At 56.3% G+C, this 57,671-nt stretch carries 50 protein-coding genes and 1 riboswitch (1 of these 51 running past the window's edge); of the genes, 27 read left to right on the top strand and 23 right to left on the bottom strand.

Annotated elements, in window-relative coordinates; all coding sequences use genetic code 11:
• Positions 1–345, bottom strand: the 5' end (the start) of a protein-coding gene (gene cpxR, locus KK102_RS20600) for an envelope stress response regulator transcription factor CpxR (RefSeq protein WP_126546053.1). It extends 354 nt beyond the left edge of the window; the window shows 345 of its 699 coding nt (coding positions 1–345); it begins with the start codon at positions 343–345; its stop codon lies off the left edge, out of view.
• A 150-nt stretch (positions 346–495) separates the two neighbouring features.
• On the opposite strand from cpxR, the gene cpxP reads away from it, so the two are divergent.
• The 6 genes from cpxP (at position 496) to KK102_RS20570 (ending at position 6,618) form a co-directional block, all read left to right on the top strand.
• A complete protein-coding gene (cpxP, locus tag KK102_RS20595; RefSeq protein ID WP_126546052.1) occupies positions 496–1,002 on the top strand; it encodes a cell-envelope stress modulator CpxP in 507 nt (168 codons plus the stop codon).
• A 153-nt stretch (positions 1,003–1,155) separates the two neighbouring features.
• On the top strand, positions 1,156–2,049 hold the full coding sequence (gene fieF / locus KK102_RS20590; RefSeq protein ID WP_010436917.1) for a CDF family cation-efflux transporter FieF: 894 nt from the start codon (positions 1,156–1,158) through the stop codon (positions 2,047–2,049).
• A 174-nt stretch (positions 2,050–2,223) separates the two neighbouring features.
• The gene (gene pfkA / locus KK102_RS20585; RefSeq protein WP_126546051.1) at positions 2,224–3,186 is read left to right on the top strand and encodes a 6-phosphofructokinase; all 963 of its coding nucleotides are present in this window, start codon (positions 2,224–2,226) and stop codon (positions 3,184–3,186) included.
• A gap of 209 nt (positions 3,187–3,395) precedes the next feature.
• A complete protein-coding gene (locus KK102_RS20580; RefSeq protein ID WP_216358337.1) occupies positions 3,396–4,385 on the top strand; it encodes a sulfate ABC transporter substrate-binding protein in 990 nt (329 codons plus the stop codon).
• Between the two features lie 111 nt (positions 4,386–4,496).
• Complete coding sequence (locus KK102_RS20575; RefSeq protein ID WP_216358336.1) at positions 4,497–5,240, top strand: CDP-diacylglycerol diphosphatase; 744 nt, start codon at positions 4,497–4,499, stop codon at positions 5,238–5,240.
• 73 nt (positions 5,241–5,313) lie between these two features.
• Positions 5,314–6,618 (top strand): SLC13 family permease, encoded by a 1,305-nt coding sequence (locus KK102_RS20570; RefSeq protein WP_216358335.1) that lies wholly within the window; start codon positions 5,314–5,316, stop codon positions 6,616–6,618.
• A gap of 48 nt (positions 6,619–6,666) precedes the next feature.
• Here the strand turns inward: KK102_RS20570 and tpiA are convergent, their stop codons facing one another.
• Positions 6,667–7,434, bottom strand: coding sequence for a triose-phosphate isomerase (gene tpiA / locus KK102_RS20565; RefSeq protein ID WP_148400105.1), 768 nt, complete (start codon positions 7,432–7,434; stop codon positions 6,667–6,669).
• A 111-nt stretch (positions 7,435–7,545) separates the two neighbouring features.
• Entirely contained in the window at positions 7,546–8,142 is a 597-nt protein-coding gene (locus tag KK102_RS20560) for a DUF1454 family protein (protein ID WP_126546047.1), read from the bottom strand.
• A gap of 112 nt (positions 8,143–8,254) precedes the next feature.
• Between KK102_RS20560 and KK102_RS20555 the strand changes: the two genes are divergently transcribed.
• A complete protein-coding gene (locus KK102_RS20555; RefSeq protein WP_126546046.1) occupies positions 8,255–8,674 on the top strand; it encodes a DUF805 domain-containing protein in 420 nt (139 codons plus the stop codon).
• On the opposite strand, the gene fpr is transcribed toward KK102_RS20555, so the two are convergent.
• From fpr to KK102_RS20535, 4 genes are all read right to left on the bottom strand, one after another.
• A complete protein-coding gene (fpr, locus tag KK102_RS20550) occupies positions 8,675–9,421 on the bottom strand; it encodes a ferredoxin--NADP(+) reductase (protein ID WP_216358334.1) in 747 nt (248 codons plus the stop codon).
• A gap of 96 nt (positions 9,422–9,517) precedes the next feature.
• Positions 9,518–10,528 (bottom strand): class II fructose-bisphosphatase, encoded by a 1,011-nt coding sequence (gene glpX / locus KK102_RS20545; protein ID WP_126546044.1) that lies wholly within the window; start codon positions 10,526–10,528, stop codon positions 9,518–9,520.
• 154 nt (positions 10,529–10,682) lie between these two features.
• Entirely contained in the window at positions 10,683–12,191 is a 1,509-nt protein-coding gene (glpK, locus tag KK102_RS20540) for a glycerol kinase GlpK (RefSeq protein ID WP_216358333.1), read from the bottom strand.
• A gap of 21 nt (positions 12,192–12,212) precedes the next feature.
• On the bottom strand, positions 12,213–13,058 hold the full coding sequence (locus KK102_RS20535) for an MIP/aquaporin family protein (RefSeq protein WP_010436934.1): 846 nt from the start codon (positions 13,056–13,058) through the stop codon (positions 12,213–12,215).
• A 399-nt stretch (positions 13,059–13,457) separates the two neighbouring features.
• On the opposite strand from KK102_RS20535, the gene zapB reads away from it, so the two are divergent.
• Positions 13,458–13,697 (top strand): septal ring assembly protein ZapB, encoded by a 240-nt coding sequence (gene zapB, locus KK102_RS20530; RefSeq protein ID WP_010436935.1) that lies wholly within the window; start codon positions 13,458–13,460, stop codon positions 13,695–13,697.
• A 566-nt stretch (positions 13,698–14,263) separates the two neighbouring features.
• Here the strand turns inward: zapB and rraA are convergent.
• From rraA to priA, 7 genes are all read right to left on the bottom strand, one after another.
• Complete coding sequence (rraA, locus tag KK102_RS20525) at positions 14,264–14,749, bottom strand: ribonuclease E activity regulator RraA (protein WP_126546043.1); 486 nt, start codon at positions 14,747–14,749, stop codon at positions 14,264–14,266.
• A gap of 92 nt (positions 14,750–14,841) precedes the next feature.
• A complete protein-coding gene (menA, locus tag KK102_RS20520) occupies positions 14,842–15,762 on the bottom strand; it encodes a 1,4-dihydroxy-2-naphthoate polyprenyltransferase (RefSeq protein ID WP_126546042.1) in 921 nt (306 codons plus the stop codon).
• Between the two features lie 69 nt (positions 15,763–15,831).
• Positions 15,832–17,166 (bottom strand): HslU--HslV peptidase ATPase subunit, encoded by a 1,335-nt coding sequence (gene hslU, locus KK102_RS20515; protein WP_010436948.1) that lies wholly within the window; start codon positions 17,164–17,166, stop codon positions 15,832–15,834.
• Between the two features lie 9 nt (positions 17,167–17,175).
• Positions 17,176–17,706 (bottom strand): ATP-dependent protease subunit HslV, encoded by a 531-nt coding sequence (hslV, locus tag KK102_RS20510; RefSeq protein ID WP_008501802.1) that lies wholly within the window; start codon positions 17,704–17,706, stop codon positions 17,176–17,178.
• A 94-nt stretch (positions 17,707–17,800) separates the two neighbouring features.
• Complete coding sequence (ftsN, locus tag KK102_RS20505) at positions 17,801–18,790, bottom strand: cell division protein FtsN (protein ID WP_089599285.1); 990 nt, start codon at positions 18,788–18,790, stop codon at positions 17,801–17,803.
• Positions 18,791–18,883: 93 nt separating this feature from the next.
• Positions 18,884–19,909: a DNA-binding transcriptional regulator CytR gene (gene cytR, locus KK102_RS20500; RefSeq protein WP_216358332.1), complete on the bottom strand. Its 1,026-nt coding sequence runs from the start codon at positions 19,907–19,909 to the stop codon at positions 18,884–18,886.
• A gap of 119 nt (positions 19,910–20,028) precedes the next feature.
• Positions 20,029–22,224 (bottom strand): primosomal protein N', encoded by a 2,196-nt coding sequence (priA, locus tag KK102_RS20495; protein ID WP_216358331.1) that lies wholly within the window; start codon positions 22,222–22,224, stop codon positions 20,029–20,031.
• Between the two features lie 200 nt (positions 22,225–22,424).
• On the opposite strand from priA, the gene rpmE reads away from it, so the two are divergent.
• Together rpmE and KK102_RS20485 are read left to right on the top strand one after the other, a co-directional pair.
• On the top strand, positions 22,425–22,637 hold the full coding sequence (gene rpmE / locus KK102_RS20490) for a 50S ribosomal protein L31 (RefSeq protein WP_003862040.1): 213 nt from the start codon (positions 22,425–22,427) through the stop codon (positions 22,635–22,637).
• Between the two features lie 315 nt (positions 22,638–22,952).
• A complete protein-coding gene (locus KK102_RS20485) occupies positions 22,953–23,633 on the top strand; it encodes an oligogalacturonate-specific porin KdgM family protein (RefSeq protein WP_216358330.1) in 681 nt (226 codons plus the stop codon).
• A gap of 42 nt (positions 23,634–23,675) precedes the next feature.
• Here KK102_RS20485 and metJ read toward each other — a convergent pair whose 3' ends face one another.
• On the bottom strand, positions 23,676–23,993 hold the full coding sequence (gene metJ, locus KK102_RS20480) for a met regulon transcriptional regulator MetJ (protein ID WP_010436961.1): 318 nt from the start codon (positions 23,991–23,993) through the stop codon (positions 23,676–23,678).
• Positions 23,994–24,269: 276 nt separating this feature from the next.
• On the opposite strand from metJ, the gene metB reads away from it, so the two are divergent.
• The 4 genes from metB to katG all read left to right on the top strand — a co-directional run bounded on the left by metB (position 24,270) and on the right by katG (position 31,373).
• Complete coding sequence (gene metB / locus KK102_RS20475) at positions 24,270–25,430, top strand: cystathionine gamma-synthase (RefSeq protein WP_126546038.1); 1,161 nt, start codon at positions 24,270–24,272, stop codon at positions 25,428–25,430.
• Between the two features lie 2 nt (positions 25,431–25,432).
• Positions 25,433–27,865 carry a bifunctional aspartate kinase/homoserine dehydrogenase II gene (locus KK102_RS20470; RefSeq protein ID WP_216358329.1) on the top strand — a complete coding sequence of 811 codons (2,433 nt, stop codon included), beginning with the start codon at positions 25,433–25,435 and terminating at the stop codon, positions 27,863–27,865.
• 227 nt (positions 27,866–28,092) lie between these two features.
• Positions 28,093–28,983 (top strand): methylenetetrahydrofolate reductase, encoded by an 891-nt coding sequence (gene metF, locus KK102_RS20465; RefSeq protein WP_042718147.1) that lies wholly within the window; start codon positions 28,093–28,095, stop codon positions 28,981–28,983.
• A 209-nt stretch (positions 28,984–29,192) separates the two neighbouring features.
• On the top strand, positions 29,193–31,373 hold the full coding sequence (gene katG, locus KK102_RS20460) for a catalase/peroxidase HPI (RefSeq protein WP_216358328.1): 2,181 nt from the start codon (positions 29,193–29,195) through the stop codon (positions 31,371–31,373).
• A gap of 91 nt (positions 31,374–31,464) precedes the next feature.
• On the opposite strand, the gene gldA is transcribed toward katG, so the two are convergent.
• The 3 genes from gldA to ptsP are packed head-to-tail and all read right to left on the bottom strand — an operon-like array spanning position 31,465 to position 35,759.
• Positions 31,465–32,568: a bifunctional L-1,2-propanediol dehydrogenase/glycerol dehydrogenase gene (gldA, locus tag KK102_RS20455; RefSeq protein ID WP_216358327.1), complete on the bottom strand. Its 1,104-nt coding sequence runs from the start codon at positions 32,566–32,568 to the stop codon at positions 31,465–31,467.
• 12 nt (positions 32,569–32,580) lie between these two features.
• Positions 32,581–33,243, bottom strand: coding sequence for a fructose-6-phosphate aldolase (fsa, locus tag KK102_RS20450; RefSeq protein ID WP_126546035.1), 663 nt, complete (start codon positions 33,241–33,243; stop codon positions 32,581–32,583).
• 14 nt (positions 33,244–33,257) lie between these two features.
• The gene (ptsP, locus tag KK102_RS20445; RefSeq protein ID WP_216358326.1) at positions 33,258–35,759 is read right to left on the bottom strand and encodes a phosphoenolpyruvate--protein phosphotransferase; all 2,502 of its coding nucleotides are present in this window, start codon (positions 35,757–35,759) and stop codon (positions 33,258–33,260) included.
• A 301-nt stretch (positions 35,760–36,060) separates the two neighbouring features.
• Here ptsP and KK102_RS20440 point away from each other — a divergent pair, with 301 nt between their 5' ends.
• From KK102_RS20440 to KK102_RS20420, 5 genes are read left to right on the top strand one after another with little or no spacing between them, the layout of a single operon-like run.
• Positions 36,061–37,140 (top strand): PTS fructose transporter subunit EIIC, encoded by a 1,080-nt coding sequence (locus KK102_RS20440; protein WP_126546033.1) that lies wholly within the window; start codon positions 36,061–36,063, stop codon positions 37,138–37,140.
• A gap of 14 nt (positions 37,141–37,154) precedes the next feature.
• A complete protein-coding gene (locus KK102_RS20435) occupies positions 37,155–37,475 on the top strand; it encodes a PTS fructose-like transporter subunit IIB (protein WP_126546032.1) in 321 nt (106 codons plus the stop codon).
• Positions 37,476–37,527: 52 nt separating this feature from the next.
• Positions 37,528–39,825 (top strand): formate C-acetyltransferase, encoded by a 2,298-nt coding sequence (locus tag KK102_RS20430; RefSeq protein WP_216358325.1) that lies wholly within the window; start codon positions 37,528–37,530, stop codon positions 39,823–39,825.
• Positions 39,791–40,666, top strand: a complete 876-nt coding sequence (locus KK102_RS20425) for a [formate-C-acetyltransferase]-activating enzyme (protein WP_126546030.1) — start codon at positions 39,791–39,793, stop codon at positions 40,664–40,666. The genes KK102_RS20430 and KK102_RS20425 overlap by 35 nt, the downstream gene beginning before the upstream one ends.
• A gap of 2 nt (positions 40,667–40,668) precedes the next feature.
• Complete coding sequence (locus tag KK102_RS20420) at positions 40,669–41,040, top strand: PTS fructose-like transporter subunit IIB (protein ID WP_216358324.1); 372 nt, start codon at positions 40,669–40,671, stop codon at positions 41,038–41,040.
• On the opposite strand, the gene KK102_RS20415 is transcribed toward KK102_RS20420, so the two are convergent.
• The 3 genes from KK102_RS20415 to argE form a co-directional block, all read right to left on the bottom strand.
• On the bottom strand, positions 41,012–41,860 hold the full coding sequence (locus tag KK102_RS20415) for a helix-turn-helix transcriptional regulator (protein WP_216358323.1): 849 nt from the start codon (positions 41,858–41,860) through the stop codon (positions 41,012–41,014). The genes KK102_RS20420 and KK102_RS20415 overlap by 29 nt on opposite strands.
• A 95-nt stretch (positions 41,861–41,955) precedes the next feature.
• A complete protein-coding gene (gene ppc, locus KK102_RS20410; protein WP_089599276.1) occupies positions 41,956–44,607 on the bottom strand; it encodes a phosphoenolpyruvate carboxylase in 2,652 nt (883 codons plus the stop codon).
• 306 nt (positions 44,608–44,913) lie between these two features.
• Complete coding sequence (argE, locus tag KK102_RS20405) at positions 44,914–46,065, bottom strand: acetylornithine deacetylase (RefSeq protein ID WP_126546028.1); 1,152 nt, start codon at positions 46,063–46,065, stop codon at positions 44,914–44,916.
• A gap of 88 nt (positions 46,066–46,153) precedes the next feature.
• Between argE and argC the strand changes: the two genes are divergently transcribed.
• From argC to oxyR, 4 genes are all read left to right on the top strand, one after another.
• Entirely contained in the window at positions 46,154–47,158 is a 1,005-nt protein-coding gene (gene argC, locus KK102_RS20400) for an N-acetyl-gamma-glutamyl-phosphate reductase (RefSeq protein ID WP_126546027.1), read from the top strand.
• 6 nt (positions 47,159–47,164) lie between these two features.
• The gene (gene argB / locus KK102_RS20395; RefSeq protein ID WP_090420882.1) at positions 47,165–47,941 is read left to right on the top strand and encodes an acetylglutamate kinase; all 777 of its coding nucleotides are present in this window, start codon (positions 47,165–47,167) and stop codon (positions 47,939–47,941) included.
• Positions 47,942–48,018: 77 nt separating this feature from the next.
• A complete protein-coding gene (gene argH / locus KK102_RS20390; RefSeq protein ID WP_216358322.1) occupies positions 48,019–49,392 on the top strand; it encodes an argininosuccinate lyase in 1,374 nt (457 codons plus the stop codon).
• A 305-nt stretch (positions 49,393–49,697) separates the two neighbouring features.
• Complete coding sequence (oxyR, locus tag KK102_RS20385) at positions 49,698–50,615, top strand: DNA-binding transcriptional regulator OxyR (protein ID WP_023309664.1); 918 nt, start codon at positions 49,698–49,700, stop codon at positions 50,613–50,615.
• Here oxyR and sthA read toward each other — a convergent pair.
• Positions 50,598–51,998, bottom strand: a complete 1,401-nt coding sequence (sthA, locus tag KK102_RS20380) for a Si-specific NAD(P)(+) transhydrogenase (RefSeq protein ID WP_126546025.1) — start codon at positions 51,996–51,998, stop codon at positions 50,598–50,600. The genes oxyR and sthA overlap by 18 nt on opposite strands.
• A gap of 196 nt (positions 51,999–52,194) precedes the next feature.
• Between sthA and fabR the strand changes: the two genes are divergently transcribed.
• Complete coding sequence (gene fabR, locus KK102_RS20375) at positions 52,195–52,833, top strand: HTH-type transcriptional repressor FabR (RefSeq protein ID WP_008501784.1); 639 nt, start codon at positions 52,195–52,197, stop codon at positions 52,831–52,833.
• A 9-nt stretch (positions 52,834–52,842) separates the two neighbouring features.
• Positions 52,843–53,202: a YijD family membrane protein gene (locus tag KK102_RS20370; protein WP_042713638.1), complete on the top strand. Its 360-nt coding sequence runs from the start codon at positions 52,843–52,845 to the stop codon at positions 53,200–53,202.
• Between the two features lie 79 nt (positions 53,203–53,281).
• Here KK102_RS20370 and trmA read toward each other — a convergent pair whose 3' ends face one another.
• Entirely contained in the window at positions 53,282–54,382 is a 1,101-nt protein-coding gene (gene trmA, locus KK102_RS20365) for a tRNA (uridine(54)-C5)-methyltransferase TrmA (RefSeq protein WP_216358321.1), read from the bottom strand.
• A 104-nt stretch (positions 54,383–54,486) separates the two neighbouring features.
• A riboswitch (cobalamin riboswitch) is annotated at positions 54,487–54,662 on the top strand.
• 66 nt (positions 54,663–54,728) lie between these two features.
• On the opposite strand from trmA, the gene btuB reads away from it, so the two are divergent.
• Both btuB and murI read left to right on the top strand, forming a co-directional pair.
• Positions 54,729–56,576 carry a TonB-dependent vitamin B12 receptor BtuB gene (gene btuB / locus KK102_RS20360; protein WP_126546023.1) on the top strand — a complete coding sequence of 616 codons (1,848 nt, stop codon included), beginning with the start codon at positions 54,729–54,731 and terminating at the stop codon, positions 56,574–56,576.
• The gene (gene murI, locus KK102_RS20355; RefSeq protein ID WP_126546022.1) at positions 56,521–57,372 is read left to right on the top strand and encodes a glutamate racemase; all 852 of its coding nucleotides are present in this window, start codon (positions 56,521–56,523) and stop codon (positions 57,370–57,372) included. The genes btuB and murI overlap by 56 nt, the downstream gene beginning before the upstream one ends.
• Positions 57,373–57,671: the final 299 nt, after the last annotated feature.

The raw sequence follows: 57,671 nt of genomic DNA, 5'->3' as shown, positions 1-57,671 counted from the left end.
CAGGATTGCGCGAATACGGGCCACCAGCTCACGGTCGTTGAACGGCTTCGGTAAATAGTCATCCGCACCCAGCTCAAGGCCGAGTACGCGGTCAAGTTCGCTGCCGCGCGCGGTCAGCATGATAACGGGGGTCTGGTGTGTCTGGCGAAGCTCTTTCAACGTATCAATGCCGTTTTTCTTCGGCATCATCACGTCGAGCAAAAGTAAATCGATGCTGTCGTCAAGGAGACTCAGCGCCTGCTCGCCATCATGGGCAACCAGAACGTTGAAACCTTCCATGTCGAGCAACTCCTTTAAAAGAGATGTGAGCTCTCGGTCATCATCAACTAACAGGATTTTATTCATTGTTTAAATACCTCCGAGGCAGAAATTACGACATCAAGGCTATCTAATCCATGACTTTACGTTGTTTTACACCCCCTGACGCATGTTTGCAGCCTGAATCGTAGACTGTCTCTCGTTGAATCGCGACACGAAAGATTTTGGGAGCAAGTGATGCGCAAAGTTACCGCTGCCGTCATGGCCTCAACGCTGGCGTTCAGTGCGTTTAGCCAGGCTGCTGTAGCTATCATCGGCGATAACAGTTCCTCGCAAGAGGGTGCAACGCAGCACAGCGGCCAAAGCCATATGTTTGACGGCATAAGTTTAACCGAACATCAGCGTCAACAGATGCGAGATCTGATGCAGAGGGCAAGACACGACCAGCCCCCTGTTAATGTTAGCGAAATGGAGACAATGCATCGCCTTGTCACCGCAGAAAATTTTGACGAAAGCGCTGTACGCGCTCAGGCCGAAAAAATGGCACAGGAGCAGGTTGCCCGCCAGGTAGAAATGGCGAAGGTCCGCAACCAGATGTTCCACCTGTTGTCGCCCGAGCAGCAAGCGGTTTTGAACACCAAACATCAGCAGCGAATGGACCAGCTGCGAGAGGTTGCACGGATGCAGCGAAGCTCAGAAACGACGTTTTTCAGTAGCAATAGCAGTACCCGTAGTAACCAGTAAACCCTGTTTTCCTTGCCATAGACACCATCCCTGTCTTCCCCCACATGATGTGGGGGTTTTTTTTGCCCGTCATTCTCTTTTGTTAACCGTTTATTCATCCTTTGACTCCGCAACCATCCGTTATACTAGCGCCATGGCATGACAGGAGTGTTTATGAATCAATCCTATGGACGGCTGGTAAGCCGGGCCGCAATCGCCGCGACGATAATGGCGTCGTGTTTGCTGGTCATCAAAATTTTCGCATGGTGGTACACCGGCTCAGTCAGTATTCTGGCGGCGCTGGTGGACTCGCTGGTGGATATTGCCGCTTCGCTGACCAACCTGCTGGTGGTGCGCTATTCGCTGCAACCGGCGGATGAAGAGCACACGTTTGGACACGGAAAAGCAGAATCGCTCGCGGCGCTGGCGCAAAGCATGTTTATTTCTGGCTCCGCGCTCTTTCTGTTCTTGACCGGTATTCAGCATCTCATTTCACCCTCACCGATGAACGATCCCGGCGTCGGCGTGATCGTCACGGTCATTGCACTTATTAGCACACTTGTTCTGGTAACGTTCCAGCGCTGGGTCGTACGTAAAACACAAAGCCAGGCTGTACGGGCGGATATGCTTCATTATCAGTCTGATGTTATGATGAATGGGGCTATTCTTATTGCGCTCGGCCTGGCCTGGTATGGCTGGCATCGGGCCGATGCGTTGTTTGCGTTAGGGATAGGGGTCTATATCTTATATAGCGCCTTACGGATGGGCTATGAAGCGGTGCAATCGCTTCTTGACCGTGCGCTGCCTGACGCAGAACGTGATGAAATTTTTGCCATCGTGACCCACTGGCCCGGCGTTAGTGGTGCCCACGATCTTCGTACGCGGCAGTCAGGGCCGACCCGCTTTATACAGATCCACATTGAAATGGAAGACAACCTGCCGTTGGTTCAGGCTCACGTTATAGCTGAGCAGGTCGAGCAGGCGATTTTGCAGCGTTTTCCTGGTTCGGACGTCATCATTCACCAGGATCCCTGCTCGGTTGTACCCGGACATGTTGAGCTTTCGTAATTCGTTGTAAAAAAGTGAGCCAGGCCAGCATTTTGTGTATAAATTACCGCCATTTGGTCTGACCTGAATCAATTCAGCTGGAAGCGATTGATATACTATTTGCAGTATTCGTTGGTCGAACAGTTTCTTCCGGCAACAGATTTCAATTTTGCATTCCTAAGTTCAGAGGTAGTCATGATTAAGAAAATCGGTGTGTTGACAAGCGGCGGTGATGCGCCGGGCATGAACGCGGCAATTCGTGGTGTTGTCCGTGCAGCACTGACGGAAGGTCTGGAAGTGTTTGGCGTTTATGACGGTTACCTGGGTCTGTATGAAGACCGCATGGTTCAACTGGACCGCTACAGCGTGTCTGACATGATCAACCGTGGCGGTACCTTCCTCGGTTCTGCCCGCTTCCCGGAATTCCGTGATGAACACGTTCGCGAAGTGGCTATCGAAAACATGAAAAAACGTGGCCTGGACGCGCTGGTTGTTATCGGTGGTGACGGCTCTTACATGGGTGCAAAACGCCTGACCGAAATGGGCTTCCCGTGCATTGGTCTGCCAGGCACCATCGACAACGACATCAAAGGCACTGACTACACCATCGGTTACTTCACCGCGCTGGGTACCGTTGTTGAAGCGATTGACCGTCTGCGTGACACCTCTTCTTCTCACCAGCGTATCTCCATCGTTGAAGTGATGGGCCGCTACTGCGGCGACCTGACGCTGGCGGCCGCTATCGCCGGTGGTTGTGAGTTCGTGGTGGTGCCGGAAGTGGAATTCAGCCGTGAAGATCTGGTGGCTGAAATCAAAGCGGGCATCGCGAAAGGCAAAAAACACGCCATCGTCGCCATCACCGAGCACATCTGCGACGTTGACGAGCTGGCGAAGTACATCGAAACCGAAACCAAACGCGAAACCCGTGCGACCGTTCTGGGTCATATCCAGCGTGGCGGTTCCCCGGGCCCGTACGACCGTATTCTGGCCTCCCGTATGGGTGCGTATGCTATCGAACTGCTGCTGCAGGGGCATGGCGGTCGTTGCGTCGGTATTCAGAACGAACAGCTGGTACACCATGACATCATCGACGCGATTGAAAACATGAAGCGTCCGTTCAAAGGTGACTGGCTGGACTGCGCGAAAAAACTGTACTGATTGGCTCTGTTGCCCGGTGGCGCTGCGCTTACCGGGCCTACAAAAGCACGACTCGTAGGCCGGGTAAGGCGTAGCCGCCACCCGGCTTTTTTATGCGCGCACGCTTTTTTATTCCACTACGTTATAGCCAATCTTTTTTTATTCTTTAATCATCGATTCGCTTTCTGGCACGCTGCATTCATCAAAACACAACACAAGAGAGCTGGGCGATGAATAAATGGGGCGTGGGTTTAACATTATTGCTGGCATCGACCAGCGTTCTGGCAAAGAACATCCAGTTACTGAACGTGTCGTACGACCCGACGCGTGAGCTGTACGATCAATACAACAAAGCCTTTGCGGCGCACTACAAACAGGAAACCGGCGATAACGTGGTGATTCGCCAGTCTCACGGCGGCTCGGGCAAACAGGCAACGTCTGTGATTAACGGCATTGAAGCCGACGTGGTGACCCTGGCGCTGGCCTACGACGTGGACGCAATCGCGGAACGTGGCCGTATTGATAAAAACTGGATCAAGCGTCTGCCGGACAACTCCGCGCCATACACCTCGACCATCGTTTTCCTGGTGCGTAAAGGCAACCCGAAACAAATTAAGGACTGGAACGACCTGATCAAACCGGGCGTGTCCGTGATTACCCCGAACCCGAAAAGCTCCGGCGGCGCGCGCTGGAACTACCTGGCGGCCTGGGGCTACGCCCTGCACCACAACAACGGTGACCAGGCTAAAGCGCAGGAATTCGTGAAAGCGCTGTTTAAAAACGTCGAAGTGCTGGATTCCGGCGCGCGCGGCGCAACCAACACCTTCGTGGAGCGCGGCATCGGCGACGTGCTGATTGCGTGGGAAAACGAAGCCCTGCTGGCGACCAACGAGCTGGGTAAAGACAAGTTCGAAATCGTGACCCCAAGCGAATCTATCCTCGCCGAGCCGACCGTCTCCGTGGTCGACAAAGTCGTTGAGAAGAAAGACACCAAAGCGGTGGCGGAAGCCTACCTGAAGTATCTCTACTCTCCGGAAGGTCAGGAAATCGCGGCGAAGAACTTCTATCGCCCGCGTGACCCTGCTGTGGCGAAGAAATACGACAGCGAATTCCCGAAACTGAAGCTCTTCACCATTGACGATGTTTTCGGCGGCTGGACCAAAGCGCAGAAAGAGCATTTCTCAAACGGCGGCACCTTCGACCAGATCAGCAAACGCTAAGCGCTACACAACGAACGACACGGTGACCCGGTGTGAGAAATCCGCCGGGTTTTTTATTTGGTCATCATTTTGCGTTACTCTTTCGCCTCTATCGAAAACAGGGAACGCGTTGTGAAAAAAATTATCGTATTGATCCTGATTGTCATCGCCCTGGCCGCTGGCGGCGCGTACTGGATGAAGGCGGGTAATCCGAACGCGTTGCGGCATATCGTTCTCGACCAGTGTGTGCCGAATCAGATCCAACACCGCAACCCCGCGCCGTGCGCGCAGGTGAAAACGGATGCAGGCTATGTGGTGTTTAAAGACCGCAACGGCCCGCTGCAGTATCTGCTGATGCCCACGTACCGCATCAACGGCACCGAAAGTCCCCTTTTGACCGAGCCTCACACGCCGAACTTTTTCTGGCTGGCGTGGCAGTCCCGCAGCTTTATGGCGCTGAAGCACGGCTCAGAGGTGCCTGACAGCGCCATTTCGCTGACGATCAACTCCCCAACTGGCCGCACGCAAAACCATTTTCATATTCATATCTCCTGCCTGCGCCCGGACGTGCGCGAGAAGCTCAATGCCGCTCAGGGGCAAATTAGCACCCAGTGGTTACCGTTCCCGGGCGGGCTGGAAGGGCATGAATATCTTGCCCGTCGGGTGACGGAGAATGAGCTGGTCCAGCGCAGCCCGTTTATGATGCTGGCAGAAGAGCTGCCGGAAGCGCGCGACCATATGGGGCGCTTCGCGCTGGCGATGGCGCAGCAGTCGGACGGTTCGTTTGTTTTGCTGGCGACCGAGCGTAATCTGCTGATGCTTAACCGCGCGTCGGCGGAGGAACTTCAGGATCATCAATGCGATATCCTGAAGTGACCCCACTATAAATGGCGTTTACTCGTCCTGCCTGTCGCCGTAGACTTGCTGAAAAATTCTACAGGAGACAGGTATGTCGCTCTGGTTAACGCATCCTCTGCTGCTGCCCTCACTGATTGTTGGCGTCACCATCGTGCTGTGGGCGACGTCGCTGCTGCCGGAATTTCTCACCGCGCTGCTGTTTTTCACGGCGGCGATGATCGCCAAAATTGCCCCGCCGGAGGTGATTTTTGGCGGTTTTGCTTCGTCGGCTTTTTGGCTGGTATTTAGCGGTTTTGTTCTCGGCGTGGCGATCCGTAAAACCGGCCTGGCGGACAGGGCCGCCCGGGCGCTCTCCGCAAAGCTTACCGACTCCTGGCCGCTGATGGTGGCAAGCGTGGTGCTGCTGAGCTATGCGCTGGCGTTTGTGATGCCGTCGAACATGGGACGTATTGCGCTGCTGATGCCGATTGTCGCGGCGATGGCTAAACGCGCCGGTATCGCCGACGGCTCCCGCGCCTGGTTCGGTCTGGCGCTGGCCGTCGGGTTCGGCACCTTCCAGCTCTCGGCCACTATCCTGCCTGCTAACGTACCCAATCTGGTGATGAGCGGTGCTGCGGAAGGCTCGTACGGCATCCATCTGAACTATGTCCCGTATCTGCTGCTGCACACGCCGGTGCTCGGTATCCTCAAAGGCCTGATTCTGATTGGCCTGATCTGCTGGCTATTTCCCGGCAGTCCGAAACCGCCGAAGGAGCTGACGCCCTCAGAGCCTATGGGGCGGGACGAAAAACGTCTCGCCTGGCTGCTGGCGGTGGTGTTGGGAATGTGGGTAACGGAGAGCTGGCACGGCGTGGGGCCTGCGTGGACAGGACTGGCGGCAGCGGTCATCGTTATGCTGCCGCGCATCGGTTTTATCACCGGAGAGGAGTTTTCTGCGGGGGTGAATATGCGAACCTGTATTTACGTCGCGGGTATTCTCGGTCTGGCAATCGTGGTGACGCAAACCGGCATTGGAACGGCTGTGGGCGAGGCATTGCTTCGCATCATGCCGCTGGATGCAGACAGGCCGTTCACCAGTTTCCTCGCGTTGACCGGGATCACCACGGCACTCAACTTCATTATGACCGCCAACGGCGTTCCTGCACTCTATACCACGCTGGCGCAAAGCTTCTCGGACGCGACCGGTTTCCCGCTGCTGTCGGCGATCATGATTCAGGTGCTGGGCTACTCCACGCCGCTGCTGCCGTATCAGGCGTCGCCGATTGTGGTAGCGATGGGCTTAGGAAAGGTGCCTGCAAGGGCGGGGATGGTGCTCTGTCTGGCGCTGGCCATTGCGACGTATCTGGTGCTGCTGCCGCTGGATTATCTGTGGTTTAGGGTGTTAGGTAAGTTGTAGCGTTTTTGTAGGGCGGGTAAGCGCAAGCGCCACCCGCCACAAAGGCAATTACGCCTGTTTAGCCGCTTCTGCCGCTTTAACGATCACCGCGAAAGCGTCCGCTTTCAGGGATGCACCGCCAACCAGCGCACCATCGATGTCTGGCTGGGTGAACAGCTCAGCAGCGTTGGAAGCGTTAACGGAACCGCCGTACTGGATAATTACCTGCTCAGCGACTTTAGCGTCAGCTTTCGCAATGTGGTCACGGATGAATTTGTGAACCGCCTGAGCCTGCGCAGGGGTTGCTGATTTACCGGTACCGATCGCCCAGACTGGCTCGTAAGCGATGACCGCGCCCTCGAACGCTGCTGCGCCCTGGGTTTTCAGCACGGCGTCAATCTGACGTGCGCACACTTCTTCAGTTTTGCCCGCTTCGTTTTCTGCTTCGGTTTCACCGATGCACAGAACCGGGATCAGACCCTGCTCTTTCAGCACGGCGAATTTCTTCGCGATGAACTCGTCGGATTCTTTGTGGTAGGTGCGACGCTCGGAGTGGCCGATGATGATGTATTTCGCGCCGATATCTTTCAGCATTTCAGCAGAGGTTTCACCGGTGAATGCGCCAGACAGGTTAACGTCCACGTTCTGTGCGCCCAGCACGATGTGGCTGCCGTCAGCGGCGTGTTTAGCCAGGTCCAGATACATATCCGGCGGAGCGATAGCAACCGCGCAGCCCGTCACGCCAGCCAGCTCTTTACGCAGGTTCGCAACCAGCTCGTTTACCATGTGGCGGCTGCCGTTCAGTTTCCAGTTACCCATCACTAAAGGATGTCGCATTTCAATTCTCCACGCTAAATAAGCGAATTAAGGAATATGGCCACCCGGAAGGGCAGCATGGTCTGTGAATCAGTATAGAGATTTTCCCCTGAAAGGCTTTGCTTTTTGTCATTAATTCGCCCCTCCGAGTGAGTCTGATAGCGCCAGCTTAATCGGTTCAACAGCGAAGGTCAGGCCTTTTTCGCCGTTATCCGCCACCACATAGCGAATGGCGCCTTCCGTATCGGCGTAGTAACGCTTGTTTTTACCTGCCGTCAGCAATTTTTGCAGCTTTTGCTGGCTTTGCGTTTTCGTTAGCGCAGGGGTGAAAGCATGCAAAATAGCGCTCATGTACTCCAGCGCTTTCGCCCTGGCGGCTTTTTGTTCCGGCCCCTGGATTGGCAGCCAGGTGATCTGCATGCTTTTAATTTTTAGCGTACCGCGTTCCAGCGCTGTCGATGCGTATAAATTCTCGTTAATTTTGCTGGCTGCACGAGTCAGGGTTGGGGTATCTCGGGCGCTATCAATAGCGCGAAATTCATCCAGCGGCAGCTTTGGGTTGGCCTGATTAAAGGCTTCACGAAACTGGCTGATGGATTGGTCGAAGGAGGGCGCGCCCGCCAGGAGATACGGCGCTGTAGTGGGAGCGGTGGTTTCAGCGGCATGCAGAGAACTGCCTGCGCTCAGCATCGCTAAACACAGGAAAAGAGTGTGTGCCGTTAATTTCATCAATATTGCCCCTGGCCGTAAGTGCTCATGATTAAAACGATATCTGGTCGGCTTGTCAAAAGGTCACAACTCCAGGGTAAAATGCGCGCTATACGATAATAAGGAACCTTACATGACCATACAGCAGTGGCTGTTTTCATTCAAAGGGCGTATTGGACGCCGTGATTTCTGGGTCTGGATGGTGACGTGGGTTGTCGCCATGCTGCTTCTGTTTTTTGTTGCCTATAACGCGTGGCTGAGCACGCAAACGGCGGCGTTTGCGCTGGTCTGCCTGCTGTGGCCAACGGCCGCCGTGGTGGTGAAACGTCTGCACGATCGCGGCCGTTCCGGCGCATGGGCTTTTCTGATTATTCTGGCGTGGATGCTGGTGGCAGGAAACTGGTCAATGCTGCCGTCTATCCTGCCGTGGGTCGTGGGCAGGATGGTGCCGAGCATTATCTTCGTGATGATGGTTGTCGATCTGGGCGCGTTTATCGGCACCCAGAGCGAAAACAAATACGGTAAAGACACCCTTGAAGTGAAGTACCGCTGATCACCAGTAGTGTTCAGCCGTCATATGGCCCGGTCGGCGACGAAGGTGTTTCGTCATCTGCCGGGTTTCCTTCAGAAGCTGCTGCGTGTCCCGAACCATCTGCGGATTACCGCACAGCATCACATGGCTGGTTTCGGTATTCATTGGCAAGCCAACCGCCTCCTCCAGCACACCGCTCTCAATCAACGCCGGAACACGTCCGGTCAGTGAACCCGACGCCGTTTCACGGCTGACCACGGTTTGAATTTTCAGCTTCCCGCCGTACTGCTGTTCCAGCGCCTGCATTTGCGGCAGGTAGCTCAGGTCCGCGGCGTAGCGCGCGGCGTGAACCAGCACGATGTTTTTGAAACGTTCCAGATCTTTGCCGTACTGCAAAATAGAGAGATAAGGGCCGATGGCGGTACCCGTTGCCAGCATCCACAGGGTGTCACAGTCTGGAATTTCGTCGAGCACGAAGAAACCGGCCGCTTCTGCCACAATCTGCACATCATCGCCAGGTTTCAGCGCCGCGAGGCGTGGGCTGAGTTTGCCGTCCGGGACGGTGACCAGATAGAACTCGAGATCCGGGTTATCAGGCGCGTTAACGTAAGAGTAGGCGCGCTGCACGCGTTCGCCGTCGACATCCAGCCCCAGCTTCGCAAATTGCCCGGCTGTGAACGGGTGGACGGGAGCATGCAGGGTGAGACTAAATAGCGCATCGGTCCAGAACTGTACCTTTGTGACTTTACCTGTTACCCAGTCCGCCATGATCTTCTCCTGTGCTGTTTCTCTGTTCTATCTTCCGTACTTAGCGGGGAGATTTCCAGCCCATTTGGGCTGGAAAGCTCAATCGATCAAACGGTTTTACAGAATGTGCGTCTGCACGTCCGGGTCTTTGCGGTCGAGATAGTGGATAGACTGAATGCGGCGAATGGTGCGCGATTTACCGCGGATCAGCAGCGTTTCGGTGGTCGCCATGTTGCCCTTGCGGGTGATGCCGTCCAGCAGATCGCCTTTGGTGATGCCGGTCGCGGAGAAGACAACGTTGTCGCTGCGCGCCATCTCGTCCAGAGCCAGCACTTTATTGGCCTCGATGCCCATCGCTTCGCAGCGTGCCAGCTCGTTTTCCCCGATACGGCGGTTCTCGTCGCTGTCGCCTTTCACCTCATGACGTGGCAGCAGACGCGCCTGCATATCGCCGTCCAGCGCGCGGATCACCGCCGCAGAGACCACGCCTTCCGGCGCGCCGCCGATACCGTACAGCACATCCACTTCACTGTACGGCATACAGGTCAGGATCGAGGCGGCAACGTCACCGTCAGGGATAGCAAACACACGCACGCCGAGCTTTTGCATCTGCGCGATGGTGGCGTCGTGGCGCGGTTTGGCCAGAATCGTCACGGTCAGCTCGCTAAGCGGTTTGCCCAGGGCTTTGGCGATGTTGCGCAGATTCTCTTCCAGCGGCAGGCTGAGGTCGATTGCGCCCTTCGCGCCGGGACCGACAATCAGCTTCTCCATGTACATGTCCGGCGCGTTGAGGAAGCAGCCTTTATCGCCCACGGCCAGCACCGCCAGGGCGTTGGCCTGGCCCATCGCCGTCATGCGGGTGCCTTCGATCGGGTCGACCGCGATGTCCACGGCGTCGCCTTTGCCGGTACCGACTTTTTCACCGATATAGAGCATCGGCGCTTCGTCGATCTCGCCTTCGCCGATCACGATGGTGCCGTCGATGTTGACCTGGTTAAGGACAATGCGCATGGCATGGACGGCTGCGCCGTCTGCGGTATTTTTGTCGCCACGACCCAGCCATTTATAGCCTGCAAGGGCGGCCGCTTCGGTGACGCGGGAAAACTCGATAGCAAGTTCACGTTTCATGAGGTACTCGTACAATCAAAAGGAATTGCACGAAGTTTATCACAGAGTGGGTAAGGTGCGGCCTGTACTCCCCTCACCCTAACCCTCTCCCCAAAGGGGCGAGGGGACTTAAAACACCCTCTCCCCTTTGGGGAGAGGGCCGGGGTGAGGGGGATTACTCTTCGTGCTCTTCCCACGCCAGGGCGCGTTTCACCGCTTTTTTCCAGCCGCTGTAGCGGAAGTTACGCTCGGTGGTTTCGATGCCCGGGCGGAATTCGCGTTCGATCACCGCTTTTTCCTGCAGCTCGTCCAGGTTCTGCCAGAAGCCTACCGCCAGACCAGCAAGGTACGCCGCGCCCAGCGCCGTCACTTCACGCACTTCAGGGCGCTCAACGCGGGTGCCCAGAATGTCGGACTGGAACTGCATCAGGAAGTTATTCGCGACCGCACCGCCGTCCACGCGCAGGGCGTGCAGACGAATGCCGGAGTCAGCCTGCATCGCTTCCAGCACGTCGCGCGTCTGGTAGGCGATGGATTCCAGGGTGGCGCGAATAATGTGGTTAGCGTTCACGCCGCGGGTCAGGCCGAAAATCGCACCGCGTGCATACGGGTCCCAGTACGGCGCGCCGAGACCGGTGAACGCAGGCACCACGTACACGCCGTTGGTGTCTTTCACTTTGGTCGCGAAGTACTCGGAATCGAACGCATCGCTGATCAGCTTCATCTCGTCACGCAGCCACTGAATGGATGCACCGGCCATGAATACCGCACCTTCCAGCGCATAGTTTACTTCGCCGCGCGGGCCGCAGGCGATGGTGGTCAGCAGGCCGTTTTCTGACTTCACCGCCTTCTCGCCGGTGTTCATCAGCATAAAGCAGCCGGTGCCGTAGGTGTTCTTCGCCATCCCTTCCTTGACGCACAGCTGGCCGAACAGCGCCGCCTGCTGGTCACCGGCGATACCGGCGATAGGAATACGGGTGCCGCCTTTACCGCCGATGTTGGTCTGGCCGTACACTTCTGAAGACTTACGCACTTCAGGCAGCATTGCGCGCGGGATGTCCAGCGCGTCCAGCATCTTGTCATCCCACTCCAGGGTGTTGATGTTGAACAGCATGGTACGCGAGGCGTTGGTATAGTCGGTAACGTGAACGCGTCCCTGGGTCATTTTCCAGATAAGCCAGGTATCGACGGTACCGAAAAGCAGTTCGCCGCGTTTAGCACGCTCGCGTGAACCTTCCACGTGGTCGAGGATCCATTTCACCTTGGTGCCGGAGAAATACGGGTCAATCACCAGGCCTGTTGCGCTACGGATGTAATCTTCCATGCCCTCGCGCTTCAGTTTTTCGCAAATTTCTGAGGTACGGCGGCACTGCCAGACAATGGCGTTGTAAATTGGCTTACCGGTTTCGCGCTCCCAGACCACGGTGGTCTCACGCTGGTTGGTGATACCAATCGCGGCAATCTCGTCGGAACTGATATCGGCTTTCGCCAGCACTTCGACCAGCGTGGAGCTTTGTGACGCCCAAATCTCCATCGGGTCGTGTTCTACCCAGCCTGGACGAGGGTAAATTTGCTCGAATTCGCGCTGTGACACGCTGACGATGTTCGCGTCATGATCCATTACGACAGCGCGGGAGCTGGTAGTGCCCTGGTCGAGCGCAACAATATATTTTTTTTCGGTCATGTTAGGTGTCCCGTAGTCAGATTACAGCGAAGCTTTTTGTTGTGCGGTAGAGGTTGTTTCTTTCTCTTCTTCCACACAGGTGTCGCACGGTAAGTGGCGACCAATTAATTTGCGATAGCCGAATGCGCCCAGCGCCGCCCCTACGATTGGCCCGAACAGCGGGACCAGGAAGTAAGGAATATCTTTGCCACCGGTGAAGGCGACGTCGCCCCATCCAGCGAAGAAGGCGAAGGTTTTTGGCCCCAGGTCACGCGCCGGGTTCATCGCGAAGCCGGTCAGTGGACCCATTGATGCGCCGATAACCGCAATCAGCAGGCCAATCAGCAGCGGGGCCAGCGGGCCGCGCGGAATGCCGTTGCCGTCATCGCCCAGCGCCATGATGACGCCCATCAGAATAGCGGTAATCACCATTTCAACTGCGAACGCCTGCACAAAATTAATATGCGGGTTCGGATAGGTTGAGAAGATGCCAGCCAGATCCAGACTTTCGACGCTGCCGCGCACCATATGATGCGTCTGTTCGAAGTCGATGAAAAGATTGTAATAAAGCCCGTAAACTAACGCCGCTGCGCAAAAGGCGCCGGCAAACTGAGAAATGATGAAAGGAACAACTTTGCGTCCATCGAAGCACGCGAACAGCCACAGCGCGATAGTCACCGCCGGGTTAAGATGTGCACCGGAAACCCCTGCAGTCAGGTAGATGGCCATCGCCACGCCCAGACCCCAGATGATACTGATTTCCCACTGACCAAAACTGGCACCCGCCACTTTCAGTGCAGCGACACAGCCCACTCCGAAGAATATCAACAACCCGGTACCAAGGAACTCGGCAATGCACTGGCCTTTTAAGGTTGATGTCTGACTCATAATCGGAATCCTGAAGAGATTGATGTTTATTGTTAGCATGGCCGCCCGTGACGGCCACGATGTCCTGTAGACATAGTGTTAATTTATCGTTAACGAGCAAAAACGAGAAATATCGAAATCAAAATGTGTGGTCTGCGTCAATAAAATGAGCGTTTTCGCGCCATAAGGCACATTTTTGCATCAGCATCAGAATGTGAGCTGAATCATTTCATTAACGAATGAGTTAACAATTTAGGGGTATATGACGCGAACGCACCAGGACCAGACCTAAAAGTGTTGCAAACCGCGATCTGCGCGGTGTGTCGCTGGACACAGAGCGCCGCGCTCCATACAATCGAAGGTATATGTCGTGCGCGTTTACGTTAAAGCGTCGCCTTGCAATTCAGGAGAGGTAGCATCATGTCTTTAGAAGTGTTTGAGAAACTGGAATCGAAAGTACAGCAGGCGATTGACACCATCACCCTGCTGCAGATGGAAATTGAAGAGCTGAAAGAGAAGAACAACAGCCTGGCGCAGGAAGTTCAGAACGCGCAGCACGGCCGCGAAGAGCTGGAGCGCGAAAACAACCAGCTGCGTGAACAGCAGAACGGCTGGCAGGATCGCCTGCAGGCGCTGCTGGGACGTATGGAAGAAGTCTAATTCCCATTGGGATGAACTGACCAGGCCGGGTAAGGCGACGCCGCTACCCGGCTTTTTTATAACTGGCATAAAAAAGGCCGCCAGAGGCGGCCTTAACGCTACTTGTCCTGCGCTGTCATAGCAAAAGCAACAAACACATTCGGTTCATCACTCTTTACAACGAGTACGCTGGCGACAATGAACGCGATACATAAATAGCGTTTCATTATGCGGTCCCTGCTGCTAACCGCTCCACCGTTCACCACCGGTGATAAGTCGGTGGACACAAGCCCGGTTAAAGGTTGCTTTACGGTTGTGAATACACCTTTCCCTGGACCGATGCCCATGTGCGAGATGGCGGAAAGGGACGATGCATCATAATGAGCAACAGTAGCGTAGTTAAGGTCTTCAGAGGAAATTAGGAATTTATAAAGGGTCGACGGGGGTTACCGAAGGGATGAACCAGGGTAAGATAAAAATCCTGGTTAAAGGTTGCAAGATAACCCAACGGACCGCGAATCCTGAGGGACAAAAAAACCGCCACATTGCTGTTGGCGGTTTTTTTATGGCCCACGCTGACGGTTTTACTACTCGATATCCAGCGGATCTTCGGACAGGATAATACCGGTGTTATCAGCGTAAAGATGGTCACCGGAGAAGAAGGTCACGCCGCCGAAATTGACGCGCACGTCGCTTTCGCCGATGCCGTCACCCGCCGCCCCTACCGGTATGGCCGCGATGGCCTGAATCCCGATATCCAGGTCTTCGAGATCGTCCACCTGGCGCACGGAACCGTACACCACAATGCCTTCCCACTCATTTTGGACGGCAATTCCCGCCAGCTCAGCATCAATCAATGCACGGCGCACGGAACCGCCGCCGTCGATCACCAGAACGCGGCCACGACCGTTCTGTTCGAGCAGATCGTACAGCAACCCGTTATCCTCGAAACATTTCACCGTGATGATTTGCCCGCCAAACGACGACCGCCCTCCAAAGTTGGAGAACAGCGGTTCAACGACGTTGACATCTTCCTGGTAGATGTCACAAAGCTCGGAGGTATCGTATTTCATAGGTTTAACGCTCAGTTGCTGCGAATGTGTTCAGTATATCGTGCGAAATGCGTTGTTGGCAAAATCATCAATTGTTAATTGATATTTGTCAGCTAACTGAGCGTCTGGCTTAGCACAATCCCGATGACGAACAACAGGTTAGTCAGCAACGCACCTTTTACCGTACGCTCCAGCATTGGCGGCATGGCTGCCGGGCTGAGCTCACGCATCACAAAGCGGGCCTGCTTAACCAGCAGCGGCGCGGCAAGCACGAACAGCCAGCCCCACAAGCTCTGCAGGGAAATCAGGTTAAAAAGGGCCAGGCAAACCAGCGCGCCAGTGAGCAGACAGGCATGATAGCGGCGCGCATTCACCGGCCCCAGACGCACGGCCAGGGTGTTTTTGCCGTTCTCACGATCGCTGTCGATATCGCGCAGGTTGTTGATGTTGAGCACCGCCGTCGCCAGCAGGCCGCAGGCGGTTGCGGGCAGGAACAGGGCAGGGATGACCGTATGCGCCTGCAGATACCAACTCCCCATCACGCTCAGCCAGCCGAAGAACACCAGCACGGAGATATCACCCAGCCCAATATAACCGTAAGGGCGCGTGCCAACGGTATAGGTAATGGCTGCGATAATCGCGAGCAGACCCAGCACCAGGAAGCCGATGAAATCGCTGGTGGTTTTAGACGCGACCGTCACCAGCGCCAGCCCGGACAAGCAAATCAGCACCACGGTGATAATCAGCGCGCGTTTCATCTGTGCCTGGGTAATGACCCCTTTCTGCATTCCGCGCAGCGGCCCGATGCGATCGGGCTTGTCGCTGCCTTTCACCGCGTCACCGTAGTCGTTGGCGAGGTTGGAGAGAATTTGCAGCAGGCCGGCGGTAATCAATGCCAGCGCGGCAACCAGCGGATCAAAATAACCCTGCCACCAGGCAAGGGCGGTACCGACGATAATCGCGGCAAAGGCCAGAGGAAGCGTTTTAGGGCGCAAACTTTCAAGCCACGCCTGAGTACGGCTGATGTCAGTCATAAGTATTTAGCCAATAAAAAATGGGGGCATTAGCCCCCATTAAACGTGATGAGAATGCAGTAACCGCGATTATAGGATAAAACGGCTCAGATCTTCATCTGCCACTAACGCATCCAGATGTTTACTCACATATTCTGCGTCAATGGTAATGGTTTGACCGTTAAGGTCGCTCGCGTCGTAAGAGATATCTTCCACCAGGCGTTCCAGTACGGTGTGCAGACGACGCGCACCAATGTTCTCGGTGGTTTCGTTCACCTGCCATGCGGCCTGGGCGATACGTTTGATACCGTCTTCGGTGAACTCGAGGTTCACACCTTCGGTGGCCATCAGCGCTTTGTACTGCACGGTGGCAGAGGCGTTTGGCTCGGTCAGGATCCGTTCGAAATCTTCGGTGGTCAGCGCCTGCAGCTCAACGCGGATAGGCAGACGACCCTGCAGTTCCGGGATCAGATCCGACGGGCTGGCAACCTGGAAGGCACCGGAAGCGATAAACAGGATGTGGTCCGTTTTCACCATGCCGTGCTTGGTGGAGACGGTGCAGCCTTCAACCAGCGGCAGCAGGTCGCGCTGAACGCCTTCGCGGGACACGTCCGGGCCGGAGCTGTTGCCGCCGCGCTTACAAATTTTGTCGATCTCGTCGATAAACACGATGCCGTGCTGCTCAACCGCGTCGATAGCGTCCTGCTTCAGCTCTTCCGGGTTCACCAGCTTCGCGGCTTCTTCTTCAATCAGCAGCTTCATCGCGTCTTTGATTTTCAGCTTACGCGCTTTCTGCTTCTGGCCGCCCAGGTTCTGGAACATGGACTGCAGCTGGCTGGTCATCTCTTCCATGCCCGGAGGCGCCATGATTTCCACACCCATCGGCGCGGCAGCGAGATCGATCTCAATCTCTTTGTCGTCCAATTGGCCTTCACGCAGTTTCTTGCGGAATGCCTGGCGCGCTGCGGACGGTTCCGCCTGCTGCTCTGCCTGGCCCCAGTTGTTTTTAGCCGGTGGGATCAGCACGTCGAGAATGCGCTCTTCGGCCATCTCTTCTGCGCGGTAGCGGTTTTTCTCGATAGCCTGGACGCGCACCATCTTGATTGCCGAGTCGGTCAGATCGCGGATAATGGAATCCACTTCTTTACCCACGTAGCCCACTTCGGTGAACTTAGTGGCTTCCACTTTGATGAACGGCGCGTTAGCGAGTTTCGCCAGGCGACGAGCGATTTCGGTTTTACCCACACCGGTCGGTCCGATCATCAGAATGTTTTTCGGGGTCACTTCGTGGCGCAGCTCTTCGTCAAGCTGCATACGACGCCAGCGGTTACGCAGGGCAATCGCCACGGATCGCTTGGCGTTATCCTGGCCGATAATGTGTTTGTTCAGTTCGCTGACAATTTCGCGTGGGGTCATTTCAGACATGGGAGATCCTTACGCTTTGGAGGTCAATTCTTCGATGGTGTGGTTGTGGTTGGTATAAATGCAGATATCACCTGCAATATCCAACGCTTTCACCGCGATATCGCGCGCGTTCATGTCGGTGTTTTCCAACAGGGCGCGGGCAGCAGCCTGGGCGTACGGGCCGCCGGAGCCGATGGCAATCAGGTCATTTTCCGGCTGAATCACGTCACCGTTACCGGTGATGATTAGCGAGGCGGTTTCATCGGCCACGGCCAGCAGCGCTTCGAGCTTGCGCAGCATGCGGTCGGTACGCCAGTCTTTCGCCAGCTCAACGGCGGCTTTCACCAGATGACCCTGGTGCATTTCCAGTTTGCGTTCAAACAGCTCAAACAGCGTGAAGGCATCCGCCGTGCCGCCTGCAAAACCGGCGATCACTTTGTCGTTGTAGAGACGACGCACTTTCTTCACGTTGCCTTTCATGACGGTATTACCCAGCGTGGCCTGGCCATCACCGGCGATTACCACATGGCCGTTACGGCGTACACTTACTATTGTTGTCACGAGCAGACCCCCTGGTTACAGATTCGGGAAACAGAAGCCCTGAGCCAGTGCTCAGGGCTGAATTAAATGATAGATGGGGGGGATTTTGGGGGTTTCAACCCCCGGAGGCGAGTCGAATGCAGTTTGTGTGACCGGCTACTTTCAAACGAGAGATAGTGCCGTCGGCATTTTCTTTGCCTTTGACCGGGCCAATCACCACGCGGTTCCAGCCGTTGTTGGTGGTAATGCGTGAGTCAAATCCTTCGAACGCGAGCTGAGCACGCACGGTTTCGGCCTGCTCGGCGCCTTTAAACGAGCCGCACTGCACCATCCAGCGGCGTTCGTCTTTTTTCTCAGCCGTTTGCTTCGGTGCTTCGGTCTCTTTGGTCACCGGCGCGGCCTGCTGCGTTTTCGGCTGCTGCGCCGTGGTGTGCGCTGGCGTCTGGAGCAGATCCTGATACGGCTGCGCCGCCTGCTTTTGCGGCTGCGCTTTTGGCTGTTGCTGAACAGGCTGCGATTGTACCGTACGCGTCTGCTGCTGTGGCTGCTGGTATGGCTGGGCCTTCGGCTGTTGTACCGGCTGGGTTTGCGTCCACTGCTGCTGTTGCTGCTGCTGAATTTGTGCCTGGCGCTGACGCTGCATCTGCAACGTTTGCTGACGCTGCGCAGGCGTTTGTTCATTCCACGGCACTTCATTCAGCTGCGTAGGCTGCTGGCGCATATCGGCCTGCATCTGTGCCAGCAGCTGGCGCTGTTCGTTCGTCAGCTGATCGGCATTTTTCACTTCGCCACCGGCGGACGGCTCGGTAGGCGCACGCACGCCAGGCTGGCGGCTTTCCAGCTCTTTAATATAGCGCCAGCGCTCCTCAGGCTTCGGCGGCAGGCCATTACCGGCCACTTTGTTGCCCTGAAGCGCTTCAGATTCTTCTTTTTTATGGTGCGTAATAAAGTACAGGCCGCCAATAAAGGCCACCAGTACAGCCGCAGCAATAGCGACCATTGCTGGCGAGACGGCAGGCAGATTCCGCTGCTTGCTTTTTGAACTACTCTTTTTGCGTCGCGAAGGTGCCGGCTGGCCGCGACGTACATAATCTCGTTGTGCCACTATCGTTTCGCTGTATTTATTCGTTCGTCAGCCCGCCATGTTACTTAAGCGGCGGGGCTTTGACCAGATAAGGGTGTCCGAAAGGCATTTACTTTAAGTCAATGCCTGGGTAGAGCCGCGAACAATCAGCTCGCAGTCGAGTAACCGCGAGCCGCTGCTAACCGTTTGACCCTGCAGCTGATCCAGCAAAAGCAGCATCGCTTCGCGGCCAATCTGATAGCGCGGTTGTGAAACAGTAGAGAGCGGTGGATCGCAAAACTCTGAAAGCGAAATATTATCGAAGCCGATAATCGACAGGTCTTTTGGCACGCGTAATCCACGACGTTTGGCGTGTGACAGCGCGCCCAGCGCCATCACGTCGCTGTGGCAGAACACCGCCGTTGGCGGCTGCGGCAGCGCCAGCAGTTTCTCCAGCGCTTGTCCGCCCGCTTCAAAGGTAAAATCACCGCGCGCAATATAGTGCGGATCAACGATGGCTCCGGTACGGCGAAGCGCCTGAACATAGCCCTGCAGGCGGTAGTGGCAAAGCGGCATCTCTTCCGGCCCGGCAATACAGCCAATACGCTTATGCCCCAGCTCCTGAAGATAGTTCACCGCATTGAACGCGGCCGTCAGGTTATCAATATGCACCGTCGGCAGTTCCAGCTCTGGCGCGAACTCGTTGGCCATCACCATCGGCGGTAAATTGCGTTGTTCTTCAATGCTGGCATCAAACGGCAGGCGGGAGCCAAGCAGCAACATGCCGTCAATCTGCTTGGTGATAATGAGATCGATAAAGGTTTTTTCCTGCTGATTCTGGTGGGCGCAGTCGCCAATCAGCACCAGATAGCCTTGTTCAGCCGCCGTCACTTCGATACCGCGAATGATCTCGCTAAAGAACGGGTCGCAGATGTCCGGCACAATCACCAGAATAGTCCGCGATTCATTGCGCTTTACGTTGCGACCCATCGCCTGCGGGAAATAGCCCACTTCCAGCGCCGCCTGTTCAACCTTGTTACGGGTCGACTGGGAGACTTTATCCGGGTTCATTAATGCGCGGGACACGGTTGCCGTAGAGACTTGTGCTTTCTCGGCAACGTCTTTCATGGTCGCCGTAGTGACCTCTTTCCTGGACTTCAACGTCTTCTCCTCGCCTGAACACCGAACTGCGGACATCACCATTTTTACAGATAGTTAATGGAATCGGTTACAGAATTTTCATAAAAAGTGTGAGGCACGTTAAATTTTTCGATCCGTCTTCAGCCTTCGATGGGATCGACGTCCAGAACCCACTTCACTTTGCGCGCTTCCGGCAGGGTGTTGATCAGCGCCAGCGTGCCGCTGACGATATGCTGCAGGCGGATACGTGACGGGTGCTGAAGTAAGATTTGCCAGCGGAAACGTCCGCCGCGTTTCGGGGCCAGCGCTGGAACCGGACCCAAAATCCACAGCTGACTATCCACCAGCGGGCTGGCCTGCAGGAGGTTTCTCAGCTGCTGCAGGAAAAGCGGCGCCTGCTGATTGTTATGGTCTTCCGCGCGGATGATGACGTGGCTGGTCCACGGCGGCAGCTGCATGGTCTGGCGTTCGGCCAGCGCCTGTTCAGCAAAGGCGTCATAGCCTTTATGCAGCAACGTTTGCAGCAGCGGGTGCTCAGGGTGGTGCGTTTGCAGCACCACTTCGCCTTGTTTTCCTGCACGTCCGGCACGCCCCGCCACCTGGGTATAAAGCTGGGCGAAGCGCTCGGCGGAGCGGAAATCTGCCGAGAACAGCGCGCCGTCAACGTCCAGAAGGGCGACCAGCGTGACGTCCGGGAAGTGATGCCCTTTTGCCAGCATCTGGGTGCCAATCAATATGCGTGCCCCACCGCGATGCACTTCCGCCAGCTGTTGTTCCAGCGCGCCTTTGCGGCTGGTGGTGTCCCGGTCGATACGCGAAATCGGCACGTCCGGGAAGAAGGGGCCAAGGGCCTGTTCCAGCTGCTCCGTGCCCAGACCGACCGGCACGATATGCGTTGAGCCACACGACGGACACTGGCGCGGCACCGGGCGCTGGCTGTCGCAGTGGTGGCAGCGTAAATGACGCTGGGCCTGATGGAAGGTGTAGTAGTGGTCGCAGCGCGGGCACTCGGCAATCCAGCCGCAGTCGTGGCACAGCAGGGCGGGCGCGAAGCCGCGTCGGTTAAGGAACAGGATCACCTGGTTACCCGCCTGCAGGTGCTGCCGCATTCGGGTAATCAATGCAGGCGCGAGCCCGGCCTGAACCTGCTGACCTTTCAGATCCAGCACGTGCTGAATCGCCGGACGGGCATTACCCGCGCGACGCGTCAGGCGCAGCATATGGTATTTACGCTGGCGCACGTTGTGCAGCGTTTCGAGCGCAGGCGTGGCGGAGCCGAGAATAATGGGAATTTGCTCGCTGTGCGCGCGGTAGACCGCTAGGTCACGGGCGTGATAGCGCCAGCCTTCCTGCTGTTTATAGGAGCTGTCGTGCTCTTCATCTATTACGATAACGCCGAGATTTTTAAACGGCGTAAACAGCGACGAGCGGGTGCCGATCACAATCGCCGCTTCGCCGTTTTTCGCTTTCAGCCAGGCGCTGAGGCGCTCGCTGTCGTTAAGCCCTGAGTGCAGCACCTCAACCGGCGCGTTAAAGCGCTCGCGAAAGCGGGCGATGGTCTGCGGCGTCAGGCCGATTTCCGGCACCATCACCAGCGCCTGTTTGCCCTGTGCGAGCACGTTTTCCAGCACGCTCAGATAAACTTCGGTCTTGCCGGACCCCGTCACGCCCGCCAGCAGCCAGGCAGAGAAATGATCGGAGGCGCTGTGAATCGCCCCCACGGCGGTGGCCTGCTCGGTGTTCAGACGCAGGCGATCGCCGGAGACGGTGAAGCCGTCGCGCCAGTCGTGAAGGGCGGGCGCTTCGCTTGCCAGTTCGCTCAGCCCTTTCTTTCTTAATGCCTGTAGCGCCGTTTCGCTGACCTCAAGCTCCTCGACCTGGTGCCGCCAGATTTTTCCCTGACGCAGCGCCGCCAGCGCCTGCTGCTGTTTCTGCGAGCGCTTCAGGCTGTTGATGTCCACGGCCTGACCCTGCTCGGTGGCAAACCAGTACCACATCGGCGCGTGGCTGGCGCTTTTGCCCTGGCGCAGCATGATTGGCAGCGCGTGGAACAGGACGTCGCCAATCGGATGGTGATAGTAATCTGCCGCCCACAGCAGCAGTCGCCAGGTGCTGTTGGAGTAGACCGGCTCGCTGTCCAGTACCTCAACAACCGATTTCAGTTCATTAAGCGGCAGCTCGCTTTTCTCACTCACGGAAACCACGATCCCCACGCGCTGCTGTTTGCCAAACGGCACGATCACGCGACAGCCCGCTTTGGCGCTCATGCTGTCGGGCAGCAGGTAGTCAAAGGTGCGGGGAAGCGGAACGGGCAGGGCAACGTGAGCGACGGGCATCGAATCTTCCTGACTTGAAAAGTGGCGCGTTAGTATACACATTAGTGAAAGCGGCGTGCGGATCAGTTTGCATACGCTGGTCAAATTCTGTATGATTCGCCGCCTTTGGTGTATATTACGCCAAAGAAATTACATTCAACATCGCGTGGTGTCTGGCGTTAGGGCTGGAAGAGCGACGCGGCCTTAACTGAGGTTCTCCCATGAAAAAAGATATTCACCCGAAATACGAAATGATTACTGCAAACTGCTCTTGCGGTAACTCTATCCAGATCCGCTCCACCGTGGGTCACGATCTGAACCTGGACGTGTGCGGCAAATGCCACCCGTTCTACACTGGTAAGCAGCGTGATGTTGCAACCGGTGGCCGTGTTGACCGCTTCAACAAGCGTTTCAGCATCCCGGGCGCTAAATAAGCATCCAGAAGAAACCGCCTCCGGGCGGTTTTTTTGTGCCTGTAATTTCCCTTCTGAATAAATCTTTGTATTATATTTAACGCTTAAATAATCAATAACGCGCTATCGGTTTTAATATATTTGTCTGATGTATTCTTTAACGGATAGTGAACTGCATCTTCGTTTTCTTGAATTCTTTGCCACTGTTTTGCTTTGTGTGTCAAAAAATAAAAGGTTTCCCTCATTTCGTAAAATTACACTTCGCTCGCCATACATTCTTATTTGCCATTTTAACAGCGATGGCTTTCAGGGCGTGTTTACTTCGAGGGAAAGATTATGAAAATTAAACATCTGTTATTCGTGCTGCCATTATTATCCTGTGCGGCACAGGCGGGATATGTTGATTATCGTCACGAGTATTACGACGATGGGCGTAACTACGATCGTGTGTACATGTCGCACCGCTTTGGCACCGGCTTTGGCGTCGCCGTGGAGGCGGTATCGCGCTCCGATAATAAGCAGTCTAACGACGCGCTTAATAATATGGAAAGTAACAGCAACGAATATACGGCAAGCTATCAGTTCACCTGGCAGGGTTTTATCTGGCAGCCGGGCGTTGCCGTTGAAATGGGCGATGATATGGCTATTTATAAGCCGTATCTGCGGGTGCAGTATAATATTGATGACAGCAGGTGGACAGCGTTCCGCTATCGTACCGAATACACTCGCCGCAACGCGGACGGAAAAGATGACCGTATGGTTTATCGCCCAGAAATGTGGCTGGGTTATAATATCGATAACTGGATGTTCGAACTGAACGGAATTTATAAATTCGCCGATAACGAAGATCTGTATAACAACAAAAAAGAAGATTACGAATATAACTTCCGCGTGGCGTATAACATCGACTCGTGGATCCCGTTTGCGGAAGTGGGCAACGTCTCTTCCGGCTATAACACCGCCACCAGCGACGACCGCCAGACGCGTCTGCGCGTGGGATTAGGCTATAACTTCTAAAAAACCATCCCGCTGAGTAACCTCAGCGGGATCGCACCGCAGTTAGTATTCCCACGTATCCGGATCAATGCCCAGTTCACGCATGATGATTTTCGCCTCTTCCGGGATTTCATCACTGCGCTCTTTGCGCAAATCGTCATCGTTCGGCAACGGTTGGCCGGTAAACGCATGCAGGAACGCTTCGCACAGCAGCTCGCTGTTGGTCGCGTGGCGCAGGTTGTTCACCTGACGACGCGTGCGTTCATCGGTGAGGATCTTCAACACCTTCAGAGGAATGGAAACCGTAATTTTCTTTACTTGCTCACTCTTCTTACCGTGCTCAGCGTATGGGCTGATATATTCGCCGCTCCATTCAGCCATGAGATACCTTTAATCCTCTCAGTCATTAATCTAAAGGTGCAGAACCGATAACCGCCGGTTTTGAACCGTAATCTTGCCTAGTTTACCGTAGAGACGATACCGTGGCACGGATATTGCCGCTGCAGCGTGCACTAAAGCATATAATTTTAACGGCTATTTGCGCATTGCTCAATCTATACGCAAAGAAGTTTAGATGTCCAGATGTATTGACGTCCATACTTTCAATGTTTACTCTGGTGCCTGACTTTTCACCTATTAAGCCAGGAAGCCCTCACCATGACGCGTAAACAGGCCACCATCGCAGTGCGTAGCGGATTGAATGATGACGAGCAGTACGGCTGCGTTGTCCCGCCGATTCATCTTTCCAGTACCTATAATTTCACCGGATTTAATGAACCCCGCGCGCATGACTATTCCCGTCGTGGCAACCCTACGCGTGACGTGACCCAGCGTGCCCTGGCAGAGCTGGAAGGGGGGGCGGGTGCGGTATTAACCAATACGGGGATGTCCGCCATCCACCTGGTGACGACGGTGTTCCTGAAGCCTGGCGACCTGCTGGTGGCTCCGCACGACTGCTACGGCGGCAGCTATCGCCTGTTTGACAGCCTGGCAAAACGCGGCTGCTACCGCGTGCTGTTTGTCGATCAAAACGACGAACAGGCGCTGAAACAGGCGCTGGCAGAGCAGCCGAAGCTGGTTCTGGTGGAAAGTCCAAGCAACCCATTGTTGCGCGTTGTCGATATTGCGAAAATTTGTCAGCTCGCAAGGGATGCGGGAGCGATAAGTGTAGTGGATAATACGTTCCTCAGTCCGGCCCTTCAGAACCCGTTAGCACTGGGTGCCGATCTGGTGTTGCATTCATGCACTAAATATCTGAACGGTCATTCTGATGTGGTGGCAGGCGTGGTGATTGCAAAAGATCCCGACGTTGTCACTGAACTGGCATGGTGGGCCAATAACATTGGCGTCACCGCGAGCGCCTTCGACAGCTACCTGCTGTTACGCGGCATCCGCACCCTGTCGCCGCGCATGGACGTGGCGCAGCGCAATGCCCAGGCGATCGTCGATTTCCTGAAAACTCAGCCGCTGGTGAAGAAGCTCTATCACCCGTCGCTGCCGGAAAATCAGGGGCACGAGATTGCCGCGCGCCAGCAGAAGGGATTTGGCGCGATGTTGAGTTTTGAACTGGACGGTGACGAGCAAACGCTGCGTCGCTTCCTGAGCGGGCTGTCATTGTTTACGCTGGCGGAATCCTTAGGTGGGGTTGAAAGCTTAATCTCCCACGCCGCGACTATGACGCACGCAGGTATGGCACCGGAAGCACGTGCCGCCGCCGGGATCTCTGAGACGCTGCTGCGTATCTCAACCGGCATTGAAGATTCTGAAGATTTAATTGCCGACCTGGAAAATGGCTTCCAGGTCGCAGCCAAGGGGTAATCATGAGTGTGATAGCGCAGGCAGGGGCGAAGGGTCGTCAACTGCACAAGTTTGGTGGTAGTAGTCTTGCTGATGTGAAGTGTTACCTGCGCGTTGCAGGGATCATGACCGAGTATTCACAGCCGGGTGACATGATGGTTGTCTCGGCGGCGGGCAGCACCACCAACCAGTTGATTAGCTGGCTGAAACTGAGCCAGACCGATCGCCTTTCTGCGCATCAGGTACAACAGTCTTTACGCCGTTACCAGAGCGAGCTGATTGCCGGCCTGCTGCCTGCGGACGTGGCGGATGGACTGATCGGCGCCTTTACCCATGACCTTGAGCGTCTGGCTGCCCTGCTGGACAGCGGTATTACCGACGCGGTCTATGCCGAAGTGGTGGGCCACGGTGAAGTGTGGTCCGCACGTCTGATGGCCGCCGTTCTGCAACACCTGGGCGTGGAGGCGGCCTGGCTCGACGCGCGTGATTTCCTGCGTGCCGAACGCGCCGCGCAGCCTCAGGTGGATGAAGGTTTGTCCTACCCGCTGCTGCAACAGCTGCTGGTGCAGCATCCGGGCAAACGTATCGTCGTGACCGGCTTTATCAGCCGCAGCAACGCGGGCGAAACCGTGCTGCTGGGCCGTAACGGCTCGGACTACTCGGCAACGCAAATCGGTGCGCTGGCGGGCGTGTCCCGCGTCACCATCTGGAGCGACGTGGCCGGTGTCTACAGCGCGGACCCGCGTAAGGTGAAAGATGCCTGCCTGCTGCCGCTGCTGCGTCTCGACGAAGCCAGCGAGCTGGCGCGTCTGGCCGCGCCGGTACTGCACGCCCGTACGCTGCAGCCGGTTTCCGGTAGCGATATCGACCTGCAGCTGCGCTGCAGCTATACCCCGGATCAAGGCTCTACCCGTATCGAACGCGTACTGGCCTCCGGTACGGGCGCGCGTATTGTCACCAGCCACGACGACATCTGCCTGATTGAGTTCCAGGTGCCTGCGGGCCAGGACTTCAGGCTGGCGCATAAAGATATCGACCTGATCCTCAAACGTGCTCAGGTGCGCCCGCTGGCCGTCGGCGTTCACAACGACCGCCAGCTGCTGCAGTTCTGCTATACCGCAGAAGTGGCGGACAGCGCGCTGAAAATCCTCGATGAAGCGGGCCTGCCGGGCGAGCTTCGCCTGCGTCAGGGTCTGGCGCTGGTGGCGATGGTGGGCGCGGGCGTCACCCGTAACCCGCTGCACTGCCACCGCTTCTGGCAGCAGCTGAAAGGCCAGCCGGTGGAGTTCACCTGGCAGTCGGAAGAGGGAATCAGCCTGGTCGCCGTGCTGCGTAAAGGGCCAACCGAGAGCCTGATTCAGGGTCTGCATACCTCCCTGTTCCGCGCGGAAAAACGCATCGGCCTGGTTCTGTTCGGGAAAGGGAACATCGGTTCCCGTTGGCTTGAACTGTTCGCCCGCGAGCAGGAGACGCTCTCCGCGCGTACCGGATTTGAATTTATTCTTGCGGGCGTGGTGGATAGCCGCCGCAGCCTGCTGAATTACGAAGGGCTGGACGCCAGCCGCGCGCTGGCCTTCTTTAATGATGAAGCGGTTGAGCAGGATGAAGAGTCGCTGTTCCTGTGGATGCGCGCGCACCCTTACGATGACCTGGTGGTGCTGGACGTGACTGCCAGCGAGCAGCTTGCGGATCAGTATCTGGATTTCGCCAGCCACGGCTTCCACGTCATCAGCGCCAACAAGCTGGCCGGAGCGAGCAGCACCGATAAATACCGGCAGATCCACGACGCGTTTGAAAAAACCGGTCGTCACTGGCTCTACAACGCCACCGTTGGCGCGGGGCTGCCGGTTAACCATACCGTGCGCGACCTGATTGAAAGCGGCGACAGCATTCTGGCGCTGAGCGGTATCTTCTCCGGTACGCTCTCCTGGCTGTTCCTGCAGTTCGACGGCACCGTACCCTTCACCGACCTGGTGGATCAGGCATGGCAACAGGGCTTAACCGAGCCCGATCCGCGCGTGGACCTTGCCGGGAAAGACGTGATGCGTAAGCTGGTGATCCTGGCGCGTGAAGCGGGCTACGACATCGAACCGGGTCAGGTGCGTGTTGAATCGCTGGTGCCTGCGGGCTGTGAGGAAGGGTCTGTGGATCACTTCTTCGAAAACGGCGACGAGCTGAACGAGCAGATGGTACAGCGTCTGGAAGCCGCCAACGAGATGGGCCTGGTGCTGCGCTACGTGGCGCGTTTCGAGGCGAACGGTAAAGCGCGCGTAGGCGTGGAGGCGGTGCGTCCTGAACATCCGCTGGCGGCGCTACTGCCGTGCGATAACGTCTTCGCTATCGAAAGCCGCTGGTACCGCGATAACCCGCTGGTGATCCGCGGTCCGGGCGCGGGGCGCGATGTCACCGCCGGGGCGATCCAGTCCGACATCAACCGTCTGGCTAAGCTACTGTAACCTCTGTATTTCCCTCTCCCTGTGGGAGAGGGTTAGGGTGAGGGCATCAGACCGCACTCACCCCCCATCATGAATCCCCTTCATCTTCCCTGAACAAACCTCACCGTTATTGTTGATTATTTATGTTGACGTCACTCCGCTTTTCCGTCATTTTTACATCTGGACGTCTAAACGTATAGAAGTTCACAACACCACAGACAACGACACGCGATAGATAGAGGTAAGGTATGAGCTTTTTTCACGCCAACCAGCGGGAAGCCCTGAATCAGAGCCTGGCCGAAGTAAACGGCCAGATTAATGTCTCTTTTGAATTTTTCCCGCCGCGCACCAGTGAAATGGAGCAAACCCTGTGGAGCTCTATCGATCGCCTGAGCAGCCTGAAACCGAAGTTTGTTTCCGTGACTTATGGTGCTAACTCCGGCGAGCGTGACCGTACGCACAGCATCATTAAAGGCATCAAAGATCGTACCGGTCTGGAAGCGGCACCGCACCTTACCTGTATCGATGCCACCCGCGACGAGCTGCGGGCTATCGCCCAGGATTACTGGAATAACGGCATTCGTCATATCGTTGCCCTGCGCGGTGACCTGCCGCCGGGGAGCGGCAAGCCGGACATGTATGCCGCCGATCTGGTTGCGCTGCTGAAAGGCGTGGCTGACTTTGATATCTCCGTTGCTGCTTATCCTGAAGTGCATCCGGAAGCGAAAAGCGCCCAGGCGGACTTGCTCAACCTGAAACGCAAAGTCGACGCTGGCGCGAACCGCGCGATAACGCAATTTTTCTTCGATGTTGAAAGCTACCTGCGCTTCCGTGACCGCTGCGTTTCTGCGGGTATCGACGTCGAAATTATCCCGGGCATTCTGCCGGTCTCTAACTTCAAACAGGCGAAGAAATTTGCCGATATGACCAATGTGCGCATTCCGCTTTGGATGTCTAAAATGTACGAGGGGCTGGACGATGACCCGGAAACACGCAAGCTGGTGGGCGCAAATATCGCGATGGACATGGTGAAGATCTTGAGTCGTGAAGGGGTGAAGGATTTCCACTTCTACACGCTGAACCGTGCAGAGATGAGTTACGCCATATGCCACACGCTCGGCGTTAGACCAGGCGTGTAACAAAAAAGAGCCCTCTTCGGAGGGTTTTTTGATTTATAAGGGTTTTATTTTCCTGCCATATCAGCAATGCTGCCTTTGACGTACAAAACTCATGTATTTTCCATGGGAAATTAAACGGATTTAACTATCGAATCTGTGGGTTATCTCAACTATACCTTATCAACAAGGGCGTATATCGTAACGGTAACACTGTAAAAGGGAGCAAAGCGATGAGCACGTCAGACGAGACCAATAAAGCGGCATCAGTCGGCAAATGCCCGTTCCATCAGGGCGGCGTCGATCACAGCGCGGGCGCAGGTACAGGCAGCCGCGACTGGTGGCCAAAACAACTCCGCATCGATCTTCTTAACCAACATTCCAATCGTTCGAACCCACTGGGTGAAGACTTCGACTACCGCAAAGAATTTAGCAAGCTTGATTACTCCGCCCTTAAAGGCGATCTCAAAACACTTTTAACCGACTCTCAACCGTGGTGGCCTGCCGACTGGGGCAGCTATGCGGGCCTGTTTATCCGTATGGCCTGGCACGGGGCAGGTACCTATCGCTCCGTTGACGGACGCGGCGGTGCCGGACGCGGTCAACAACGCTTTGCACCGCTGAACTCCTGGCCTGATAACGTGAGCCTGGATAAGGCGCGCCGCCTGCTGTGGCCTATCAAACAAAAATACGGACAAAAAATTTCCTGGGCTGACCTGTTTATCCTCGCGGGTAACGTGGCGCTGGAGAACTCCGGCTTCCGCACCTTTGGTTTTGGCGCCGGGCGTGAAGACGTCTGGGAGCCGGATCTGGACGTGAACTGGGGCGATGAAAAGGCCTGGTTGACCCACCGTGACCCGGAAGCGCTGGCGAAGCGTCCTCTGGCCGCCACCGAAATGGGCCTGATCTACGTTAACCCGGAAGGGCCAAACGCCAGCGGTGAACCCCTGTCTGCTGCGGCGGCCATTCGCGCGACCTTCGGCAACATGGGCATGAACGACGAAGAGACCGTTGCGCTGATCGCGGGCGGCCACACTCTCGGCAAAACCCACGGCGCGGGTGAAGCCACGCACGTGGGCACCGACCCGGAAGCCTCGCCGATTGAAGCGCAGGGCCTGGGCTGGGCGAGCACGCACGGCACGGGGATTGGCGCAGATGCCATTACCTCCGGTCTGGAAGTCATCTGGTCGCAAACCCCGACCCAGTGGAGCAACTACTTCTTCGAGAACCTGTTCAAATACGAATGGGTGCAGACCCGCAGCCCGGCAGGTGCGATTCAGTTTGAAGCCGTGGATGCACCGGAAATCATGCCCGATCCGTTCGACCCGTCGAAAAAACGCAAGCCAACCATGCTGGTCACCGACCTGACGCTGCGTTTTGACCCGGAATTCGAGAAAATTTCCCGCCGCTTCCTGAACGATCCGCAGGCCTTCAACGAAGCCTTCGCGCGTGCCTGGTTCAAGCTGACCCACCGCGATATGGGGCCGAAAGCGCGTTACATCGGCCCTGAAGTGCCGAAAGAAGATCTGATTTGGCAGGATCCGCTGCCGCAGGCGGTGTTCAATCCGTCTAAAGAAGACATTGAAAGCCTGAAGGCGGAAATTGTGGCATCCGGTCTGTCCGTGAGCGAGCTGGTTTCCGTTGCCTGGGCGTCAGCTTCAACCTTCCGCGGTGGCGATAAGCGTGGCGGCGCTAACGGCGCGCGTCTGGCGCTGGCTCCTCAGCGCGACTGGGATGTGAACGCCGCGGCGGTTCGCGCGCTGCCGGCTCTGGAAGCTATTCAGCGCACCACCAACAAAGCCTCACTGGCCGATATCATCGTGCTGGCGGGCGTGGTAGGCGTTGAGCAGGCCGCAAAAGCCGCAGGCGTGTACGTCACCGTACCGTTCACCCCAGGCCGCGTGGATGCGCGTCAGGATCAGACGGATATCGAGATGTTTAACCTGCTCGAACCGGTTGCCGATGGTTTCCGCAACTACCGTGCGCAGGTGGATGTGTCCACCACGGAGTCACTGCTGATCGACAAAGCCCAGCAGCTGACGCTGACCGCGCCAGAGCTGACGGTGCTGATCGGTGGCCTGCGCGTTCTGGGTGCCAACTTCGATGGCAGCAAGAATGGCGTGTTCACTGACCGTGAGGGCGTGCTGAGCAACGATTTCTTCGTGAACCTGCTGGATATGAACACCCAGTGGAAAGCGACCGACGAATCAAACGAACTGTTTGCCGGTAGCGATCGCGCCAGCGGTGAAGTGAAATACACCGCCACCCGTGCCGACCTGGTCTTCGGTTCCAACGCTGTCCTGCGCGCGCTGGCTGAGGTTTACGCCAGCAGCGATGCCAGCGAGAAGTTCGTTCGTGACTTCGTCGCAGCATGGGCGAAGGTGATGGATCTGGATCGGTTTGACGTGCAGTAATCCTTGTGCCGGGTGGCGGCTACGCCTTACCCGGACTACAAATTAAAGTGCCATGTAGGCCGGGTAAGCGCAGCGCCACCCGGCTTTTTTATTACTCCCACTCCTGCAGGAAACGCTGCCCATACTGGTCGGCAACCAGCAGCGCCGCGTAAACCTGATCCGGTGACACGCCGCCCGGCATGTTGTGAATGGTTTCACCTTCTGAGCAAGATGCTTCCGCAATCAGACGCATTTTCGCCGGAATATCCTCTTTCATGTTCAGCTGTGCCAGCGTGATCGGCAGCCCCACGCTGTGACAAAGTGCCGCGACGGTTTCGATCTCTTCTACCGGCGCGTTTTCCAGCACCAGTTGAGTCAGCGTGCCAAACGCCACTTTTTCACCGTGGTAGAAGTGATGCGCGTCCGGTACCGCCGTCATACCGTTATGAATAGCGTGTGCCGCTGCCAGACCTCCGCTTTCAAAACCCACGCCGCTGAGATAGGTGTTGGCTTCGATAATGCGTTCAAGAGCAGGCGTCACCACGTGCTGTTCCGCTGCCAGCATCGCCTTCTCACCCTCTTCAACCAGCGTGTTGTAGCACAGCTCGGCCAGCGCTAACGCCGCCTGTGTGCACTTTCCGCCGGCCATAGTGGTTGCCCCGCTGCGCGAGCAGGCGCGTGCTTCAAACCAGGTTGCCAGCGCGTCGCCAATCCCGGCGGCCAGCAGCCGCGCCGGTGCGCCCGCCACCACTTTGGTGTCGACAATGACCATGTTCGGGTTGTGCGGCAGCATCAGGTAGCGGTCGAACTCACCGCTGTCGGTATAAATCACGGAGAGGGCGCTGCACGGCGCATCGGTGGAGGCGATGGTTGGCGCAATGGCGACCGGCACGTCCATAAAGTGGGCAAGCGCTTTGGCGGTATCCAGCGTTTTACCGCCGCCAATGCCCAGCACCGCCATGCAGTCGGCGCTGTCGGCCAGTTTTTTCAGGCGATCGATTTCATTTTGCGAACATTCGCCACCAAACGGCGCGATTTCGGCATGCAGTTCGGCTTTTTTAAAACTCTGACGCAGGGTTTCTTCGGCAAAACCCAGCACAAACTTATCGCCGACAACCAGCCAGCGCTGTGCCAGAGGTTTCAGATAGTCGCCGAGACGGGTAAGCACATCAGCACCCTGGATGTATTTCCCAGGTGATTGAATGATACGGTCCATAACAGTTCTCCCTTAGAGGTTGAGGTTACCAAACGCGTTTTTCCAGTCCTGCTCGAACTTCTCTATGGCTGACTCTACCGCTGGCGTACCGAGCATTTGTTGCGCTACATCTAAAGGAAGCGTGATTGCTTCACATCCGGCGAGAAGGCAGTCTAGCGCCTGGCGCGGCGTTTTGAAGCTGGCGGCGAGCACCCTGCTTTCCGGCGCGTGCAGTTCCAGCAGGGATTGCAGCTCCTGGACCATGCGAATGCCGTCACCACCCTGAGCATCAACGCGGTTGACGTAGGGAGCGACATATTTCGCGCCCGCCAGCGCGGCGAGCAAACCCTGTGCGGCGCTATAAACGGCAGTACCCAGCGTGGTAATGCCCTCTTTTTTCAGCGCCTTGATCGCGGTAAGCCCCTCCGCAGTGACCGGGATTTTCACCACGATATCCGGAATGGCGTTACTCAGGCGTTTAGCTTCCGCCACCATGCCTTCTGCGTCGCGGCTCATGGTTTGGGCAAACAGCGTGCCTTCTGGTCCAATGGCTTTTTGCAGGCGCGGCAGCACCTCCCAGATGGATTCGCGGCTGGCAGCGATAATGCTTGGGTTGGTGGTGACGCCCGCAATAGGAAAGATGCGCGCCAGACGTTCAACTTCCGCCACGTTGGCGGTATCCAGATACAGTTCCATTACTCTTCCTCGTTTCAGAGTTCTAATTCGTGTTGCAGCAGGGAGGCGATGGCCTCTTCTGAGCTGGCATTGACCAGCGCGCTGCGGAAATCGTCATGCATGATGCGGCGTGCCAGACGGGAGAAAATACGCATATGCTGGTCGCCCGCGGCGTGTTTATTGAGCGTCAGCATGATGATGAATTGCGCTTCTTCATCGCCCCACATGACCGGCGATTTCAGGCGTGCGACGCTGATGGTGGATTGCTCAATGTGCTCAGACTTGCTGTGCGGAATGGCGAAGCTGAAGCCAAGACCGGTAGAGAATACGGCTTCGCGCGCCCACAGATCGGCCTCCAGCTTGCGGGGGTAGCGGCAACGTCCGGCGAGCAGCAGGTTATCAGTCATTCCTTTCATGACCTCTTCTTTACTGTTCCAGTCCTTATCCAGAGAAATACAGCGTGGCGTCACCAGCGGCGTGTCCTGCTGGTTCATACGGAACTGTGCCAGCAGGTGTTCCACTTCAAGCGAGGTGCGACACGCCATCGCCTGGTTCAGCAACTGGCGGCAGGCGCGGCTATCAAGCTGTGCCAGACGGGCTTTCGTCGCCGGAATGGCGGGCGAACCCATGCTCAGCTCGTCCAGTCCCAGACCCACCAGCAATGGCAGCACTGAACCTTTTGCGCCCAGCTCGCCGCACAGGCCAATCCATTTTCCCTGACGATGGACGGCCTGTACCGCGTAATCCAGTGCGCGCAGGAAGGCCGGGTTCAGGCTATTGTAGTGGCGGGTGACTTTGGCGTTATCGCGGTCGACGGCCAGCAGATACTGCGTCAGGTCGTTACTGCCAATGCTGAAGAAATCAATCTCTTCGCAGCACTGATCGATAATGAACATCACCGATGGCACTTCGAGCATGATGCCGAACGGAATTTTTTCATCAAAAGGAACGTGTTCAGCGCGAAGCTGCTGCTTCGCTTCGACGAGCTTCTCTTTCACCCACAGGATCTCTTCCATGGAAGAGATCATCGGGATCATGATCTTCAGGTTGCCGTGAGCAGAGGCACGAAGGATCGCCCGAAGCTGGGTAGTGAAAAGCGTTGCGTACTCTTCGTAAATGCGTACGGCGCGGTAGCCTAGGAACGGGTTGTTTTCCGCCGGGATATTCAGGTACTCCACCGGCTTATCGCCGCCGATATCCATGGTGCGCACGATAATGCTGCGCCCGTTTGCGCTTTCCAGCGCCTGACAGAAAATGTTGTAGAGCTCGTTTTCACCGGGCGCGCTGCTGCGGTCCATATAGAGCATTTCGGTGCGGAACAGGCCAACGCCCTCGGCGCCGTTACCGAATGCCGCCTGCGCTTCCACCGCGTGGGCAATGTTCGCAGCAATCTCAATGCGCAGGCCGTCGGAGGTTCTGGCTTCTCGGTCAAGCCAGATGCGCTGCTGCTCGCGTATTGCCTGTTGTACCCGTGCTTCCTGTTGATAGTAGCGCGCTACCGCATCGCTGGCGTTGACCACGACCGCACCGGCATTGCCATCGACAAAGACGGGTTTATTGCGCCACTGCAGCAAACTCTCACTGTCGACGCCGACCAGCGTGGGAATATTAAAGGAACGTGCAAGAATGACGGTGTGCGAGGTTGTTCCGCCGCTTTTTAACAGCAGCCCTTTAAGCAACGTTTTATCGAGCTCCAGGAACTGGCCGGGAGTGAGGTCGTCAGCAAGGCAGACGGTCGGCTGCGTCAGCTGGCCCGGTGCCGGGAAGCGCTGTTCACCGTAGATTTGCTGCAGAAGCTGATAGCAAACATCGCGCACATCCAGCACGCGTTCCTGCAGATAGCTGCTGCTGGAACGAGAGAATGCATCGCAGAAATGGTTAGCAGTGGCGATTGTAGCCTGCGCGCAGCTTAGCCCCTGGCTCACGCCCGCAAGAAGGTGCTGTCGCAGTGAGGCATCCGTCGCCAGCGATCGGTGCGCCTCGAGAATGGCGCTGGCGGTGCTGTCGCTGTCCAGCGCGCGCAGCTCGATGTTTTTCACCAGCAGGGTAAGGCCGCTGGCCAGCGCAGACTGCTCCTCTTCTGGGCTTTTTGCGTCGGGTAAATCCGTAAGGGCATTTAGATCCAGCGAGGTCAGTAAGGTCAGAATCCCCCGGGTGCTACCGCTGCAAACGGGCAGGGCGCGAAACAGGGTAGGATTGAGGCGCGTGAGAGATTCTGGCAGCGGATCAAGCTCGGTATTGAGAGCTTCCGCAAGCGGCGCGTCGCAGTGGGGGAACTCTTTCCGGAGCCATTGTTCCAGCTGTTGATATGCGCTTTGCTCATCTTCACCGTCGATCACCAGACGACAGGCATCGCCTGCCAGGGTGTCGGTGCCAATCAGCGCCAGTGCGCTCTTGGCATCCCCTATACGGTCAGTGCGCAGGTTGTGCCATTCGATTTGCGAGATAAAGGTATTGCACAGCGTCTCTACATGACTTGCCGGACGCGCGTGAACACCGTTGGGCAATTCACAGGTAAATTCCACTACCAGAGCCATACACACTCCTGAAACCAATCGTCATTCATTGGCGAACAGCATACGAGCGTGGTGATGACGCGCGCCATGTGACAAATCTGCCAAACACTGGACAAATGTAATATCACGCGAAAAGTGAGATTTGACTCACAGGTTATGAAGGTTTGCGTAACACCAGATGGCTTCGAAATGTCGAGGCGGATCGCATTTTTATTTCGACATTACAAAAATCCAGTAAATGCCCTTTTTGTCTCCTGTCCGCCGTCTTTCTGATTTCCTATTGTTGCCACAACATCTTTATGGGTATAGGCAGGAGCGACATATGAAAGAGTTGGTGCATATTCTCAAGAACACGCGGCAGCATCTGATGACCGGGGTGTCGCACATGATCCCGTTCGTGGTCGCGGGCGGTATTTTGCTGGCGGTTTCGGTCATGTTGTACGGCAAGGGCGCGGTACCGGATGCCGCAACCGATCCCAATCTCAAAAAGCTCTTCGATATCGGCGTGGCGGGGTTAACGCTGATGGTACCCTTCCTGGCCGCCTATATTGGCTACTCCATTGCCGAGCGCGCCGCGCTGGCACCTTGCGCTATTGCGGCCTGGGTGGGTAACAGCTTCGGTGCAGGTTTCTTCGGCGCCATTATTGCCGGGATCCTCGGCGGGGTAGTGGTCTGGTATCTGAAAAAACTGCCGGTTCCGAAAGTCCTGCGATCCGTCATGCCTATCTTCATCATCCCTATCATCGGCACCTTTGTTACCGCAGGCATCATGATGTGGGGCTTGGGTGAACCTGTAGGCGCACTGACGACGGGCTTAACCGAGTGGCTGCAGGGCATGCAGCAGGGCAGCATTGTGGTGCTGGCCGTCATCATTGGGCTCATGCTGGCCTTCGACATGGGCGGCCCGATTAACAAAGTCGCCTATGCCTTCATGCTGATCTGTGTTGCTCAGGGTGTGTACACCGTGGTGGCGATTGCGGCGGTAGGCATCTGCGTGCCTCCTCTGGGCTTAGGTCTGGCGACGCTGATTAACCGCAAAAACTTTACCGCTGAAGAGCGCGAAGCGGGCAAGGCGGCGCTGGTAATGGGCTGTGTGGGCGTCACCGAAGGGGCCATTCCCTTTGCCGCTGCCGATCCTCTGCGTGTCATACCCTCCATCATGCTCGGCTCCGCGTGCGGTGCGGTGACGGCCGCCGTGATGGGCGCGCAGTGCTACGCCGGATGGGGCGGGCTCATCGTACTGCCGGTAGTCGAAGGCAAGCTGGGCTACATCGCGGCGGTTGCTGTCGGGGCGGTGGTGACGGCCCTTAGCGTCAACGTGCTGAAGAGTATTGCCCGGAAGAATGCAAAACAGGTCGAGGAAAAAGAGGACGACCTGGATCTGGATTTCGAAATTAACTGAGTGAGGAAGAGAACATGGTCCGAATTATCGCAGTAACAGCATGCCCGTCTGGCGTTGCCCATACCTATATGGCTGCCGAAGCGCTGGAAAGCGCTGCTAAAGCCAAAGGCTGGGAAGTGAAGGTTGAAACGCAGGGGTCGATTGGTCTTGAGAACGAACTGACGGCAGAAGACGTTGCCGCTGCAGATATGGTGATCCTGACCAAAGATATCGGCATTAAATTTGAAGAGCGTTTTGCCGGGAAAACCATCGTGCGCGTCAACATCAGCGACGCGGTTAAACGCGCCGACGCCATCATGAACAAAATTGATGCCCATCTGGCGCACATTGCCTGATGCTCTCCCGCCCTTCTGGGCGGGCTCGTTTTTCCGTTACAGGAGTTCCCTCATGACGAATCGTACCCAGCGTTTGAAAGACGCACTCTTTGCCAGTTCGCGCGAGATCTCACTCGAGCGTGCTTTGCTCTATACCGCCAGCCATCGGCAGACGGAAGGCGAGCCGGTGATTATCAGACGCGCAAAAGCGACGGCGTACATTCTTGACCATGTGAATATCGCGATTCGTGATGAGGAGCTGATTGCCGGGAACCGGACCGTTAAACCGCGCGCGGGCATTATGTCGCCAGAGATGGACCCCTACTGGCTGCTTAAGGAGCTGGATCAGTTTGCCACCCGTCCGCAGGATCGCTTCGACATCAGCGACGAGGACAAGCAGATCTACCGTGACGTGCTATATCCCTACTGGGAAAAGCGGTCGATGAAAGATTTCATCAATAGCCAGATGACGGACGAGGTGAAAGCGGCCGTTGGCACGCAGATTTTCAGCGTCAACCAGACGGATAAAGGGCAGGGGCATATCATTATTGATTATCCGCGCCTGCTCAATAACGGCCTGGGTGCGCTGGTGGCAGAATTGCGCGAACACTGCGCCCGCGATGCGCAGAACACGTTCTATGCCGCCGCGCTGATTCTGCTTGAAGCATCCCAGCGTCATATTCTGCGCTATGCCGCGCTGGCTGAAACGCTTGCGGCCGACTGTGATGAAGCTTCGCGGCGTGAAGAATTACAGAAGATTGCAGAAATCTCGCGTCATAACGCGCAGCATAAGCCGCAAACGTTCTGGCAGGCGTGTCAGCTGTTCTGGTATATGAACGTCATTTTGCAATACGAATCTAACGCCAGCTCGCTTTCTATCGGGCGCTTCGACCAGTATATGTTGCCATTTTATCAGGCTTCACTCTCTCAGGGGGACGCTCCCGCGTTTCTGAAAGAGCTACTGGAATCCCTGTGGGTGAAATGCAATGACGTGGTGCTTTTACGTTCAACCAGTAGCGCACGATATTTTGCTGGTTTCCCGACGGGTTATACCGCGTTGTTGGGCGGTTTGACGGAAAGCGGTCGTAGCGCAGTGAATGTGCTTTCCTTCCTCTGCCTGGATGCTTACCAGAGCGTTCAGCTTCCTCAACCGAACCTCGGCGTGCGGGTTAACGAACTTATCGATCGGCCTTTCCTGCTTAAAACGGCGGAGACGATCCGTCTGGGCACCGGTATTCCGCAGATTTTCAATGATGAAGTGGTGGTGCCTGCCTTCCTCAATCGAGGGGTGTCGCTGGAAGACGCGCGTGATTACGCGGTCGTCGGCTGCGTTGAACTGTCGATACCGGGTAAAACCTATGGATTGCACGATATCGCCATGTTTAACCTGCTGAAGGTGATGGAAATCGCGATGCAGGAGAACGAAGGAAACGCAGCGCTGAGTTATGAAGGCTTGCTGAAGCATATTCGCACCAAAATTAATCACTACATTGCGCTCATGGTCGAGGGGAGCAATATCTGTGATATCGGCCATCGTGACTGGGCTCCAGTGCCGTTACTCTCTTCATTCATAAGCGACTGCCTGGATTCGGGGAAAGACATTACCGACGGCGGGGCGCGCTATAACTTCTCAGGCGTACAGGGGATAGGGATAGCCAACCTGAGCGACTCACTGCACGCACTGAAAGGGCTGGTCTTTGAACAGCAGCGCTTAAGTTTTGACGAGCTGTTAGCCGTTTTAAAAGCGAACTTTGCCACCCCTGAGGGCGAAAAAATCCGTGCCCGGCTGATCAATCGCTTCGAAAAATACGGTAATGATATCGATGATGTGGACAATATCAGCGCGGAGCTGCTGCGCCACTACTGTAAAGAGGTCGAAAAATATCGGAACCCGCGCGGCGGGCAGTTCACGCCGGGCTCTTATACCGTATCGGCACACGTGCCGCTGGGCGCCGTAGTTGGCGCGACACCGGATGGGCGCTTTGCGGGTGAGCAACTGGCAGACGGCGGACTCTCGCCGATGCTTGGGCAAGATATGCAGGGCCCGACGGCGGTACTTAAATCGGTAAGTAAGCTGGATAACTATCTGTTATCTAACGGTACGCTGCTAAACGTTAAATTCACCCCTGCGACGCTGGAAGGCGATGCCGGGCTGCAAAAGCTGGCGGATTTCCTTCGCGCCTTCACGCAGCTTAAGTTGCAGCATATTCAGTTCAACGTAGTGAATGCGGACACACTGCGTGAAGCGCAACAGCGTCCGCAGGATTTTGCCGGGCTGGTGGTACGCGTTGCCGGATACAGCGCCTTCTTTGTTGAGTTATCGAAGGAGATCCAGGATGACATTATCCGCCGCACAGCGCATCAGCTGTGACGTGGTTGAAACGCGCGCCGACGTGGCGCGTATTTTCAACATCCAGCGCTACTCCTTAAATGATGGTCGCGGTATCCGCACGGTGGTTTTTTTTAAAGGCTGCCCTCACCGCTGTCCGTGGTGTGCGAATCCGGAGTCGATCTCGCCGAAAATCGAGACGGTGCGTCGGGAGAGTAAATGTCTGCACTGTGCTCCCTGCCTGCGGGACGCTGAAGAGTGTCCCTCCGGCGCGTTCGAGCACATCGGGCGAGATGTGACCCTGGACGCGCTGGAAAACGAGGTAATGAAAGACGATATCTTCTTTCGTTCCTCGGGAGGCGGGGTGACGCTTTCCGGCGGGGAAGTGTTGCTGCAGGCACCTTTTGCGACACGGTTTTTACAGAGGCTGCGTCGTTACGGCGTGCATACGGCCATCGAAACGGCAGGCGATGCGCCTTTGTCCCGATTAATGCCGCTGGCTCGCCAGTGCGATGAAGTGCTGTTTGATTTGAAGATCATGGACGCGGAGCAGGCGCACTCGCGGGTGGCAATGAACCTGCCCAGAGTGTTGCATAATTTTATACAGCTGGTGGCAGAGAGGATAAACGTGATCCCTCGCGTGCCGCTTATTCCGGGCTATACGCTCAACGAAGCGAACATGGCGCGCGTGCTGGCGTTTCTGCTACCTTCGGGAATACGGCAGCTGCATTTACTGCCGTTCCATCAGTTTGGAGAGCCGAAATACCGCCTGCTGGGGCAGAAGTGGGATATGCGGCAGGTGGTTCCGCCGACGGAAGACGAGGTGTCAGCCATGCGCCTGATGGCGGAACGTGAAGGATTTCAGGTCACCGTAGGAGGTTGAGAATGACAGTGCTAACAGGGCGTCATCTGGTGGCCGTGACCGCGTGCGTCAGTGGCGTTGCGCATACCTATATGGCCGCAGAACGGCTGGAGAAAATTTGCCAGCAGGAGAAATGCAGTGTTCTCATTGAAACGCAGGGCGCACTGGGCGTTGAGAATGCGCTAACGGATGACGATATTCGCCGCGCCGATGTGGTACTGCTGATCACGGATATTGAACTGGCGGAAAGCGAACGCTTTGAAAACGCACGCTACGTGAAGTGCGGAATTAATGCTTTTTTACGCGATCCGCAGAAGGTGATGGGCGCTGTACGAAAATTGCTATCCGCGCCGCAGCATACACAGATCATTCTCGACCCGGCGCTTTTTCGGTGAGCTGGCTGTGATACTGGCGACGGTACTCTGACGGCGAGCGCTCCGTGTTTTTCCGGAATAACCGGCAGAAGTAGTTACTGTCGACAAACCCGCAGGCGTGAGCCACTTCCTTCACTTTTAAATCATATCCTTTCAGCAACTGACGCGCGTGCTCCAGCCGGGTGTGGGTCAGGTATTCATTGAAACCCACTGCGCCCGTTTTCTGGAAGAGATGCGACAGATAGTTTGGGGAGATGTAAAACGCCTGGGCAACAGATTCGCGGGTTAGCGGTGCGGCGTAGTGTTCATCGATGTAAACCCTGATGGCTTCGAACAGGGCCTGACTGCGGGTGGCGGTCTGGATCTGACTGCCCAGCAGGTCAACACAGTGGCTAACCAGGCTGGCGACAATCAGCCTTGCGGTTTGCTGCTCGTGCGGTTGCATCTGCATTTCATGGAGCGTCTGTAAGAGAAGCGATCCAATGCGCGGTCCGCGGCGGGCAACGTGCTGCTTCGCCAGGTTCCGGACCTCGGCACCGTCCCAGTGCAGCAGGCTAAACCCAAGCTGCTGTTTACCAAACAGGATGCTCAGCGTGGTTGCGGGGGCTTGCCATTGTGGATTATTCCAGCCGCCAGCCGGGACGTATAAAACGTCACCCTGCTGTAAAACACTCGCAGCCTGGTCTTTCACCGAACCTTCGAGCACGATTTCCAGACGTGGGAAATCGACCTGCAGGGCAAGTTCGGGGGCGGAGGTGGCTGGGTTTGCGAAATGCACCTGACGCAGCGGCAAGGTGCCGTTGATCAGGTCATTCAGGATGTGAGGGATATCGTGGTGCATGGTGTGGATACCAGGATATTGCCGGGTGGCGCTAACGCTTACCCGGCCTACTTAACGTAGGCCCGTGCAAGCGCAGCGCCGCCGGGCATAAAGCATTAGCCGGTGTTACGCATACCCGCCGCAACGCCCGCAATCGTCACCATTAACGCCTGTTCGACGCGTGGATCCGGCTCTTTACCTTCCTCTTCCGCCAGACGCGAACGGTGCAGCAGCTCTGCCTGCAGGACGTTAAGCGGGTCGGTGTAGATATTACGCAGCTGGATAGATTCGGCAATCCATGGCAGGTCTTCCATCAGGTGCGAGTCGTTGGCGATATCCAGTACCACTTTGATGTCGCCTTCCAGCAGCTCGCGCAGCTCTTTACCCAGCGCCCACAGCTCAGGTTTCACCAGACGCTGATCGTAGTATTCCGCCAGCCACAGGTCAGCTTTCGAGAAGACCATCTCAAGCATGCCCAGGCGGGTAGAGAAGAACGGCCAGTCGCGGCACATGGTTTCCAGTTCATTTTGCTTGCCGTCTTCCACCACTTTCTGCAGTGCAGCACCGGCACCCAGCCAGGCGGGCAGCATCAGACGGTTTTGCGTCCAGGCGAAGATCCACGGAATTGCACGCAGAGACTCGACGCCACCGGTTGGGCGACGCTTGGCCGGGCGAGAGCCCAGCGGCAGTTTACCCAGCTCCTGCTCAGGCGTAGCCGAGCGGAAGTAAGGCACGAAATCTTTGTTTTCACGCACGTAGCCGCGGTACAGATCGCAGGAGATATCTGACAGTTCGTCCATGATGCGACACCAGGATTCTTTCGGCTCCGGCGGCGGCAGCAGGTTCGCTTCCAGAATGGCGCTGGTGTAGAGCGACAGGCTGCTGATCGTCACTTCCGGCAGGCCGTATTTAAAGCGGATCATCTCGCCCTGCTCGGTGACGCGCAGGCCGCCTTTCAGGCTTCCCGGCGGTTGTGACAGCAGTGCCGCGTGAGCAGGCGCGCCGCCACGGCCGATTGAACCACCGCGTCCGTGGAACAGGGTCAGTTCAATACCGGCTTTCTCGCAGGTTTTGATCAGTGCGTCCTGCGCCTGATACTGCGCCCAGGATGCCGCCATCACGCCCGCGTCTTTTGCGGAGTCGGAATAGCCGATCATCACCATCTGCTTGCCCTGAATAAAGCCGCGATACCAGTCGATGTTCAGCAGCTGCGTCATCACGTCGTTGGCGTTGTTCAGGTCGTCGAGGGTTTCAAAGAGTGGCGCGACCGGCAGAGCGTAGTCGATACCGGCTTCTTTCAGCAGGAGGTGAACGCCCAGCACGTCGGACGGGGTTTTCGCCATGGAGATCACATAGGCGGCGACCGATCCTTTCGGCGCGTCCACGATCGCCTTACAGGTATTGAGCACTTCGCGCGTGTCGTTGCTTGGTTCCCAGTTGCGCGGCAGGAGAGGACGCTTGGAATTCAGCTCGCGGATCAGGAAGGCCTGCTTGTCGGCTTCGGACCAGCTTTCATAATCGCCGATGCCGAGGTAGCGGGTCAGTTCACCCAGCGCTTCGGTATGGCGGGTACTTTCCTGACGCACATCGATACGCACCAGCGGCACGCCGAAACACTTCACGCGGCGCAGGGTGTCGAGCAGTTCGCCGTTGGCGATGATGCCCATGCCACAGGCCTGAAGCGACTGGTAACAGGCGTACAGTGGCTCCCAGAGCTGCTCGTTCTGGCTGAGCAGACCTTCGGGTTTCGGCAGGCGCTGACCTTTGAGGCGTGCTTCCAGCCAGGCCTGAGTCGCCATCAGCTGACCACGCAGTTTCTTCATCAGGAAACGGTACGGCTCGCTGGCACCTTCTTCTCCGGCCAGCGCGCGCAGTTCCGGCGTTGCTTCAACCATCGACAGCTCGGAGATCAGTACCTGAATATCTTTCAGGAACAGATCGGTCGCTTTCCAGCGGCTCAGCAGCAGGACGTGACGGGTGATTTCCGCGGTCACGTTCGGGTTACCGTCGCGGTCGCCGCCCATCCAGGAGGTGAAGCGCACCGGAACAAAATCAACCGGCAGGCGGTAGCCCAAGTTCTCTTCTAGCTGTTCGTTCAGCTCGCGCAGGTAGTTTGGTATCCCTTCCCACAGGCTATTTTCCACCACCGCAAAGCCCCATTTTGCCTCGTCGACCGGGCTTGGACGATGTTTACGAATTTCATCGGTATGCCAGGACTGGGCAATCAGCTGGCGCAGGCGTCGCATCAGCTGGTTGCGCTCGTAGTCGGCAATGTCTTTGTTATCCAACTGCTTAAGACAGTTGTTCACTTCCACCATTTTGTGGATCAGCGTACGACGAGTGATCTCGGTTGGGTGAGCGGTCAGCACCAGCTCCAGCGAAAGAGATTCCACCGCTTTTTTGATGGTGGCTTCGTTGAGATTGGGCTGGTCTTTGAGTTTACGAAGCGTACGGGCAATGACTTCCGGGTTGCTGGCAGCTTCGCCATTTGGCGAAATGCTGTGGTATTGCTCAGCGGTGTTGGCCAGATTCAGGAACTGGCTGAATGCGCGTGCAACGGGCAGCAGCTCATCATTTGACAGGTTCTGCAAGGTGGTGAGCAGCTCCTGACGATTGGCTTCGTTACCGGCACGGGAAGATTTAGACAGCTTGCGGATGGTTTCAACGCGGTCGAGGATGTTTTCCCCCAACGCATCTTTGATGGTATCTCCAAGCACTTTGCCGAGCATACTGACATTACTACGCAACGCGGAATATTGTTCGTTCATAAAAACCCAGTCACCCCATCATTTTTGTTTATGCCCAATCGAAAATCTTTTGGACATTATTTTGTCATCTCCCTTTATAAAGCCACGTAAAACCCCCGTCGTCAATTGCTGCGAAAACGGTTCAGCAAACGAATAAATGTGGGCAATTTACGAAATTTAATTCGCTTTGCGTCAGATAAGAGATGCTTATGGGAATGTGACGGAGATCGCGGGATTTACTCCCCTCACCCTAACCCTCTCCCCAAAGGGGAGAGGGAACTTGTACACCCTCTCCCCTTTGGGGAGAGGGCAGGGTGAGGGGCTGTTTTAATGCCAGCAGAAGTGGTGCACAACCTGGGTAATCAGTTCGCGGGTGGGCTTGATGAAGCGGGTTTCCAGATATTCATCCGGCTGGTGGGCCTGGTTGATGGAGCCCGGGCCGAGCACCAGTGTCGGGCACAGGGTCTGAATAAACGGCGCTTCGGTACAGTAGTTCACCACGTCGGTTTTTTCGCCGAGCAGTTTTTCCACCACCTGGACCAGCTGGTGATCCGGCGGGCACTCATAGCCCGGGATCGGCGGGTGCAGTTCCGAGACCGTCAGGCGGCCCGGCCAGCGTTCGCTCACTGGGGCCAGCGCTTCATTCAGCAGGCCGTCGAGATCGCTCAGGGTCATGCCCGGCAGCGGGCGGATATCCATATGTAGTTCGCAGCAGGCGCAGATACGGTTGGAAGCATCACCCCCGTGCAGGCTGCCGAGGTTCAGGGTCGGATACGGTACGGTGAACGCCTCGTAGTGATAGCGTTCTTTCAGATCGTCGCGCAGGGTCATGATGCGGCCGATGGCGTCATGCATCAGCTCGATGGCGTTCACGCCGCGCGCCGGATCGCTGGAGTGGCCGGACTGGCCCAGCACGCGCACGGCGGTAGAGATGTGGCCTTTATGCGCGCGGATCGGCTGCAGAGACGTCGGCTCACCGATAATGGCGCAATCCGGGCGAATCGCCGTGTTTTCAGAAAAGTAGCGCGCGCCCGCCATGCTGGTCTCTTCATCAGCGGTCGCCAGAATGTAGAGCGGTTTTTTCAGCTTCGTCACGTCCACGTCACGCAGCGCGTCGAGGATAAAGGCGAAGAAGCCTTTCATGTCGGCGGTGCCCAGGCCGTAGAGCTTGTTGTCGTGCTCGGTCAGGGTGAACGGGTCGCGCGTCCAGCGGCCGTCGTCGAACGGCACGGTGTCGGTATGACCGGCCAGCAGCAGGCCGCCCGCACCGGTTCCGGTGCTGGCGAGCAGGTTGAATTTGTGGCGTGTTCCGGGGACGGGCTGAACCTCAACGTTAAACCCAAGATCGCTAAACCAACCCGCCAGCAGATTGATTAAAGACTCATTGCTCTGATCCAGCGCTTCTTCCGTTGCGCTGATGGACGGAGTGGCAATCAGGGCGCGGTAGATCTCGATAAATGGCGGTAAGTTCATTTTCATTGTTGACACACCTTAGGTCGTGATAGTATCAATATTCATGCAATAAATGTGAATAAAAATACATTAACGTTGAGCATAAAGGAACCCGATGTTGAATACGCTGATTGTAGGCGCTAGCGGTTATGCGGGCGCAGAGCTTGTAAGCTACGTGAATCGCCATCCACATATGACCATAACCGCTTTGACCGTGTCAGCGCAAAGCAATGATGCAGGAAAGTTAATTTCCGATTTGCATCCGCAGCTTAGGGGCATTGTCGATCTGCCGCTGCAGCCCATGTCTGACATCAGCGAGTTTACCGACGGCGTCGACGTGGTGTTTTTAGCCACCGCGCACGAGGTCAGCCACGACCTGGCGCCGCAGTTCCTGGCGGCCGGCTGCGTAGTCTTCGACCTCTCCGGCGCGTTCCGCGTTAACGACGGCGCGTTTTACGAAAAATATTATGGTTTCACCCATCAGCACCCGGATCTGCTTGAAAAAGCTGTATACGGCCTGGCGGAGTGGAGCGCAGACAAGCTGAAAGAAGCGCACCTGATTGCCGTGCCGGGCTGCTACCCGACGGCGGCGCAGCTTTCCCTGAAGCCGCTGATCGACGCGGGCCTGCTGGATCTCAACCAGTGGCCGGTGATCAACGCTACCAGCGGCGTGAGCGGAGCAGGGCGCAAGGCCGCTATCTCCAACAGCTTCTGCGAAGTGAGCCTTCAGCCGTATGGCGTGTTTAATCACCGTCATCACCCTGAGATCACGACGCATCTGGGCGCCGAGGTGATTTTCACCCCGCATCTGGGTAGCTTCCCGCGTGGGATCCTCGAAACCATTACCTGCCGCCTGAAGCCTGGCGTAACCAAAGAGCAGGTGAGCGAGGCCTTCACGCAGGCGTACGCGGATAAACCGCTGGTACGTCTGTACGACAAAGGCGTGCCGGCGCTGAAAAACGTGGTCGGCCTGCCGTTCTGCGACATCGGCTTTGCCGTGCAGGGCGAGCATATAATTGTGGTCGCCGCAGAAGATAACTTACTGAAAGGCGCTGCCGCACAGGCAATGCAGTGTGCAAATATTCGTTTCGGTTTCCCGGAAACGCAGGCTCTTATTTAAGGTGTGATGATGAACCCATTAATTATCAAACTCGGTGGTGTACTGCTGGACAGCGAAGAAGCGCTGGAGCGTCTGTTTACCGCGCTGGTGAACTATCGTGAATCACACCAACGTCCGCTGGTGATTGTGCACGGCGGCGGTTGCGTGGTGGACGAGCTGATGAAAGGGCTCAACCTGCCGGTGAAAAAGAAGAACGGCCTGCGCGTCACGCCTGCTGACCAGATCGACATCATTACCGGTGCGCTGGCGGGTACGGCGAACAAAACGCTGCTGGCGTGGGCGAAGAAACACCATATCGCGTCCGTGGGCCTCTATCTGGGCGATGGCGACAGCGTAAAAGTGACCCAGCTCGACGAAGAGCTCGGCCACGTTGGACTGGCGCAGCCAGGTTCGCCTAAGCTGATTAACACGCTGCTGGAAGGCGGTTTCCTGCCGGTGGTGAGCTCTATCGGCGTGACCGAAGAGGGCGAGCTGATGAACGTTAACGCTGACCAGGCGGCGACGGCGCTGGCGGCAACGCTGGGCGCGGACCTGATCCTGCTCTCCGACGTGAGCGGTATTCTGGACGGTAAAGGCCAGCGCATTGCGGAAATGACGGCTGAGAAAGCCGAGCAGCTGATTGCTCAGGGCATTATTACCGACGGCATGATCGTCAAAGTGAACGCCGCGCTGGATGCGGCACGCACGCTGGGCCGCCCGGTGGATATCGCCTCCTGGCGTCACGCGGAGCAGCTTCCGGCGCTGTTTAACGGCACGCCGATTGGCACGCGTATTTTAGCGTAATCGATTTAATGTTTTGTAGGCCCGGTAAGCGCAGCGCCACCGGGCAATGAAATTCAAAGATATTAAGGAAGCATGTTATGGCACTTTGGGGTGGGCGTTTTACACAGGCAGCGGATCAGCGGTTCAAACAGTTCAACGACTCTTTGCGCTTCGACTACCGCCTGGCCGAACAGGATATTGTCGGCTCTGTGGCCTGGTCCAAAGCGCTGGTAACGGTAGGCGTACTGACCGCAGACGAACAATTACAGCTGGAAGAAGCGCTGAACAATCTGCTGGAAGAGGTGCGTCTGGATCCGCAGCAAATCCTGCAGAGCGATGCCGAAGATATTCACAGCTGGGTGGAAGGTAAACTGATCGACAAAGTCGGCCAGCTGGGTAAAAAGCTGCACACCGGCCGGAGCCGTAACGACCAGGTCGCCACCGACCTGAAGCTGTGGTGTAAAGATACCGTCGGCGAACTGCTGGCGGCCAACCGTCAGCTGCAGAGCGCGCTGGTGGAAACCGCGCAGAACAACCAGGACGCGGTGATGCCGGGTTATACCCACCTGCAGCGCGCCCAGCCGGTGACCTTTGCGCACTGGTGTCTGGCCTACGTTGAGATGCTGGCGCGTGATGAAAGCCGTCTGCAGGATACCCTGAAACGTCTGGACGTCAGCCCGCTGGGCAGCGGCGCGCTGGCCGGTACCGCTTACGAAATCGACCGTGAACAGCTGGCAGGCTGGCTGGGCTTTGCCTCCGCCACTCGTAACAGCCTGGACAGCGTGTCCGACCGCGACCACGTGCTGGAGCTGCTCTCCAATGCCTCTATCGGGATGGTGCACCTGTCGCGCTTTGCCGAAGACCTGATCTTCTTCAACTCCGGTGAAGCCGGCTTCGTCGAGCTGTCCGATCGCGTGACCTCAGGCTCATCCCTGATGCCGCAGAAGAAAAACCCGGACGCGCTGGAGCTGATCCGCGGTAAGTGTGGCCGCGTGCAGGGTGCGCTGACCGGCATGATGATGACCCTGAAAGGGCTGCCGCTGGCGTACAACAAAGATATGCAGGAAGATAAAGAAGGGCTGTTCGACGCGCTCGACACCTGGCTGGACTGCCTGCATATGGGCGCGCTGGTGCTGGACGGCATTCAGGTGAAACGTCCGCGCTGCCAGGAAGCGGCGCAGCAGGGCTATGCAAACTCCACCGAGCTGGCGGACTACCTGGTGGCGAAAGGCGTACCGTTCCGTGAAGCGCACCATATTGTCGGTGAAGCGGTAGTAGAAGCCATTCGTCAGGGTAAACCGCTGGAAGATCTGGCGCTGGCCGATCTGCAGAAGTTCAGCGCGGTTATCGGGGATGATGTGTATCCGATTCTGGCGCTGCAGTCCTGTCTGGACAAGCGTGCGGCGAAAGGCGGCGTGTCGCCGAAGCAGGTGGCGCAGGCGATTTCGGATGCGAAGAGCCGGTTGGTTTGAACCGTGCGGGCTGGTGCCCTCACCCCGACCCTCTCCCACGGGGAGAGGGAGAAAAACGGAGCCTGGCTTAGCGCCAGGCTTTTTTTTACGCAAAAAAAAGCGGACCACGGGGTCCGCAAAAGTTCACGTTGGCTTTAGTTGTTCGAGTTTTGAGAGAAACTCGCTGACGGTGCGGGGACGTCAAGGGTCAAACACGTGCCGCCTCGTCTATGTGGTGTATTATTCAACAGAATGCTTGATAGGGATAATCGTTCGTTGCTATGCTATCTATCGCCATGAACTATCGTGGCGACGGAGGATGAATAATGAATATTCGTGATCTTGAATACCTGGTAGCGTTAGCCGAGCATCGTCACTTTCGCCGCGCGGCAGATTCCTGCCACGTCAGCCAGCCCACGCTGAGCGGTCAGATCCGCAAGCTGGAAGACGAGCTGGGCGTGATGCTGCTGGAGCGCACCAGTCGTAAGGTTCTGTTCACACAGGCAGGTCTTCTGCTGGTGGATCAGGCGCGCACCGTGCTGCGCGAGGTCAAAGTGCTCAAGGAAATGGCAAGCCAGCAGGGGGAGGCGATGTCCGGCCCGCTGCATATCGGCCTGATCCCAACCGTTGGCCCGTACCTGTTGCCGCACATCATTCCGATGCTGCACCAGACGTTCCCGAAACTCGAAATGTACCTGCATGAAGCGCAAACTCATCAGCTGCTTGCGCAGTTAGATAGCGGCAAGCTCGACTGCGCCATTCTGGCGCTGGTAAAAGAGAGCGAAGCCTTTATCGAAGTGCCGCTGTTCGATGAGCCGATGATGCTGGCGATCTATGAAGATCACCCGTGGGCGAACCGCGATCGCGTGCCGATGGCCGATCTGGCGGGTGAAAAGCTGCTGATGCTGGAAGATGGCCACTGCCTGCGCGATCAGGCGATGGGCTTCTGCTTCGAAGCGGGTGCGGATGAGGATACCCATTTCCGCGCAACCAGCCTGGAAACGCTGCGTAACATGGTCGCGGCGGGAAGCGGTATTACGCTGCTGCCTGCGCTGGCCGTGCCGCGCGAGCGTAAGCGTGATGGCGTGGTCTATTTGCCGTGCATTAAGCCGGAGCCGCGTCGTACGATTGGCCTGGTTTATCGCCCTGGGTCACCGCTGCGCAGCCGCTATGAGCAGCTGGCAGAGGCCATCCGTGGTTCGATGGATGGCCATTTTGACAGCGCGTTAAAACAGGCGGTTTAAGCCGTTCAGCGCCGCTACCCGGTAGGCTTCCGCCATGGTCGGGTAGTTAAAGGTGGTGTTAACGAAGTACTCAATGGTGTTACCACCACCTTTCTGCTCCATTATCGCCTGGCCGATATGAATGATTTCCGCGGCGCGTTCACCAAAGCAGTGAATCCCGAGGATCTCTTTCGTCTCGCGGTGGAACAGGATCTTCAGCGTTCCCACGCTCATCCCCACGATTTGCGCCCGCGCCAGATGTTTAAACTGCGCACGACCCACTTCGTAAGGCACCTTCATAGACGTCAGCTGCTGCTCGGTTTTCCCTACGGAACTGATTTCCGGGATGGTGTAGATGCCCGTCGGGATATCTTCAATCAGGTGCGCCGTCGCTTCGCCTTTTACCAGCGCCTGAGCCGCAATGCGCCCCTGGTCGTAAGCGGCGGAGGCCAGGCTCGGATAACCAATCACGTCGCCGACCGCGTAAACGTGAGGTAGCGCGGTCTGGTACATGCTGTTGACCTTCAGCTGACCGCGGCTGTCGGTCTCAAGCCCGATATTTTCCAGCTGCAGTGAATCCGTGTTGCCGGTACGGCCGTTGGCGTACAGCAGGCAGTCGGCTTTCAGCTTTTTGCCTGACTTCAGGTGCATGATCACCCCGTCGTCGCAGCCTTCGATCTTCTCGTACTCTTCGTTGTGGCGAATGACTACGCCGCTGTTCCAGAAGTGATAGGAGAGGGAGTCTGACATCTCCTGATCGAGGAATGCCAGCAGGCGGTCACGGGTGTTGATGAGATCAACTTTGACCTCCATTCCGCGGAAAATCGACGCATATTCGCAGCCAATCACGCCCGCGCCATAGATGATCACATGGCGTGGCTCGTGCTGCAGGCTGAGAATGGAGTCGCTGTCGTAAATGCGCGGGTGTGAGAAGTCCACGTCTGCCGGATGGTATGGGCGTGAACCGCAGGCGATAACAAATTTTTCGGCGGTGAGGGTTTCAACCGAACCGTCGTGGCATTCGAGCGCCAGAGTGTGTTCATCCACAAAATGCGCATTGCCCTGCAAAATCTCACAGTGGTTACGCTCATAAAACCCCTGACGCATGCGCGTCTGCTGGTTAATGACGGTATCCGCGTGATTCAGGATGTCGGCAAAGGAGGAACGAAGAAGTCGGGAGTGGTCGCTGTAGAGAGGGTTCTGGTTAAATTCAATAATGCGGCTAACGGCGTGGCGGAGGGCTTTCGAAGGGATGGTGCCCCAGTGGGTGCAACCGCCGCCGACATTATGGTAGCGCTCAATGACCGCTACTCTGGCTCCCTGTTTCACCAGACCCATAGCAGCGCCTTCGCCGCCGGGGCCGGAACCAATAACTATTGCGTCGTAATCGTAGGAATGTGGCATGGCAAGGCTTACCTGTTCTTATACATAAAAGCAACAGAATCATAACATCATTGCCGGAGTAACCCAATTATCGTTGTGCTTTTTTCCGGCAGTGGAGCACAAACCGCACGTAAACAATCATTCACAAAGCCAGGCAAACAGATTAATTTTATTCTCTGGTATAGTGCCATCAGGCCTTTGGAAGGATTCAACTATCGTGATGGGCGTAAGAGCACAACAAAAAGAGAAAACCCGGCGTTCGCTGGTGGAAGCAGCATTCAGTCAACTGAGTGCTGAGCGGAGTTTTGCCAGTTTGAGCCTGCGCGAAGTCGCACGCGAGGCCGGGATTGCGCCAACGTCCTTCTATCGTCACTTCCGTGATGTGGATGAACTGGGCCTTACCATGGTCGACGAGAGCGGCCTGATGCTGCGTCAGCTGATGCGCCAGGCGCGTCAGCGTATCGCCAAAGGGGGCAGCGTGATCCGCACCTCCGTGTCGACCTTTATGGAGTTTATCGGCAATAACCCCAACGCGTTTCGTCTGCTTCTGCGCGAGCGTTCGGGCACATCGGCGGCGTTTCGTGCCGCCGTCGCGCGTGAAATTCAGCACTTCATTGCGGAACTTGCCGACTATCTGGAACTCGAAAACCATATGCCGCGTGCGTTTACTGAAGCACAGGCCGAAGCCATGGTGACGATTGTTTTCAGCGCGGGTGCTGAAGCGCTGGATGTCAGCATTGAACAACGCAAGCAGCTCGAAGAGCGACTGGTATTACAGCTCAGGATGATCTCCAAAGGCGCGTACTACTGGTATCGCCGTGAACAAGAGAAACTGGCACATCAAACCGAAGAGTGAAGGTGAGTAATGAAACAGTCAGGTCAGGATAAAGGGACGCTGTTGCTGGCATTGATCGCTGGCTTATCCATTAATGGTACGTTTGCCGCTATTTTTAGCTCAATCGTGCCGTTTTCGATTTTCCCGCTTATTGCGCTGGTGCTGACGGTTTACTGCCTGCATCAACGTTACCTGAACCGCACCATGCCGGTGGGGTTACCGGGGCTGGCCGCTGCCTGCTTTATTCTGGGCGTCTTGCTGTATAGCACCGTGGTGCGCGCGGAGTATCCGGATATCGGCTCTAACTTCCTCCCTGCGGTACTGTCTGTGGCGCTGGTGTTCTGGATTGGTTCGCGCATGCGTAGCCGCAAGAGCCAGTTACCAGAGTAATGAATTATTTGTAGGGCAGGTAAGCGAAGCGCCACCTGCCAAAAACGCCGGATGGCGCTACGCTTATCCGGCCTACAGATCACCGTGCGGTAAGTAAAACACCGCACTCCATATGGTGCGTGTATGGGAACTGATCGAACAGCGCCAGACGTTCAACCTTGTGCGTCTGGCTCAATGTTTCGAGGTTCTTGCACAGCGTCTCCGGGTTACAGGAGATGTACAAAATGCGCGGGTACGCCTGCACCATCTTTTCGGTTTCGCTGTCCAGGCCACTGCGCGGCGGGTCGACAAAAATCGTCTCACACTGGTAGCTCTTCAGATCGATCCCTTCCAGGCGGTTAAACTGGCGAACGCCGTTCATGGCCTGGGTAAACTCTTCAGCGGCCATGCGAATGATTTGCACGTTGTCGATATGGTTGGCGGCAATGTTGTACTGCGCGGCAGCAACCGACGGCTTGGCGATTTCCGTTGCCAGCACGCGATCGAAGTTACGCGCCAGCGCCAGCGAGAAGTTGCCGTTACCGCAGTACAGCTCCAGCAGATCGCCCTTAGACCCTTCCGTCGCCTTCAGCGCCCACTCCAGCATCTGCACGTTCATCGCGGCGTTCGGCTGGGTGAAGCTATTTTCCACCTGACGGTAAACCATCTCTTTACCCGCTACCGGCAGGCGTTCGTCGATGTAGTCCTGATCCAGCATGATTTTAGTTTTGGTCGCGCGGCCAATCAGGTGAACGTTGATGTTCTGAGCGCGCAGCGCGTCGCGCAGCGCTTCTGCCTGTTCGCGCCACTCGTCGTTCAGAGCTTTGTGGTACAGCAGGGAGACAATCGCCTGATTGCTTTGCGTGGTCAGGTAGTCAATCTGGAAAAGCTTGTTACGCAGTACCGGATTGTTGCGCACGCCGTCCATTATCAGCGTCATTAGCTGGTTAATGAGCTCGCTCGCCGCCGGAAAGCTGTCCACGCGAATACGGGACTTTGTCTGCTGGTCGAAAATGATGTGGTACAGGTCGTCACCGTCGTGCCAGATGCGAAACTCGGCGCGCATGCGGTAGTGGCTGACAGGAGAGCGGAACACCTCGGGAACGGGCGCGTTGAAAGGCGTCATCATACTTTGCAGGCGGACGACTTTCTCTGCCAGCTGCGCGTCGTACTGTTCTGTCGGGAGGTGTTCTGGGGTCATGATGCGTCCTGAGTGATAAAGAATTACGCGGGGATTGTAGGCATTGTTCAGGGGATGTCCAGATTTAATGGCCAATAGCTATCTGGACATCTATACGTATCTAATTGTAGCATTCTGTTTCCGGTCTCCTGAGAGTGAAAAGGGAATCCAGTGTAAATCTGGAGCTGACGCGCAGCGGTAAAGACTGGCGGGATGAGAGTTGTAGACACTGTGAACATGGGAAGTCTTCATCCGTATAACGCCACCTAGCCCGAAGACCTGCCGGGATCACGTCGCATTTGGTTTCATCATCGCGTGCTATCGATGAGGCCTGCGGCATCCTTCTTATATTGTGGATGCTTTAACAATGATTAAAAAAGTATCGCTGCTGACGGCGTTGTCCGTCACGGCATTTTCGGGCTGGGCGCAGGATAGCGCCGACTCGTTGGTGGTAACGGCAAATCGTTTTGAACAACCGGCAAAAACTGTTCTGGCGCCGACTTCCGTGGTGACGCGTGAGGATATTGAGCGCTGGCAGGCAAAGAGCGTGGTGGAGATTATGTCACGTCTACCAGGCGTAGATATCGCGCAAAGCGGTGGCCTCGGTGCAAACTCTTCTACCTTCATTCGCGGCACTGAATCCCGTCATGTTCTGGTCCTGATTGACGGTGTACCGTTGAACAGTGCCGGGATCAGCAACGTTCCCGATCTGAGCCAAATTCCAACCTCGCTGATTCAGAGAATCGAATACATCCGTGGCCCGCGTTCTGCGCTGTATGGCTCTGACGCGATTGGCGGCGTGATTAACATCATTACAGGGCGCGACAAGCCTGGAGCAGAAATCTCAGCGGGCGTCGGCTCTAAGGGCTATCAGACCTATGATGGTGCCTTCCAGCAGGTGCTGGATAAAACCAAAATCACCCTGGCGGGTAACTACACTTATACCCGCGGCTTTGATATTGCTGCCCAGGATGCGCCGCGCCAGCCTGACCGCGATGGTTTTATGAGTAAATCGCTGTATGGTTCCGTGGAACAGCAAATTACCGATAACGTGAGCGGATTCTTCCGTGGCTTTGGTTATGACAACCGCACGGCGTATGACGGTTACGATCATTACACTGGATTTACGATTGATGGACGCCCGGATACCCGCCAGCTTTACAGCCAGAACTGGGATACCGGTCTGCGTTACAACCAGGGGATTTTCCAGTCTCAGCTGGTGGCGGGTTACGGCCGCAGTAAAGATCAGAACTATGATCCGAAGAAAGGGCGTTACGCTGATTCCGCCTCAATGGATGACGTGAAGCAGTACACGACGCAGTGGCTGAATACTGTTGAAGTGGGTCACGGTAATATTGGCGTGGGTCTGGACTGGCAGAAGCAAAAGACGCAGGCCGGTACGGGTAATATGAAAAATGGTTACGAGCAGCACAATACGGGCGTTTTCCTCTCGGCAATGCAGCAGTTTAGCAGTGTTACCCTGGAAGCCGCTGCGCGTAATGATGATAACTCCAGTTTTGGTAACCATAGCACCTGGCAAACCAGTGCGGCATGGGAGTTTATCGATGGGTATCGCATTATCGGCTCTTATGGCACGGCCTATAAAGCGCCAACCATGAGTCAACTCCACAGCGAAGATTATGGCAATCCGAATCTTAAGCCGGAAGAGAGCAAGCAGTGGGAAGGGGGATTTGAAGGGCTAACGGGTCCGGTGAACTGGCGCATTACCGGATATCGTAACGACATTGATAACCTGATCGGCTATGACGCTAATTATCGGTTCTATAACGTGAACGAAGCCCGTATTAAAGGGATTGAAGCCACAGCACAGTTTGATACTGGCCCGGTTCGACATCAGATTTCCTATGATTATGTCGATCCACGTAATGCCAAAACCAACGAAGTGCTGGTCCGCCGCTCTAAGCAGCAGGTAAAGTATCAGCTTGACTGGCAGGTATGGGATCTCGACTGGAACGTGGCCTACCGCTATCTGGGCTCGCGATATGACGTTGCGGTTGATCCGAATACCTATGCAACAGAACGCGTGCAAATGGGCGGCGTAAGCCTGTGGGATGTCGCAGTTTCGTATCCTGTCACCTCACACCTTACAGTTCGTGGTAAAATAGCCAACCTGTTCGATAAAGATTACGAGACAGTTTATGGCTATCAAACTGCAGGACGGGAATACACCTTGTCTGGCAGCTACACCTTCTAATCCGCGTCCCACCGTGCTGGTGTTTGATTCCGGCGTCGGTGGGCTTTCGGTCTATGATGAGATTCGGCATCTCCTGCCGGATCTCCATTACATCTACGCCTTCGATAACGTCGCTTTCCCGTATGGGGAAAAGAGCGAAGATTTTATTGTCGAGCGCGTGGTGGAAATCGTCACTGCGGTTCAACAGCGCTATCCCCTGGCGCTGGCGGTTATTGCCTGCAATACGGCGAGCACGGTCTCCCTTCCTGCCCTGCGTGAAAAATTCCCGTTCCCGGTTGTGGGTGTTGTGCCTGCGATTAAACCTGCTGCGCGTTTGACGGCGAATGGTATCGTCGGTTTGCTGGCCACGCGTGGCACGGTAAAACGTCCTTATACCCGCGAGCTGATCGATCGTTTCGCTAATGAATGCCAGATTGCGATGCTCGGTTCGGCGGAGCTGGTGGAGATGGCGGAAGCCAAGTTGCACGGAAAGGCGGTATCGCTCGATGAGCTGCGTCGTATTCTTCGCCCGTGGCTGCGGATGCCGGAGCCGCCGGATACGGTTGTGCTGGGCTGTACTCACTTCCCTCTATTACAGGAAGAACTGTTAGAGGTACTCCCGGAAGGAACTCGGCTGGTGGATTCTGGTGCCGCCATCGCTCGACGCACGGCCTGGCTGCTGGAACATGAAGCGCCGGAGGCAAAATCGTCTGACGCGAATATCGCGTTTTGTATGGCGATAACAAATGAAACTGAGCAACTTTTACCCGTTTTACGTCGTTATGGGTTTGAAACGCTCGAAAAACTGGCGCTCTGACACAGTTTTGCGCAAAAAAGAGACGGTTAAACGTTTTTTTTAAAAGAGGGGTTGTCAACGTCTGAGAACTCCCTATAATGCGCCTCCACTGACACGGAACAACGGCTTACAGGCCGCCGGGTTAGCGGGGTTCAGAGATGAACGCCAACAGAGAAAAGTGAAAATAATTGCTTGACTCTGAATGAGGAAAACGTAATATACGGGACCTCGCAACGGTGAGCGAAAGCCGCGTTGCACTGCTCTTTAACAATTTATCAGACAATCTGTGTGGGCACTCAAAGTGACATGGATTCTTAATG

This window comes from Enterobacter quasimori (assembly GCF_018597345.1).
Lineage (GTDB): Bacteria > Pseudomonadota > Gammaproteobacteria > Enterobacterales > Enterobacteriaceae > Enterobacter > Enterobacter mori.
This window is presented reverse-complemented; position numbering and strand designations above follow the sequence as displayed.

Excerpts from the sequence above, each read along its gene's own strand:
- KK102_RS20570 (WP_216358335.1), top strand. The coding sequence starts at position 5,314 with ATGTCGCTCTGGTTAACGCATCCTCTGCTGCTGCCCTCACTGATTGTT.
- argB (WP_090420882.1), top strand. The coding sequence starts at position 47,165 with ATGATGAACCCATTAATTATCAAACTCGGTGGTGTACTGCTGGACAGC.
- ppc (WP_089599276.1), bottom strand. The coding sequence starts at position 44,607 with ATGAACGAACAATATTCCGCGTTGCGTAGTAATGTCAGTATGCTCGGC.
- KK102_RS20425 (WP_126546030.1), top strand. The coding sequence starts at position 39,791 with ATGACATTATCCGCCGCACAGCGCATCAGCTGTGACGTGGTTGAAACG.
- argC (WP_126546027.1), top strand. The coding sequence starts at position 46,154 with ATGTTGAATACGCTGATTGTAGGCGCTAGCGGTTATGCGGGCGCAGAG.
- cpxP (WP_126546052.1), top strand. The coding sequence starts at position 496 with ATGCGCAAAGTTACCGCTGCCGTCATGGCCTCAACGCTGGCGTTCAGT.
- hslU (WP_010436948.1), bottom strand. The coding sequence starts at position 17,166 with ATGTCTGAAATGACCCCACGCGAAATTGTCAGCGAACTGAACAAACAC.
- oxyR (WP_023309664.1), top strand. The coding sequence starts at position 49,698 with ATGAATATTCGTGATCTTGAATACCTGGTAGCGTTAGCCGAGCATCGT.
- fsa (WP_126546035.1), bottom strand. The coding sequence starts at position 33,243 with ATGGAACTGTATCTGGATACCGCCAACGTGGCGGAAGTTGAACGTCTG.
- katG (WP_216358328.1), top strand. The coding sequence starts at position 29,193 with ATGAGCACGTCAGACGAGACCAATAAAGCGGCATCAGTCGGCAAATGC.
- pfkA (WP_126546051.1), top strand. The coding sequence starts at position 2,224 with ATGATTAAGAAAATCGGTGTGTTGACAAGCGGCGGTGATGCGCCGGGC.
- priA (WP_216358331.1), bottom strand. The coding sequence starts at position 22,224 with ATGCCCGTCGCTCACGTTGCCCTGCCCGTTCCGCTTCCCCGCACCTTT.
- btuB (WP_126546023.1), top strand. The coding sequence starts at position 54,729 with ATGATTAAAAAAGTATCGCTGCTGACGGCGTTGTCCGTCACGGCATTT.
- KK102_RS20560 (WP_126546047.1), bottom strand. The coding sequence starts at position 8,142 with ATGAAATTAACGGCACACACTCTTTTCCTGTGTTTAGCGATGCTGAGC.
- rpmE (WP_003862040.1), top strand. The coding sequence starts at position 22,425 with ATGAAAAAAGATATTCACCCGAAATACGAAATGATTACTGCAAACTGC.
- KK102_RS20440 (WP_126546033.1), top strand. The coding sequence starts at position 36,061 with ATGAAAGAGTTGGTGCATATTCTCAAGAACACGCGGCAGCATCTGATG.
- murI (WP_126546022.1), top strand. The coding sequence starts at position 56,521 with ATGGCTATCAAACTGCAGGACGGGAATACACCTTGTCTGGCAGCTACA.
- KK102_RS20430 (WP_216358325.1), top strand. The coding sequence starts at position 37,528 with ATGACGAATCGTACCCAGCGTTTGAAAGACGCACTCTTTGCCAGTTCG.
- menA (WP_126546042.1), bottom strand. The coding sequence starts at position 15,762 with ATGACTGACATCAGCCGTACTCAGGCGTGGCTTGAAAGTTTGCGCCCT.
- tpiA (WP_148400105.1), bottom strand. The coding sequence starts at position 7,434 with ATGCGACATCCTTTAGTGATGGGTAACTGGAAACTGAACGGCAGCCGC.
- glpK (WP_216358333.1), bottom strand. The coding sequence starts at position 12,191 with ATGACCGAAAAAAAATATATTGTTGCGCTCGACCAGGGCACTACCAGC.
- KK102_RS20535 (WP_010436934.1), bottom strand. The coding sequence starts at position 13,058 with ATGAGTCAGACATCAACCTTAAAAGGCCAGTGCATTGCCGAGTTCCTT.
- zapB (WP_010436935.1), top strand. The coding sequence starts at position 13,458 with ATGTCTTTAGAAGTGTTTGAGAAACTGGAATCGAAAGTACAGCAGGCG.
- gldA (WP_216358327.1), bottom strand. The coding sequence starts at position 32,568 with ATGGACCGTATCATTCAATCACCTGGGAAATACATCCAGGGTGCTGAT.
- ptsP (WP_216358326.1), bottom strand. The coding sequence starts at position 35,759 with ATGGCTCTGGTAGTGGAATTTACCTGTGAATTGCCCAACGGTGTTCAC.
- glpX (WP_126546044.1), bottom strand. The coding sequence starts at position 10,528 with ATGAAACGTGAACTTGCTATCGAGTTTTCCCGCGTCACCGAAGCGGCC.
- KK102_RS20470 (WP_216358329.1), top strand. The coding sequence starts at position 25,433 with ATGAGTGTGATAGCGCAGGCAGGGGCGAAGGGTCGTCAACTGCACAAG.
- KK102_RS20555 (WP_126546046.1), top strand. The coding sequence starts at position 8,255 with ATGACCATACAGCAGTGGCTGTTTTCATTCAAAGGGCGTATTGGACGC.
- KK102_RS20435 (WP_126546032.1), top strand. The coding sequence starts at position 37,155 with ATGGTCCGAATTATCGCAGTAACAGCATGCCCGTCTGGCGTTGCCCAT.
- KK102_RS20485 (WP_216358330.1), top strand. The coding sequence starts at position 22,953 with ATGAAAATTAAACATCTGTTATTCGTGCTGCCATTATTATCCTGTGCG.
- metJ (WP_010436961.1), bottom strand. The coding sequence starts at position 23,993 with ATGGCTGAATGGAGCGGCGAATATATCAGCCCATACGCTGAGCACGGT.
- fpr (WP_216358334.1), bottom strand. The coding sequence starts at position 9,421 with ATGGCGGACTGGGTAACAGGTAAAGTCACAAAGGTACAGTTCTGGACC.
- rraA (WP_126546043.1), bottom strand. The coding sequence starts at position 14,749 with ATGAAATACGATACCTCCGAGCTTTGTGACATCTACCAGGAAGATGTC.
- trmA (WP_216358321.1), bottom strand. The coding sequence starts at position 54,382 with ATGACCCCAGAACACCTCCCGACAGAACAGTACGACGCGCAGCTGGCA.
- argH (WP_216358322.1), top strand. The coding sequence starts at position 48,019 with ATGGCACTTTGGGGTGGGCGTTTTACACAGGCAGCGGATCAGCGGTTC.
- KK102_RS20415 (WP_216358323.1), bottom strand. The coding sequence starts at position 41,860 with ATGCACCACGATATCCCTCACATCCTGAATGACCTGATCAACGGCACC.
- KK102_RS20370 (WP_042713638.1), top strand. The coding sequence starts at position 52,843 with ATGAAACAGTCAGGTCAGGATAAAGGGACGCTGTTGCTGGCATTGATC.
- KK102_RS20580 (WP_216358337.1), top strand. The coding sequence starts at position 3,396 with ATGAATAAATGGGGCGTGGGTTTAACATTATTGCTGGCATCGACCAGC.
- metB (WP_126546038.1), top strand. The coding sequence starts at position 24,270 with ATGACGCGTAAACAGGCCACCATCGCAGTGCGTAGCGGATTGAATGAT.
- metF (WP_042718147.1), top strand. The coding sequence starts at position 28,093 with ATGAGCTTTTTTCACGCCAACCAGCGGGAAGCCCTGAATCAGAGCCTG.
- argE (WP_126546028.1), bottom strand. The coding sequence starts at position 46,065 with ATGAAAATGAACTTACCGCCATTTATCGAGATCTACCGCGCCCTGATT.
- sthA (WP_126546025.1), bottom strand. The coding sequence starts at position 51,998 with ATGCCACATTCCTACGATTACGACGCAATAGTTATTGGTTCCGGCCCC.
- fieF (WP_010436917.1), top strand. The coding sequence starts at position 1,156 with ATGAATCAATCCTATGGACGGCTGGTAAGCCGGGCCGCAATCGCCGCG.
- KK102_RS20420 (WP_216358324.1), top strand. The coding sequence starts at position 40,669 with ATGACAGTGCTAACAGGGCGTCATCTGGTGGCCGTGACCGCGTGCGTC.